General features: G+C 68.1%; 47 protein-coding genes and 1 tRNA gene. 23 read left to right on the top strand and 25 right to left on the bottom strand.

Annotated elements, in window-relative coordinates; translation table 11 throughout:
- Positions 1 to 101 precede the first annotated feature (101 nt).
- Positions 102 to 191: transfer RNA gene (locus CMO28_RS21810), tRNA-Ser, on the bottom strand.
- A 279-nt stretch (positions 192 to 470) separates the two neighbouring features.
- Here CMO28_RS21810 and CMO28_RS21805 point away from each other — a divergent pair.
- Positions 471 to 794: a hypothetical protein gene (locus CMO28_RS21805; protein ID WP_296716972.1), complete on the top strand. Its 324-nt coding sequence runs from the start codon at positions 471 to 473 to the stop codon at positions 792 to 794.
- A gap of 66 nt (positions 795 to 860) precedes the next feature.
- Here the strand turns inward: CMO28_RS21805 and lepA are convergent, their stop codons facing one another.
- The 9 genes from lepA to CMO28_RS21760 all read right to left on the bottom strand — a co-directional run bounded on the left by lepA (position 861) and on the right by CMO28_RS21760 (position 12,063).
- Positions 861 to 2,660, bottom strand: a complete 1,800-nt coding sequence (lepA, locus tag CMO28_RS21800) for a translation elongation factor 4 (protein ID WP_296716969.1) — start codon at positions 2,658 to 2,660, stop codon at positions 861 to 863.
- A 149-nt stretch (positions 2,661 to 2,809) separates the two neighbouring features.
- Positions 2,810 to 4,216 (bottom strand): adenylate/guanylate cyclase domain-containing protein, encoded by a 1,407-nt coding sequence (locus CMO28_RS21795; RefSeq protein ID WP_296716965.1) that lies wholly within the window; start codon positions 4,214 to 4,216, stop codon positions 2,810 to 2,812.
- Positions 4,217 to 4,501: 285 nt separating this feature from the next.
- Positions 4,502 to 6,910, bottom strand: coding sequence for a phenylalanine--tRNA ligase subunit beta (gene pheT / locus CMO28_RS21790; RefSeq protein ID WP_296716962.1), 2,409 nt, complete (start codon positions 6,908 to 6,910; stop codon positions 4,502 to 4,504).
- Positions 6,911 to 6,926: 16 nt separating this feature from the next.
- A complete protein-coding gene (pheS, locus tag CMO28_RS21785) occupies positions 6,927 to 8,006 on the bottom strand; it encodes a phenylalanine--tRNA ligase subunit alpha (protein WP_014743717.1) in 1,080 nt (359 codons plus the stop codon).
- A gap of 237 nt (positions 8,007 to 8,243) precedes the next feature.
- Positions 8,244 to 8,612 carry a 50S ribosomal protein L20 gene (rplT, locus tag CMO28_RS21780; protein WP_014743716.1) on the bottom strand — a complete coding sequence of 123 codons (369 nt, stop codon included), beginning with the start codon at positions 8,610 to 8,612 and terminating at the stop codon, positions 8,244 to 8,246.
- Positions 8,613 to 8,698: 86 nt separating this feature from the next.
- A complete protein-coding gene (rpmI, locus tag CMO28_RS21775) occupies positions 8,699 to 8,896 on the bottom strand; it encodes a 50S ribosomal protein L35 (protein WP_014743715.1) in 198 nt (65 codons plus the stop codon).
- Positions 8,897 to 9,166: 270 nt separating this feature from the next.
- The gene (gene infC, locus CMO28_RS21770; RefSeq protein ID WP_062761755.1) at positions 9,167 to 9,745 is read right to left on the bottom strand and encodes a translation initiation factor IF-3; all 579 of its coding nucleotides are present in this window, start codon (positions 9,743 to 9,745) and stop codon (positions 9,167 to 9,169) included.
- Between the two features lie 255 nt (positions 9,746 to 10,000).
- Positions 10,001 to 10,972: a glycosyltransferase family 9 protein gene (locus CMO28_RS21765; protein ID WP_296716954.1), complete on the bottom strand. Its 972-nt coding sequence runs from the start codon at positions 10,970 to 10,972 to the stop codon at positions 10,001 to 10,003.
- Positions 10,969 to 12,063 (bottom strand): glycosyltransferase family 4 protein, encoded by a 1,095-nt coding sequence (locus CMO28_RS21760; protein ID WP_296716952.1) that lies wholly within the window; start codon positions 12,061 to 12,063, stop codon positions 10,969 to 10,971. Before CMO28_RS21760 ends, CMO28_RS21765 begins: the two co-directional genes overlap by 4 nt.
- Positions 12,064 to 12,391: 328 nt before the next feature.
- Here CMO28_RS21760 and CMO28_RS21755 point away from each other — a divergent pair, with 328 nt between their 5' ends.
- Positions 12,392 to 13,210 (top strand): alpha/beta hydrolase, encoded by an 819-nt coding sequence (locus CMO28_RS21755; protein ID WP_296716949.1) that lies wholly within the window; start codon positions 12,392 to 12,394, stop codon positions 13,208 to 13,210.
- Positions 13,211 to 13,338: 128 nt separating this feature from the next.
- Positions 13,339 to 14,919, top strand: a complete 1,581-nt coding sequence (locus CMO28_RS21750; RefSeq protein ID WP_296716947.1) for an ABC-F family ATP-binding cassette domain-containing protein — start codon at positions 13,339 to 13,341, stop codon at positions 14,917 to 14,919.
- A gap of 6 nt (positions 14,920 to 14,925) precedes the next feature.
- Here CMO28_RS21750 and CMO28_RS21745 read toward each other — a convergent pair whose 3' ends face one another.
- From CMO28_RS21745 to CMO28_RS21710, 8 genes are all read right to left on the bottom strand, one after another.
- On the bottom strand, positions 14,926 to 15,891 hold the full coding sequence (locus CMO28_RS21745; RefSeq protein WP_296716944.1) for an SDR family oxidoreductase: 966 nt from the start codon (positions 15,889 to 15,891) through the stop codon (positions 14,926 to 14,928).
- Positions 15,888 to 17,102 (bottom strand): tRNA epoxyqueuosine(34) reductase QueG, encoded by a 1,215-nt coding sequence (gene queG / locus CMO28_RS21740; protein ID WP_296716941.1) that lies wholly within the window; start codon positions 17,100 to 17,102, stop codon positions 15,888 to 15,890. Before queG ends, CMO28_RS21745 begins: the two co-directional genes overlap by 4 nt.
- On the bottom strand, positions 17,083 to 17,751 hold the full coding sequence (locus tag CMO28_RS21735; protein ID WP_014743707.1) for a glutathione S-transferase family protein: 669 nt from the start codon (positions 17,749 to 17,751) through the stop codon (positions 17,083 to 17,085). Before CMO28_RS21735 ends, queG begins: the two co-directional genes overlap by 20 nt.
- An 11-nt stretch (positions 17,752 to 17,762) precedes the next feature.
- Positions 17,763 to 18,695 carry an EamA family transporter RarD gene (gene rarD / locus CMO28_RS21730; protein ID WP_296716936.1) on the bottom strand — a complete coding sequence of 311 codons (933 nt, stop codon included), beginning with the start codon at positions 18,693 to 18,695 and terminating at the stop codon, positions 17,763 to 17,765.
- Between the two features lie 160 nt (positions 18,696 to 18,855).
- Positions 18,856 to 20,136 (bottom strand): Glu/Leu/Phe/Val family dehydrogenase, encoded by a 1,281-nt coding sequence (locus CMO28_RS21725; RefSeq protein ID WP_296716934.1) that lies wholly within the window; start codon positions 20,134 to 20,136, stop codon positions 18,856 to 18,858.
- 266 nt (positions 20,137 to 20,402) lie between these two features.
- Positions 20,403 to 24,953, bottom strand: coding sequence for a glutamate synthase large subunit (gene gltB, locus CMO28_RS21720; protein WP_062761760.1), 4,551 nt, complete (start codon positions 24,951 to 24,953; stop codon positions 20,403 to 20,405).
- A 23-nt stretch (positions 24,954 to 24,976) separates the two neighbouring features.
- Positions 24,977 to 26,422, bottom strand: a complete 1,446-nt coding sequence (locus CMO28_RS21715) for an NAD(P)-dependent oxidoreductase (protein ID WP_296716931.1) — start codon at positions 26,420 to 26,422, stop codon at positions 24,977 to 24,979.
- Between the two features lie 685 nt (positions 26,423 to 27,107).
- On the bottom strand, positions 27,108 to 28,070 hold the full coding sequence (locus CMO28_RS21710; RefSeq protein WP_296716928.1) for a complex I NDUFA9 subunit family protein: 963 nt from the start codon (positions 28,068 to 28,070) through the stop codon (positions 27,108 to 27,110).
- Positions 28,071 to 28,326: 256 nt separating this feature from the next.
- Here CMO28_RS21710 and CMO28_RS21705 point away from each other — a divergent pair, with 256 nt between their 5' ends.
- The 18 genes from CMO28_RS21705 (at position 28,327) to CMO28_RS21620 (ending at position 45,279) form a co-directional block, all read left to right on the top strand.
- Entirely contained in the window at positions 28,327 to 28,938 is a 612-nt protein-coding gene (locus CMO28_RS21705) for a ribonuclease D (protein WP_296716926.1), read from the top strand.
- Between the two features lie 146 nt (positions 28,939 to 29,084).
- Complete coding sequence (locus CMO28_RS21700; protein ID WP_296716923.1) at positions 29,085 to 30,077, top strand: KpsF/GutQ family sugar-phosphate isomerase; 993 nt, start codon at positions 29,085 to 29,087, stop codon at positions 30,075 to 30,077.
- Positions 30,078 to 30,190: 113 nt separating this feature from the next.
- Positions 30,191 to 30,811: an LPS export ABC transporter periplasmic protein LptC gene (gene lptC / locus CMO28_RS21695; protein WP_296716921.1), complete on the top strand. Its 621-nt coding sequence runs from the start codon at positions 30,191 to 30,193 to the stop codon at positions 30,809 to 30,811.
- A gap of 14 nt (positions 30,812 to 30,825) precedes the next feature.
- Positions 30,826 to 31,452, top strand: a complete 627-nt coding sequence (locus CMO28_RS21690) for an LptA/OstA family protein (protein WP_296716918.1) — start codon at positions 30,826 to 30,828, stop codon at positions 31,450 to 31,452.
- Between the two features lie 88 nt (positions 31,453 to 31,540).
- Positions 31,541 to 32,320: an LPS export ABC transporter ATP-binding protein gene (gene lptB, locus CMO28_RS21685; protein ID WP_051045425.1), complete on the top strand. Its 780-nt coding sequence runs from the start codon at positions 31,541 to 31,543 to the stop codon at positions 32,318 to 32,320.
- Between the two features lie 10 nt (positions 32,321 to 32,330).
- The gene (gene rpoN, locus CMO28_RS21680; RefSeq protein ID WP_296716914.1) at positions 32,331 to 33,905 is read left to right on the top strand and encodes an RNA polymerase factor sigma-54; all 1,575 of its coding nucleotides are present in this window, start codon (positions 32,331 to 32,333) and stop codon (positions 33,903 to 33,905) included.
- A gap of 168 nt (positions 33,906 to 34,073) precedes the next feature.
- The gene (gene hpf / locus CMO28_RS21675; RefSeq protein ID WP_014743695.1) at positions 34,074 to 34,673 is read left to right on the top strand and encodes a ribosome hibernation-promoting factor, HPF/YfiA family; all 600 of its coding nucleotides are present in this window, start codon (positions 34,074 to 34,076) and stop codon (positions 34,671 to 34,673) included.
- Positions 34,674 to 34,840: 167 nt separating this feature from the next.
- Positions 34,841 to 35,305 (top strand): PTS IIA-like nitrogen regulatory protein PtsN, encoded by a 465-nt coding sequence (gene ptsN / locus CMO28_RS21670; protein ID WP_014743694.1) that lies wholly within the window; start codon positions 34,841 to 34,843, stop codon positions 35,303 to 35,305.
- A 44-nt stretch (positions 35,306 to 35,349) separates the two neighbouring features.
- Positions 35,350 to 35,811, top strand: a complete 462-nt coding sequence (locus tag CMO28_RS21665; protein ID WP_296716905.1) for an HPr kinase/phosphorylase — start codon at positions 35,350 to 35,352, stop codon at positions 35,809 to 35,811.
- The gene (gene rapZ / locus CMO28_RS21660; RefSeq protein WP_062761768.1) at positions 35,808 to 36,752 is read left to right on the top strand and encodes an RNase adapter RapZ; all 945 of its coding nucleotides are present in this window, start codon (positions 35,808 to 35,810) and stop codon (positions 36,750 to 36,752) included. Before CMO28_RS21665 ends, rapZ begins: the two co-directional genes overlap by 4 nt.
- Before the next feature lie 115 nt (positions 36,753 to 36,867).
- Complete coding sequence (locus CMO28_RS21655; RefSeq protein WP_014743691.1) at positions 36,868 to 37,275, top strand: PTS sugar transporter subunit IIA; 408 nt, start codon at positions 36,868 to 36,870, stop codon at positions 37,273 to 37,275.
- Between the two features lie 20 nt (positions 37,276 to 37,295).
- Entirely contained in the window at positions 37,296 to 37,595 is a 300-nt protein-coding gene (locus CMO28_RS21650) for an HPr family phosphocarrier protein (protein WP_062761769.1), read from the top strand.
- 201 nt (positions 37,596 to 37,796) lie between these two features.
- Complete coding sequence (gene ahcY, locus CMO28_RS21645; protein ID WP_062761770.1) at positions 37,797 to 39,092, top strand: adenosylhomocysteinase; 1,296 nt, start codon at positions 37,797 to 37,799, stop codon at positions 39,090 to 39,092.
- 139 nt (positions 39,093 to 39,231) lie between these two features.
- Entirely contained in the window at positions 39,232 to 41,310 is a 2,079-nt protein-coding gene (locus tag CMO28_RS21640) for a PAS domain-containing sensor histidine kinase (RefSeq protein ID WP_296716892.1), read from the top strand.
- A gap of 77 nt (positions 41,311 to 41,387) precedes the next feature.
- Positions 41,388 to 42,260 carry a diaminopimelate epimerase gene (gene dapF, locus CMO28_RS21635; RefSeq protein ID WP_296716889.1) on the top strand — a complete coding sequence of 291 codons (873 nt, stop codon included), beginning with the start codon at positions 41,388 to 41,390 and terminating at the stop codon, positions 42,258 to 42,260.
- A 31-nt stretch (positions 42,261 to 42,291) separates the two neighbouring features.
- Positions 42,292 to 43,707 (top strand): tRNA (N(6)-L-threonylcarbamoyladenosine(37)-C(2))-methylthiotransferase MtaB, encoded by a 1,416-nt coding sequence (gene mtaB, locus CMO28_RS21630; protein WP_296716888.1) that lies wholly within the window; start codon positions 42,292 to 42,294, stop codon positions 43,705 to 43,707.
- Positions 43,704 to 44,648, top strand: a complete 945-nt coding sequence (ftsY, locus tag CMO28_RS21625; protein ID WP_062761774.1) for a signal recognition particle-docking protein FtsY — start codon at positions 43,704 to 43,706, stop codon at positions 44,646 to 44,648. The genes mtaB and ftsY overlap by 4 nt, the downstream gene beginning before the upstream one ends.
- A gap of 4 nt (positions 44,649 to 44,652) precedes the next feature.
- Positions 44,653 to 45,279 carry a septation protein A gene (locus CMO28_RS21620; RefSeq protein ID WP_296716885.1) on the top strand — a complete coding sequence of 209 codons (627 nt, stop codon included), beginning with the start codon at positions 44,653 to 44,655 and terminating at the stop codon, positions 45,277 to 45,279.
- A gap of 12 nt (positions 45,280 to 45,291) precedes the next feature.
- On the opposite strand, the gene CMO28_RS21615 is transcribed toward CMO28_RS21620, so the two are convergent.
- The 6 genes from CMO28_RS21615 to CMO28_RS21590 all read right to left on the bottom strand — a co-directional run bounded on the left by CMO28_RS21615 (position 45,292) and on the right by CMO28_RS21590 (position 51,462).
- Positions 45,292 to 46,968, bottom strand: a complete 1,677-nt coding sequence (locus CMO28_RS21615; protein ID WP_296716881.1) for a hypothetical protein — start codon at positions 46,966 to 46,968, stop codon at positions 45,292 to 45,294.
- 183 nt (positions 46,969 to 47,151) lie between these two features.
- A complete protein-coding gene (locus tag CMO28_RS21610) occupies positions 47,152 to 47,745 on the bottom strand; it encodes an NUDIX hydrolase (protein ID WP_296716879.1) in 594 nt (197 codons plus the stop codon).
- Between the two features lie 105 nt (positions 47,746 to 47,850).
- Positions 47,851 to 48,645, bottom strand: coding sequence for an ABC transporter ATP-binding protein (locus CMO28_RS21605; RefSeq protein WP_062770242.1), 795 nt, complete (start codon positions 48,643 to 48,645; stop codon positions 47,851 to 47,853).
- An 18-nt stretch (positions 48,646 to 48,663) separates the two neighbouring features.
- A complete protein-coding gene (locus CMO28_RS21600; protein ID WP_296716873.1) occupies positions 48,664 to 49,551 on the bottom strand; it encodes an ABC transporter permease in 888 nt (295 codons plus the stop codon).
- Positions 49,552 to 49,960: 409 nt separating this feature from the next.
- On the bottom strand, positions 49,961 to 50,950 hold the full coding sequence (locus CMO28_RS21595; RefSeq protein ID WP_296716870.1) for an ABC transporter substrate-binding protein: 990 nt from the start codon (positions 50,948 to 50,950) through the stop codon (positions 49,961 to 49,963).
- Between the two features lie 314 nt (positions 50,951 to 51,264).
- Positions 51,265 to 51,462, bottom strand: a complete 198-nt coding sequence (locus CMO28_RS21590; RefSeq protein WP_062770236.1) for a hypothetical protein — start codon at positions 51,460 to 51,462, stop codon at positions 51,265 to 51,267.
- Positions 51,463 to 51,716: 254 nt separating this feature from the next.
- Between CMO28_RS21590 and CMO28_RS21585 the strand changes: the two genes are divergently transcribed.
- The gene (locus CMO28_RS21585; RefSeq protein ID WP_296716865.1) at positions 51,717 to 55,688 is read left to right on the top strand and encodes a PAS-domain containing protein; all 3,972 of its coding nucleotides are present in this window, start codon (positions 51,717 to 51,719) and stop codon (positions 55,686 to 55,688) included.
- A 145-nt stretch (positions 55,689 to 55,833) separates the two neighbouring features.
- A complete protein-coding gene (locus CMO28_RS21580) occupies positions 55,834 to 56,565 on the top strand; it encodes a hypothetical protein (RefSeq protein WP_296716861.1) in 732 nt (243 codons plus the stop codon).
- 137 nt (positions 56,566 to 56,702) lie between these two features.
- Here the strand turns inward: CMO28_RS21580 and phaR are convergent, their stop codons facing one another.
- On the bottom strand, positions 56,703 to 57,323 hold the full coding sequence (gene phaR / locus CMO28_RS21575) for a polyhydroxyalkanoate synthesis repressor PhaR (RefSeq protein ID WP_062770227.1): 621 nt from the start codon (positions 57,321 to 57,323) through the stop codon (positions 56,703 to 56,705).
- Between the last annotated feature and the right edge of the window lie 348 nt (positions 57,324 to 57,671).

Below are 57,671 nucleotides of genomic sequence, written 5' to 3'. Positions count from 1 at the left end.
AGGGACAGGGGCGAAACGGCGGCCGCCCAACAGGTGGCGCGCCTGGGGCGCAGAATACGCGCCCTGCCTGCCGCGCCTGGCATGCAGAGCTGCGGCTGAGATGGCGGAGGGAGTGGGATTCGAACCCACGATACGTGTTACCGTATACACACTTTCCAGGCGTGCGCCTTCGACCGCTCGGCCATCCCTCCGGCCTTGTGCCCGATCGACTGTCTTGCTTGGGATGCTGTGCGGTGCGTGCATCCCGGTCGACCGGCGGCGCGCATTATAGCCGGACGACGGCGGGGCGCAACCGTCGATCTGGGGTCCGGGCCGGGATAATGGCAAGGGCATGTCGGAGCCGGGACATGCCGGGGCATATGCCGGAACCGCATGGCGGACGAAGTGCGGCGGCGGTTGCCAAGACGGGTTGATGGTCTAAGCTTGTCGTCGCTGGTCCTTGCACCCGCAGAACGGAGATTGTCTGCCGCATGTCGGTTCGCCGAAGCCTCGCCTTCCTGCTGCTCATCGCCGCCCTGGTTCTCGTCGGTCTCGAAGCCGTCGGGGCCTGGTATCAGGGGACATGGGAAATCATCCCCCTGTCCAGCCTGTGGGCAGCCATCGACCGCAACAGCCTGATCGGCCTGCAGGCCGGCCTCGAGAACGCCCTGTGGCCCGGTCTGTGGCCGCCGGTGCGGACGGTTCTGGAACTGCCGATCTGGGCGGTGGCGGGCGTGCTGGGCGTGCTGCTGCTGGCAACCGGCGGCAGAAGCGGCGAGGGTGACCGGCGTCGGCGGTTCAGTCGGCGGCGCTGACGAAAAATGCCCGGGGTGCATCAACCCCGGGCATCAACTTTATCCGGATGATTGCCGATCGGTCGATCAGCCGTCGATCTTGAGCGCAGCGATGAAGGCCGACTGCGGGATCTCGACATTGCCGTAGGTCCGCATGCGCTTCTTGCCTTCCTTCTGCTTCTCCAGCAGCTTGCGCTTGCGGCTGACGTCGCCGCCATAGCACTTGGCCAGCACGTCCTTGCGCAGGGCCTTCACGGTCTCACGTGCCACCACCCGGCCGCCGATCGCCGCCTGAACCGCGATCTGGAACATCTGGCGGGGGATCAGGTCCTTCAGCCGTTCACAGATCACCCGGCCACGCCCCTCCGACATGGCACGGTGGACGATGATCGACAGCGCGTCGACCGGCTCCTTGTTGACAAGGATCGTCAGCTTGACGAGATCGCTCTCCTCATAGCCCTGAAGCTGATAGTCGAAGCTGGCATAGCCGCGGCTGACCGACTTCAGCCGGTCGTAGAAATCGAACACCACCTCGGCCAGCGGCAGTTCATAGACGACCATCGCCCGGCCGCCGACATAGGTCAGCTCCTTCTGCCGGCCGCGCTTCTCTTCGCAGAGCTTCAGTACGGCGCCCAGATGGTCATCCGGAACCATGATGGTGGCATTGATCATCGGCTCTTCGATATGGTCGATCTGCACCGGGTCGGGCATGTCCGCCGGGTTGTGCAGCTCCATGATCGAGCCGTCGATCTTATAGACCTTATAGACCACGCTCGGCGCGGTGGTGATGAGGTCGAGATTGAACTCGCGCTCCAGCCGCTCCTGGATGATCTCAAGATGCAGCAGCCCCAGGAAGCCGCAACGGAAGCCCAGGCCCAGCGCCGTCGAGGTCTCGGGCTCGAAATGCAGCGCCGCATCGTTGAGCCGGAGCTTGCCCAGGCTGTCGCGCAGATGCTCGTAATCGCTGGCATCGACCGGGAAGAGCGAGCAGAACACCACCGGCACCGTCGGCTTGAAGCCGGGCAGAGGGGCCGCCGCCGGCCGGTCCTCTTCGGTGATGGTGTCGCCGACCTGGGCATCGGCGATGTCCTTGATGCCGGCGGTGATGAAGCCGATCGAGCCGCAGCCCAACGTGTCGATCATCAGCGGCTTGGGCGTGAACACGCCCACTCGGTCCACCGGATGCGCACGCTTCGTCGCCATGAAGCGGATCTTGGAACCCTTCCTGAGCGTCCCGTCCTTCACGCGCACCAGGATGACCACGCCCAGATAGGGGTCGTACCAGCTGTCGACGACCAGCGCCTTCAGTGGCGCCGCCGGATCGCCGGCAGGGGCCGGCAGACGGGTAATCAGGGCTTCAAGCACGTCGTCGATGCCGACACCGGTCTTGGCCGAAATCGGGATCGCCTGCGAGGCATCGAGCCCGATCACGTCCTCGATCTGCTGCTTGATGCGCTCGGGCTCCGCCGCAGGAAGATCGACCTTGTTCAGCACCGGCACGATCTCGTGATCATTGTCGATCGCGAGATAAGCATTGGCGAGCGTCTGCGCCTCCACGCCCTGGCTGGCATCGACCAGCAACAGAGAACCTTCGCAGGCCGACAGCGAGCGGCTGACCTCGTAGGAGAAATCGACATGGCCGGGCGTGTCGATCAGGTTCAGCTCGTAGGTCTTGCCGTCCTTGGCGTCATAGGTCAGCCGGACGGTCTGCGCCTTGATCGTGATGCCCCGCTCGCGCTCGATATCCATCGAATCGAGGATCTGCTCCTTCATCTCGCGGCCCTGAAGACCGCCCAGCCGCTCGATCAGGCGGTCGGCGAGGGTCGACTTGCCATGGTCGATATGGGCGATGATCGAGAAGTTGCGGATGTTCGCGAGGTCGGTCATGGACATCCCCGAAGGGCCGGGCCCCGTCAGCCGGATGGGCACAAGGGGCCGGGCAGGCACAAGCGTTTGAGTTGCCGGGGAACATAAGGCCCGCAAGGGGCGCTGGCAACCGGGATCGGCGTCGGCGGGCCGGCGCAGGCAGACCGGGTTCAGGCGGCGCCGCGCACCAGCCCGTTGGCCGCGGCCGGCGCTTCGTCTTCGGCCTCGTCCATCTCCACCACCCAGGGTGTGGCGTGGAGCCCCGGCAGGATCACGTCATCCTCCTGATCTGCCGCGGTATGCCCCAGCACTGCATAGAGCTGGATCGGGTCGGTCTTGCCGGCGAGCACGGTCGGCGCCAGCCGTTCGAGCAGGAAGCCCCCGCCGGCCTTGGCGACGACCGCCTCCGAGATCAACAGGTCACGGCCATGCTGTTTGCACGCCGCCTCGATCCGGCTGGCGGTGTTGACCGTGTCGCCGATCACCGTGTGCTCCAGCCGCTCGGGCGTGCCGACATTGCCGACGAGCGCCGGGCCGACATGAACACCCACATCCTGGGCGAGCGGCGGTTCCCCCGCGGCGATCCGCCGCCGGTTCAGCCGCTCCAGCGCCTCGCGCATGGCAAGTGCCGTCTCCAGCGCCCGGCGGGCCGGATTGGGGTCGGGTTCGGCCGAGCCGAAGGTCACCATGATCGCATCGCCGATGAACTTGTCGAGCGTGCCGCCATGGGCAAAGACGGTGGCGACCATCTCGGCATGGTAGCTGCGCAGCAGGTCCAGCACATGGGCGGGCGGCATCTGGGCGGAGAGGTGGGTGAAACCGCGGATATCGGCAAACAGAACCGCCACCTCGCGCACCACCCCGCCGGGGCGGAAGAAATCGTCACCGCCTTCCGCGATCCGGGCGGCCACGGCCGGCGAGAAATAACGGCGAAGCTGGTCCGAGGCATGCTGCTGTCGCACCGCCTGAACCGCCATGCGGCGGGCGACCCGGGTCATGACGGCGAGCAGCAGCCCCACCACCATCACGATCACCATATCGGCGACCACCAGCCTGGGCGCCACCCCCATGCCGGTCATGGCGGCCAGCGGGTCGGTGGTGATCGCCGTGCGCGGATCATTCAGGATCATGCCCGAGAAACCGCCATAGATCGCCACGAAGCCGACGGCGATCACCAGCGGATAGGCCGGACGGAAGGCGAGCGCGTTTACCACCATCACCATCAGCACGCCGACGGTCATGCGGGTCTGCAGGAAAAACTGCGGCCCGACCACCTGATCGGCGCCCGAGCCGATATACCAGATCACGGGCAGTCCGCTCAGCACCATCACGTCCAGCAGGGTCGCCAGATAGCCGGTCAGCTTGGGGCAGCCCTGGCGATCCAGATGCATCAGCAGGGCCGCGGTCCCGATCGCAGCACCGCCGCAGAGCAGACCGACCAGCGCCAGTTCGCCAATGGTCTGATACAGGAAGACATGCAACCCGAAGACGATGCCGAGCATGCCGAGCCGGGCGACCAGCGCGAAGCGCACGCCCTTCTTTTCCCGGGCAAGCAACAGTTGATCGACTTCGGACATGCGCCGGCAGCCTCTGACGGACAGGTATGGCACGAGATGTGGCGATCTGGCGGAAGGCACGGCCGTCCCACCGCATGCAGGCCGACCGCATATGGGCGTGTTTCCGGGCGCCATCAATGCCGCAACCGATCCGAATGACACCCGGATGACAATCATACGGCAGCGCAGCAAAAATGGATCGTGTCAAAAACGCAGGGGCGGCACGGTCTGCGACGCATGTCACACCCCGTGCCGCCCCCGGCTTTTTTCGTCGTGGCTGTTTTCGTCCGAAACCGCCGGCCCCCGTCAGCCCCGCAGCACGGCCCCCGTCGCCTTGGTGACCGCGGCGACGATCCGATCCGACACCGCCTGGATTTCGGCATCGGTCAGGGTGCGCTCCACCGGCTGCAGGGTCACCGACACCGCAAGCGACACCTTGCCGGCGCCCAGCCGCTCACCCTCGTAGCGGTCGAAGACCGAGACGTCGGTGATCAGCTTCTTTTCGGCGCCGCGCACCGCCTTGATCAGCGCCTCGGCCGCAACCCCGGCATCGACCACGAAGGCGAAATCGCGCTCGACCGGCTGCAGGTCGTGCAGCACCAGCGCCGGACGGGTCCGGTCGGCCTTGCGCTTGGGCTCCGGCAGGGCGTCGAGATCCAGCTCGAAGCCGACGGCCGGCCCCTTCACGTCATGGGCCTCGACCACCAGCGGATGCAGCTCGCCGAAGAAGCCGAGCGTCAGCTTCGGCCCCAGCTTCACCGCGGCCGACCGGCCGGGATGGTAATGGCCGGGCGCCTCGCCGGCGACGATCTGCACCTTGTCGGCATCCATGCCCGCGGCCGCAAGCGCCGCCAGGATGTCGGCCTTGGCATCGAAGACATCGACCGTCCGCGGCTGCCCGGTCCAGCTGCGCGGCCCGGTGCGGCCGGTGCGCAGACCGGTCGCCAGGTTGCGCTGGTCGGAAGGCGCGATGCCGCGCCAGCCGGGGCCGACCTCGAACCACCGGCCGTCCAGCTCGCCACGGGCGGCAGCCCGACCGGCCACCATGACCAGAGAGGCGAGCGGGGTGGGCCGCATCACTTCCAGATCCGCCGAGATCGGGTTCAGCAGATGCAGCTCGTCCGCCCCGCCGCCGAAGCGCCGGGCGGCGGCCGCGGTCAGGAAGGAGTAGTTCACCGTCTCGACCAGGCCGCGGGCGGCCAGATCGCGGCGGACCCAGCCGGCCCGGCGACGGCGGTCGTTGGCTGCGGTGCGGGTCACCACATCCACCCGCGGCAACGGCACCGGCGGCACGGCGTCATAGCCGTTGATGCGCAGCACCTCCTCGACCAGATCCGCCTCGCCCTCGACATCCTGGCGCCAGCTCGGCACCCGGACCTGCCAGAGGGCGTCGCTCTCCTGCACCACGTCGAAGCCGAGGCGGGTGAGGATGGTGGCCTGCGCCGCCGGATCGACGACGATGCCGCCCAGGCTTTCCACCCGCGCCGGGCGGAAGCCGATGACCCGGTCGAAGCCCGGCACCTCGCCCGCGACCGTGACCTCGGATGCCTCGCCACCGGCAAGCGTCAGGATCAGCGCGGTCGCAATCTCGGTGCCCGGCAGCACCGTCTCGGGGTCGACGGTGCGCTCGAACCGATAGCGGGCATCGCTCAGGATCGAGAGGGCCCGGCCGCTTTCGGCGATCCGCTTCGGATCGAACCAGGCGCATTCCAGCACCACCTCGGTGGTGGTCTCGTCGACGCCGGTCGCCTCGCCACCCATGATGCCGCCCAGGCTCTGCACCCCGGCATCGTCGGCGATCACCACGTCGCGGCCGGCACCCAGCGCATAGGTCCGCTCGTCCAGCGCCTTCAGGCTTTCGCCCTCGGCAGCGGTGCGGATGGTCAGATCGCCGGTCAGCTTCTTCGCGTCGAAGACATGCAGCGGCCGGCCCAGATCCAGCGACACATAATTGGTGATGTCGACCAGCACCGAAATCGGCCTGAGCCCGACCGCGGTCAGCCGGCGCAGCATCCAGTCGGGTGCTGTACCATTGGTCACGCCGCGGATGGTGCGCCCGGCAAAGACCGGGCAGCCGGACCTGGCGTCATCGGTGATCCGGATGGCCACGGGGTTCGGGAAACGGCCGGCAACCGGGGTCGCCTCCAGCGGCTTCAGCGTACCGAGACCGGCGGCGGCCAGATCCCGGGCAATGCCGCGCACGCCCAGGCAATCGCCCCGGTTGGGGGTGATCGCAATCTCGATGACCGGGTCATCGACGCCCAGCACCGGCGCGAAGGGCTGGCCGAGCGGCGCATCCCCGGGCATCTCGATGATGCCGTCATGCTCGTCCGACAGGCCCATCTCGCGCATCGAGACCAGCATGCCGTTGCTTTCGACGCCGCGGATCTTCGAGGGCTTGAGCGTCAGCCCGGTGCCGGGCACGGTCAGGCCTGAACGGGCGAAAACCGCCTTCATGCCGGTGCGGGCGTTGGGGGCGCCGCAGACGACCTGAACCTCGCCATCGCCGGTATCGACCCGGCAGACCCGGAGCTTGTCGGCATCCGGATGCTTCTCGGCCGAGATGACATGGGCGACGGTGAACGGGGCGAGGGCCGCGCGCCGGTCGGTGATCTCTTCGACCTCGAGCCCGACGGCGGTCAGCGCCAGCGCGATCCGGTCCAGATCGGCATCGGTGTCGAGATGGTCCTTCAGCCAGGACAGGGTGAACTTCATCGCGAGTGATCTCCGTTCAGCGCGTCAGTCCGCCGGCAAGCGTCGGCAGATCGGCCGCCGCGAAGCCGTAATGCTTCAGCCAGCGCGGATCGCCCTCGAAGAAGGTGCGCAGATCCGGCACGCCGTACTTCAGCATGGCGATGCGTTCGATGCCCATGCCGAAGGCGAAGCCCTGATACTCGTTGGGATCGATGCCGGCCATGGCCAGCACCTTGGGGTGGACCATGCCGCAGCCCAGGATCTCCAGCCAGTCGCCGTAATTGCCGATCTTGAGTTCGCCGCCGCCGCGCTGGCAGCCGATATCCATCTCGGCCGACGGTTCCGTGAACGGGAAATAGCTCGGACGGAAACGCACCGGCAGATCGTCGACCTCGAAGAAGGCCTTGGCGAACTCGATCAGACAGCCCTTCAGATGCGCCATGGTGATGTCGCGATCGATCACCAGCCCCTCCACCTGATGGAACATCGGGGTGTGGGTCATGTCGCTGTCGCTGCGATAGGTCCGCCCCGGCGCGATGATCCGGTAAGGCGGCTTGCCCGCCTCCATGGTGCGGATCTGCACCGGCGAGGTGTGGGTGCGCAGCACCAGGTTGGCACCGTCTTCGGCCTTGCCGCGGACGTAGAAAGTGTCGTGCATCTGCCGGGCGGGATGCTCCGGCGGGATGTTGAGCGCGGTGAAGTTGTAGTAGTCGGTCTCGATCTGCGGACCTTCGGCCACCTGGAAGCCCATATCGGCGAAGATGGCCGTCAGTTCGTCGATCACCTGCGAGATCGGGTGAATGCGGCCCTGGGGCTCGGGTCGCACCGGCAGGGTGACGTCGATCCGCTCGGCCGCGAGACGGGCATCCAGGGCCGCCGCCTTCAGCACCTCGCGGCGGGCCTCCAGGGCCGTCTGCAGCTGGTCGCGCACCTGGTTCAGCGCCTGGCCGGTCGCCTTGCGCGCCTCGGGGTCCAGGGCGCCAAGGCCCTTCAGCATCTCGGTGATGCGGCCCTTGCGGCCAAAGGCCTGAACGCGCACCTCTTCGAGCGCGTCGAGATCGGCGGCAGCGGCGATGCGCCCCTCGATCTCCTCCTTCAGGCTGTCGATGTCGGTCATGGAGGCCTCGGGATCAGTTTGGCTCGACGGTCTTATGCGTATCGGACGTCTGAGATCCGACGGAGGGGCAGAATGCGCGTTCACCGGTGACGGTTCGATGACACCGCGCCCTTCCGGATAAACCTGGCTCAGAACGCAAAACGAGGGGTCCCGCAGGCGCGGGCCCCCTCGCTTCGATCGGCGTCCTTCTGTGCCGGATCCGGGTTACCGGGCGTCACCGCCCGATATCCGCGTCTCTCAGGCACCGGCCTTGGCGAGAGCGCTCTGCGCCTGCTCGACAAGGCTCTTAAAGGCTGCGGGCTCGTGCACGGCCAGATCCGACAGGACCTTGCGGTCCATCTCGATGGCCGCGGCCTTCAGGCCGGCCATGAACTGGCTGTAGGTCATGCCCAGCTCACGCGTACCGGCGTTGATGCGCTGGATCCACAGCGCGCGGAACTGGCGCTTGCGGACGCGGCGGTCGCGGTAGGCGTACTGCAGGTTCTTGTCGACGCGCTGCTTGGCTGCGCGGATCGTCTTGGACGAGCGGCCACGGGCGCCCTCGGCCAGCTTCAGAACCTTCTTGTGGCGCGCATGGGACGTCACGCCGCGCTTCACACGGGCCATCGTCTGTACTCCCGATGGAAATCATTGGAGCCGGCCGTTCAATCGGCCGGACACTGCATCTTCTGTCGTCGTCCGCCAGGGGCCGGTCAGGCGTAGGGCAGGAACTGCTTGACGATCTTCGCGTCGGCAGCCGTCAGGATCTGGGTCTTGCGGCTGTTGCGCTTCTGCTTCTGCGTCTTGGACGACATGCAGTGACGATGGAAGGCGCTGGCGCGGCGGACCTTGCCGCTCGCAGTCAGGCGGAACCGCTTCTTGGCGCCGCTCTTGCTCTTCAGCTTTGGCATTTTGCTCTCCGTCTGTTCAGGTCGCATCCCCCCCTGAGCCGTCAGGAACGGCACGGGACGATGCGGAGCATCCATGGCGGACGGGCATGCCAGAAGCCACGGCCACCATGTCGCGCGGAACGGTCGCCCGTCCCGGCGTTTCGAAGCCGGCTTTATAGCGACGCCACCGGCACTTGGCAAGTGCAGGACGCACGCCGCTGCCGAAAAGGCAGCCGGGATCCCACGGGTCCCGGCGCCCATCGCAAGCCAGCAGGCACGAGACCGGTCAGCTCATGCCTTTTCGGCGGCCTTGTCCGCACCTTCGGCCTTCTCGCCCGGCTGGACGAGCGGTGCAAGCACCATGGTCATCTGACGACCTTCAAGGGTCGGGCGCTGCTCGACCTTGCCCAGTTCGGCAAGATCACCCGAAACCCGCATCAGGACGCGCATGCCCAGATCCTGGTGCGTCACTTCACGACCGCGGAAGCGCATGGTGATCTTCACCTTGTCGCCTTCGGTCAGGAACTTGACGGCATGCTTCATCTTGACGTTGTAGTCGTTGTCGTCGATGTTCGGCCGGAACTTGAGTTCCTTGATCTCGATCGTCTTGTGCTTCTTCCGGGCCTCCTGGGCCTTCTTCTGCGACTCGTACTTGAACTTGCCGTAGTCGAGAAGCTTGCACACGGGCGGTTCGGCCTGAGCCGCAACCTCAACCAGGTCGAGCCCGGCATCGGCAGCGCGGTTCAGAGCGTCGTCCCGGGAGACGATACCGATCATGTTGCCGTCGGCGTCGATCAGACGCACCTGCGGCACGCGGATGGCTTCATTGATGCGATGGGCGTCGCGATTCGCGTTCGGCGCCACCGGCATTGGTCTTCTAGCGATGGTCAGTCCCCTTTCGATTGCCGACCGGAAACCCGCACCCTGCAGGCCGGGCCAGGGAACCCATGCCCGGCCACGGCACCGGTCGGCGAAAACCGGATATGGTGACGACGGGATGGTTCTTGAACCGGGCGACAGGACATGAGGCGGGGTCGACGCGCACATGCGCGTCGCCGATATGACAGAAGGATAGTCACGGTCCGGTGTCGTGCAAGTCTTTCTTGAACGGCAACTTAGCCCCGGTCACGTCTCGAGCAGCCGACGGATGGCGGTGGCGACCTCTCCGACCGACAGATCGGCAAGCCGATCGGACCGTACCCACGAGGCGCGCGGCCCCCGGGGGCGGGTCAGCTGCGGGTCGCTTTCCTTCGAGAACAGGCTGAGCGACGGGCAGCCGACCGCAGCGATCAGATGCATCGGCCCGGTGTCGTTGCCCACCGCGATCGCCGCACGTCGGGCGAGACTTGCGATCTCGGCAAAACTGGTGCGCCCCTGCAACGATACGGCCCGCGGCTCGGCAGCCACCACCGCATCGATCGCTCCGGCCTCGGCAGTCGTGCCGATCAGCATCGGTACGATCCCCTGATCGGCAAGCAGCCCCGCGGTCTCGGCATACTTCGCGGCCGGCCAGCGCTTGCCCGGGCGATGCGCGGCGCCACCCGGCACCAGCAGACCGAACCGCCCCGGCAGATCGAAGCCCGACAGATCCGCCTTCAGGAAGCCGAGATCCGGCGCCGGCACCCGGGTGATCCCGGCCATGGCCAGCTGTTCGGCCTGACGCTCCAGCGTGTGCATGTGGTCGCGTTGCGGGTTGGCATGGGGCAGCGCGCATCCGGGCGCAATGCCGGACCAGAGCGGCCGCGGCCGGTCGAACAGGCGGAAATAGCTGCTGCTGCGATCGCTGGTCTGCAGGTCGTAGACCCGCTCGAAGCCTTCGGCGTTCAGCCGGCGGCGCATGTCGCGGACCTTGCCGAACTGCCAGGCCTTGGGGCGCTCGTCGATCCAGATCTCGTCGAACAGCCCGCTTTGTTCCAGCAGCCCGGCATAGGGCTTCGTGGTCAGCAGGGTGATGCGGCCCTCCGGATGGGCCAGGCGGATCGCCTTCATCGGCCCCAGCGCCAGGATCACGTCACCGAAGGCGGAATGCTTGATCACCAGCACCCGGGCCTTCGGATCCGGCATTGGCGGCACGACGATCTTCTGTGCCCTCTTCATACCGGTCGCCCCCGGGCCAGCGCCTCCTCGTAGACCGCCAGCGTGGATGCCTGCATCCGGGCAAGGGTGAAACGGCCGTCGACATGGGCGATCATCGCGCGCGCCGCGGCGGCCCGCGCCTTCGGATCCATGGTCAGGGCCAGCCCCAGTGCCCGGGCCAGCGCCCCGGCATCCCCCGGCGGCACAAGCATGCCGCCGATATTCGTGTCCACGGTCTCGCGCGCGCCGCCATGATCCGTGGCGATGATCCAGCGGCCCATCGCCTGGGCCTCCACCGGCACCCGGCCGAAAGCCTCAGGCTCCGTCGCCGGCGACACCACCACATCGGCGAGCATATAGGCCGCCGGCATGTCGCGTTCGGCCTCCGCAATGCCCACCACATCCTCCAGCCCGCGATCCCGGATCGCCTGCTCGACCTCGGCGCGGTAGCTCTCGGTGCCGGGGGCCGCGCCCACCATCACGCATTGCACATCGCGCCGCCCAAGCTCGGCCAGCGCGTCGAGCAGAACCATATGCCCCTTCCACCGGCTGAGCCGGCCCGGCATCAGGATCAGTGCCCGGCTTTCGTCCAGCCGCCAGCGGCGGGCCAGTGCGATGATCCGGTCGGCCGAGACCGCTGCCGGATGGAATTTCGAAACATCCACCCCACGCGGGATGGTCCGGATCACGGCCGGATCGACGCCATAGACCGTCTGCAGATGGTCGGCGATGAAGTCCGAGATCGCGATCAGCGGCCGGCCGCGGGTCATCACCGCGTTATAGCGGCGCTTCAGCCAGCTGCCGTGACCATAGGTGCCGTGAAAGGTGGTCACGAAGGGGGTGTCGGTGCGCTCCGCCGCCATAAAGGCGCTCCAGGCCGGTGCGCGAGAGCGGGCATGGACCAGATCCACCCCCTCTTCCCGGATCAGATCGGCAAGCCGCCCGGCATTGGCGCGGATCGCCCAGGGGCGCTTGGTCGCCAGCGGCAGGGTGACATGCCGGCCGCCCAGCCGCTCCAGTTCCACGGCCAGCGGTCCGCCCGCCGAGGCCACGACGGCACGCCAGCCGGCGGCGATCAGGCCGGCGGCGATGTCGACGGTGCCGCGCTCCACACCGCCCGGTCCCAGCGCCGGAAGCACCTGAAGAACGGTGCGCGGCCGGGGGGCCGACGCGGGGGGCGTCACAGGACCGTCGTTTGGGTCATGGGCGGGCTTGCTGCTAATATCGTCCGATTGCACCGGGTTCAGGGCTCCATGCGGGCGCGGGCACGGCTGGCCCGGCCACCCGGCCGGATCCGCCCACAGACTACACGAGCGACCTTTCGGGCAGAAGTCCGGGCTGCCCACGCCCCGAAATGGTCACCGGTCCACCTGTCATGCATCCGGCCCGTCACGCCCGCCCTCGTCCACATCCAACCCCATCCCCCAAATGGAGGATCGCGTGTCCACCCCCACCTCTTCCGCCGACCCCGCCCATCCCGCCGGTTCCGATACCGGCCGTATCGATCGCGGCGACGGCGTGCATCTGGCCTATCATCGCCATCTGCCCAAGCTCTGGGCGCCTGGGCCGGGCGTCGTATTCCTGGGCGGGTTCCGCTCGGACATGACCGGCACCAAGGCCATGGCGCTCGACGGGTTCTGCGCCCGCACCGGCCGGCCCTATCTGCGCTTCGACTATTCCGGTCACGGCATCTCGGACGGCGCCTTCGAGGACGGCTGCATCGGCCGCTGGGTCGAGGATGCGCTGGTGATGATCGATCGCCTGACCGACGGCCCGCTGGTCCTGGTGGGCTCCAGCATGGGCGGCTGGATCATGCTGCGCGTCGCCCTGGCCCGCCCTGATCGGGTGAAGGGCATGATCGGCATCGCCGCGGCGCCCGATTTCACCGAAAAGCTGATGTGGCCCGACATGACCGCCGACCAGCAGGCGACGCTGCTTCGCGACGGCCGCCTGGAGATCCCGTCGGAATACGACCCGGAGCCCACGGTGATCACCCGTCGGCTGATCGAAGAGGGGCGCGACAATCTGGTGCTCGACGGCCCCATCCCCTTCGAAGGGCCGGTGCGCCTGCTCCATGGCCTGGAAGATCCCGACGTACCCTGGCGGCTGTCGCTGGAAACCGCCGCGGCCCTGACCACCACCGATCTCCGGATCGAACTGGTCAAGGGCGGCGATCACCGGCTTTCGACGCCTTCGGACATCGCCATGCTGACCCGCACCCTCGACGAGGTGTGCCGGCTGGTGGTCGAAGCGGATTGATCCGGGGCCACGGCTCCCCACATATCGGGAACCTTCAGCCGCCGCAGCCTTCAGGAGTGCCCTGCCGATGATCGGAACGACGACCGACCGCCTCACCCCGTGTCGTCGTTCCGTTCCGAAGGCTCTCCATGTCATCCACCACCGTGCGCCTCAGCCTCCGCGGCATTGCCGCGATCGATCCCCGGGGGCGTGAGCTTTTTTCAGGGCTCGATCTCGATCTGGGCCAGGAGTCCCTTGGTCTCGTCGGTCGCAACGGCAGTGGCAAATCGACCCTGCTCCGGATCATCAGCGGCGATGCCTCTCCCGCCGCCGGTCGGATCGTCCGGCCGGCCGACTGCCTGCTGCTCGACCAGACGGCAGCCACGCCGACGGATCTGACGGTTGCCGATCTGATCGGCCAGAGGGCTGCGCTCGACCTCATCGACCGCGCGCTGGCGGGGCGCATCGACGCCCGTGACGCGGCCCGCATCGACTGGGGCCTTGAAACCCGGATCGCCGCGGCACTGACCCGGATGGGCCTTGCGGACCTGGATGTCCGCCGCCCCGTCGCAACCCTCAGTGGCGGCGAACGCGCCCGGTTGCGGCTTGCCGGCGCGATCCTGGCCGAACCGGATCTGCTGCTGCTGGACGAGCCGACCAACCATCTGGACGAGAGCGGGCGGCAGGCCGTCGCCTCTCTCATCGCAGACTGGGCGGGCGGGCTGATCATCGCGTCTCATGACCGGGACCTGTTGTGTGGACTGCCGCGCATTCTGGAACTGGCGCCGGGCCGGGTCTTCCACCACACGGGCGGCGGCGAGGCCTGGCTTGCCGCGCGCACGGCCCGGGAAGCCGCGGCCCATGCCGCCATGGCTGCCGCCCGGGATCAGATGAGCCGGACAAAGCGCGAGGCCTCTGCGGCGGCCGCGCGTCAGGATCGCCGCGACGCCGCCGGCCGCCGGCATCGCGCCCGCGGCGACATGCCGAAAATCCTGCTCGATGCCCGACAGGATCGGGCGGAACGCAGCCGGGGCCGCGGGAACCGGCTGGCAGCAAGGCGTCTGGAGACGGCAGCAGGCGACCTGACGGCCGCCCGCGCCGCGCTCGACCTCACCGGCCGGCCGGTTTTTTCACTGCCCGCAACAGATCTCGCCCGTGGGCGGGAGCTGCTCGACATGCGCGATGTCGTGACGGCCGCTGGCATCTCCCTGCCCGATCTCAGCGTCACGGGGCCGGAGCGGATCGCGATCACGGGGCCGAACGGCGCCGGCAAGACGTCGCTGCTCAGGATCGCCGCCGGGCTGGACCGGCCCCGCAGCGGTTCGGTCCGACGCCCCGGCCGGATCGCCCTGCTCGACCAGCATGCGGATCTGCTCGATCCGGCGCTCAGCCTGCTCGACAATCTGCGACGCCATGCGCCCGATGCCGGAGAGGAAGCCCTGCGCGCAATCCTTGCACGCTTCCTGTTCCGCGGTGACGCCGCATTGCGGCAGACGGCCATGCTGAGCGGCGGTGAGCGGGTGCGGGTCGCTCTCGCCTGCCTGCTCGGCCAGGCGGAGCCGCCGGAGCTGCTGCTGCTCGACGAGCCCACCAATCACCTGGACCTGGAGGCGACCGAGACGGTGGAGACCGCACTTGCCGCCTGGGATGGCGCCCTGGTCCTGGTCAGCCATGATCGCGAGTTGCTCGCCCGGGTGGGCATCGGGCGGCATCTGCGGCTTCCCGCCTGACCGCGGCTACAGGCTGGCCGCTTCCGCCGCAAGCTGGGCGGCCAGCCCGTCCCGGTAGGTGCGGTATTTCAGCCGCACGCCCAGCTCCTCGCGGATCCGGTTGTTGCGCACCCGCTTGTTGTCGGCATAGAAGCTGCGCGCCATCGGGCTGAGATCGGCCTCTTCGAACGGCACTTCCGGCGGCGGCGTCACCCCCAGCAACGCGCAGGCATGCAGGATCACGTCCTGGGGCGGGGCTGCCTCGTCGTCGCAGAGATTGTATGCACGGCCCGGCGCCGGGCGGGCGATCGAGGCTGCCAGCACGGCGGCGATGTCGTCGACATGGATGCGCGAGAAGACCTGGCCCGGCTTCACCACCCGATGCGCCCGCCCGGCGCGGACCGTATCGAGCGCCGAACGGCCGGGGCCATAGATGCCGGCCAGCCGGAAGAGATGGGCCGGGGCCTCGGGCGCCAGCGCCGACCAGGCCTGTTCCGCCGCCACCCGGCGGCCACCCCGGCCGCCGGCGGCGATGGTCGGCGTGGTCTCGTCGCCCCAGCCGCCGCCATGATCGCCATAGACCCCGGTAGTCGACAGATAGCCGATCCAGGGCGCGGCACCGCGTGCCGCACCGGCTGCCGCCACGGTGGCAATATCCGCGCCGTGAACCCGGATCACCGCATCGCCCCCGGCGTCGGGGCCGACCGAAGACAGGATCGCTACGGCCCGTCCCAGATCCGCGAGACCTGCGGCGTCCATCGCTTCGCTGCCGTCGAACAGATGCGCGGTGATCCCCTCGGCCGCCAGCTGATCGCGCTTACCGGCGCTCCGGCAGGTGCCGGCCACCCGGCCGCCCGCCGCAATCCAGGCCCGGGCCAAAGCCCGGGCGGAAAAGCCGAGGCCGAAGCAGAACAGCAGGCCGCCATCGCCCGCCACAGGGCGAAGCAGGGCCACGGGATCAGTCGCCTCGTGATCGGCGGGGTGGTCGGTCATGGCCCCTCCTCGGACAGGACACCGGCAGCCCGCCATTCGCTCAGCACCACCGGATCGGTTTCGCCCGGCAACCGCCCGGCCGCCGCGCCTGCAAATTCAGCCGGCGACATCAGCCGCGATGCCGCCCAGACCGCCATCGCCCGCACCTGCGCCGCCCCATCCGCCAGCAGTGGCCGAAGTGCCGGCACCAGATCGGGCCGCCCCGAATTGCCGATCGCGATCGCGACATTGCGGACGAAGCGGTCGCGGCCGATGCGCTTGACGGCGGTCTTGGCGAACATGGTGCGGAATGCGCCATCGTCCAGTCCGGCCAGATCGGCAAGCGCCGGTGCCGTCAGCGCCTCGCGGCCCGCCAGCTTCATCTCGGCGGCCCCTCTCGCGAACTTGTTCCAGGGGCAGACCGCCAGACAGTCGTCGCAGCCATAGATCCGATTACCCATGGCGGCCCGGAGCTCCGCCGGCACCGGCCCGTCGAGTTCGATGGTGAGATAGGAAATGCAGCGCCGGGCATCCAGTTCATAAGGCGCCGGGAAGGCATCGGTCGGACAGGCATCCAGACAGGCATGGCAGCTGCCGCAGCGATCGCCATGGGGGCGGTCATGGACAAGATCCAGCCCGGTCAGCATCACCGCCAGGAAGGTCCAGGATCCGAAATCACGCGAAACCAGATTGGTGTGCCGCCCCTGCCAGCCCAGCCCGGCCAGCGCCGCCAGCGGCTTTTCCATCACCGGCGCGGTATCGACGAAGAATTTCAGCTCGACCGCGCTTTCGTCCCACAGCCAGCGGGCCAGACGGCGCAGCTTTGCCTTGATCACCTCGTGATAATCGTCGCCCCGGGCATAGACCGACAGGCTGCCGGTTTCAGGGCAGGAGAGATTGGCCAGAGGGTCGGTGGCCGGTCCGTAATTCTGGGCAAGGACAATCGCGCTCCGTGCCTCGGGCCAGAGCGCATCGGGGCTGCGGCGCCAGTCGATCCGGTCCTCGATCCAGCGCATGTCGCCATGGCGGCCGAGTTCGACGAACCGGTCGAGCGCCTCGCCTGTCGCAGGGGGAAGGCGGGCCGGGGCGAAGCCCACGGCATCGAAGCCGATCTCCCTGGCCCTGGCGCGGATCGCCGCCGTCCAGCCGGCGGGATCAAGGTCGAGCGGCGGCCCCTTGCGCCTGGGCGGTGGCGGCGCGGGCGGGCGCCGGTCAGAAATCGAGGTCGCCATAATGCGCCGCGGGCGCAATGCCGATGATCCGGTCCTTGAGCATGGGCCGGAAGCTCGGCCGGGACTTGATCCGGACATACCATTCCTTGGCGACCGGATGGCGGACCCAGGGCACATCGCCCAGATAATCGATCGCCGAAAGATGGGCGGCAGCGGCCAGATCGGCCAGCGAGAGCTGATCGCCGGCCAGCCATTTGCGCCGCTCGGTCAGGAAGGCCACGTATTCCAGGTGATAGTTGATATTGGCAAGGCCCGCGCGGATCGCGGCCGAAGTCGGCTGTCCCAAGCCTGCCAGGCGCTTGTCGACCTTCTCCCCCACGAGATTGCGGGTGACCTCGTCGGAGAATTTGTGGTCGAACCAGTCGATCAGCCGGCGCACCTCGGCCCGGTCGCCCGGCCGGCGCGGCAGCAGGGGATGTTCCGGATAGGCCTCTTCCAGATATTCGAGCACGGTGCGATGGCCGGCGACCACGGTGTCGTCGGCTTCAACCAGAACCGGAAGCACGGCTGCCGGATTGAGCCTCAGGAACTCGGTGCGGCGTTCCCACGCCTTTTCGAGCTGCAGATCGTGATCGAGCTGCTTCTCGCCGAGGGCCAGTCGGACCACGCGGCAACCAGGGTTCAGCCAGTGATGATAAAGCGTGCGCATGGCCGAGGACTTTAGCGCAGAGAACGGCGTCGGGCCACTACCGCATCACCGGTATAGAGCGCGAGCGCGATCCAGATGAGAACGAAGGCCACACCCTGCGCCTCGGAGACGGTTTCGCCCAGCAGAAACACGGCCACGGCGAGCTGACAGGTCGGATTGACGTATTGCAGAAAGCCCAGCAGGCCGAGGGGCAGGCGCGGCGCCGCAAAGCCGAACATCAGCAGCGGCACCACCGTCACGGCCCCGGCGGCCAGCAGCAGCAGCACCTGCAGCGGCCCTGCCGAGGGGATGGCCAGAGCACCACCGGCTGCCGCGAAGATCGTCCAGCCGAGCGCCACCGGCGCCAGCACCGCGGTTTCGATCGCAAGCCCTGCGACGGCACCGACGGCCGCCAGCTTGCGCAACAGACCATAGGTACCGAAGCTCATGGCCAGCGCGATCGCGATCCAGGGCAGGCCGCCGCCTTCCCCCGCAATCCAGGCAACCCCGCCGATCGCCAGGAAGAAGGCCAGGATCTGCATCGCCCGCGGCCGTTCGCGCAGGAACACCACGCCCAGCACCACCGAGACCAGCGGATTGACGTAATAGCCGAGGCTGGCGTCGACCGCGCGGCCGGTCTGGACCGCGTAGATATAGACCCCCCAATTGGCCGCGATGGCGACGGCGCTGAGGCAGAGCAGGCCCAGCACCCGGGGCCGGGCGATCACGGCGCGGATCTCGGCCCGGTGACGATGGCCCGCGGCAATGAAGATCAGCACGACCAGCGAGCCCAGGATCCGGTCGGCCAGAACCTCCAGCGACGGTACCGCGGCCAGGGCCGAGAAATAGAGTGGGAACAGGCCCCAGATGACATAGGCGCCGAACGCCGCGGCGGCCGGCCGGCCAAGCCCCGGGGGCGCGCCGGCAGGCAGCGCCGGCGAGGGGCTCTGCGGGGTGGAAGACATCAGCGATGCGGATCCGGAAGCGGGGGAGACGGGAACGCCTGGGCGATCCTATCCCCCCGCCCGTCTTCCCGCCAGGGGGCGCGGGCCGAAAGCTCTGCACCCCCTGCACGAGCGGGGCTCGGCCTCGGCCCGGCATCAGCCCCCGGAAGTCGGCCGGCCGTCAGCCGCGGAAGTCGGTCTGGGTGCCGTGGGCGGCGATGGCGTCCGCCAGCCGCGCCAGACCATGAACATAGGCCGCGGTCCGCCAGTCGATGCCGAGAGCCGCAACGCGATCGCCGATCGCGTCGCCTTCCCGCTCCATCGCCGCTTTCAGCCGCTCATGCACCTCGGCCTCGCCCCAGTACCAGCCCTGCCGGTTCTGGACCCATTCGAAATACGAGACCGTGACACCGCCGGCATTGGCCAGGATGTCGGGCAGCACGGTGATGCCGCGGGCGGCCAGCACCTCGTCGGCCTCGGGCGTCACCGGGCCGTTGGCCAGCTCCAGCACCACCGGTGCCGTGATCAGATGGACATTGCCGGCATGGATCATCTCTTCCAGGGCCGCCGGCACCAGCAGCTCGGCATCCAGGGCCAGGATCTCGTCCGGATCGACCCGGCGCACGCCCGGCCCCTCCAGAAGACCGACCCCGCCCCGGGCCTTGGCGGCATCCAGCGCGTCGAGATCGATACCACCGGGTGCCGCCACAGCACCCCGGCTGTCGGAAACGCCGACGATCGCCCAGCCGTCGGAGGCCAGCAGTCGGGCCATATGCCGGCCGGCATTGCCATAGCCCTGAACGATCGCCCGCCGGACGCGGCCGGGCTGGTCCTCGACACCCAGCCGGGCAGCCAGATGGCGCAGCAGATACCAGCCGCCGCGGGCCGTGGCGTCACCGCGGCCGAGCGATCCGCCCAGCGCCACCGGCTTGCCGGTGACCACCGCCGGCGCCGGTGCACCGGTCAGCGAGCCGTATTCATCGGCCATCCAGCCCATGACCATGGCATCGGTATAGACATCGGGCGCCGGAATGTCGCGCTCCGGCCCGATCACGCCGGCAAAGGCCTGGACATAGGCACGCGACAGCCGCTCCAGCTCCGCCCGCGACAGGCCGTGCGGATCCACCCGGATTGCGCCCTTGCCGCCGCCATAGGGCAGGTTCATCACCGCGCATTTGAAGGTCATCCAGAAGGCCAGCGCCTCCACCTCGTCCATGGTCGAGGCGGGGTGATAGCGGATGCCGCCCTTGGTGGGGCCGCGGGTGTCGTCATAGCGGCAGCGCCAGGCGGTGAAGGCCCGCCGGCTGCCGTCGTCCATCCGGATCAGCAGCCGTGCCTTCAGGGTCTCGCGGGGGGCACCCAGCTTCTCCGCCACGTCCGGATCGAGGTCGAGATACGCGGCCGCCGCGTCGAGACGAGAGAGGGCCTGCCGAAGCAGCGGACCGCGTTCATCATCCAACATGTCATGTCACCAGTCTTTTGCGGGGGGTTACGAGAGAGAACCGGCCCCGCCTGTCGCAGGACCGATCCTTGCGCGGTTTAACCGCCCCGCGATCGGACTGAAAGGAAATGTCGTTCCGGAATTCCGTGGTCGGATAGCGACGAGGCCTGGGCCTGAACAAAAACGGCGGGCACCCTTTCGGATGCCCGCCGCTTCCCGTCTTCGTCGTCCGGCCCGTCCTCAGTTCGGGGCCGAAGGCCCCGGGGCCGCCCCCGCGAAGGTCCGCCTCAGGCGGTGACCGCCGCGACCTCTTCCGGGTTCAGGGGGTGTTCGAGGCGCGAGACCATCTCCTTCGGCACCACCTGCCAGATGCGATCGAGCGTGCGATCCCAATCGTCGAGCAGGTTCTGGGCGAAGGCGGACTTGGTCTCGTCCACGTGGCGCTCGATCAGGCCGCGCAGCACCGCTTCCCAATGCGGGGTGGCGATGCGCTGCCAGACCAGCGTTTCCGGGTTCACGCGGCGCTCGAACGAGCCGTCGCTGTCCAGGATGAAGGCCATACCGCCGGTCATGCCGGCACCGAAGTTGTGGCCGACCTTGCCCAGGATCACGACGGTGCCGCCGGTCATGTACTCGCAGCCATTGGCCCCGCAGCCTTCGACCACCGCCTGGGCGCCGGAGTTGCGGACGCAGAAGCGCTCACCCGCCTGGCCGGCCGCGAACAGCTCGCCCGAGGTCGCACCATAGAGCACGGTGTTGCCGATGATGACGTTCTCGTTGCTCTTGCGCGTGGTCACGAAGGGCGGACGCACCACGATGCTGCCGCCCGACAGGCCCTTGCCGACATAGTCGTTCGAGTCGCCGATCACCTCCAGCTTCAGGCCCTGCACCGCGAAGGCGCCGAGCGACTGGCCGGCCGAGCCGCGCAGACGCACGGTGATGTGCCCCGGCTGCAGCCCGTCCATGCCGAAGCGGCGGACGATCTTGGACGACAGACGCGTGCCCACCGACCGGTGCGTGTTGCGCACATTGTAGGTCAGCTGCATCTTCTCGCCCTCGTTGAGGGCCGGCGCCGCGTCAACGATCATCTGCGCGTCGAGGGTGTCGGGGACCGGATTGCGGCCCGACAGCGAGAAGTAGCGGGGCAGATCGCCCGGATCGGCCTGGGCCAGGATCGGGTTCAGGTCCAGATCGTCCAGATGCGCGCTGCCGCGGCTGACCTGCGACAGCAGGTCCGACCGGCCGATGATCTCGTTCAGCGACCGGGCACCGAGCTGGGCCAGGATCTCGCGCACCTCTTCCGAGATGAAGGTGAACAGGTTCACCACCTTCTCGGGCGTGCCGTCGAACTTGGCACGCAGCGCCGGATCCTGGGTGCACACGCCCACCGGGCAGGTGTTGCTGTGGCACTGACGGACCATGATGCAGCCCATCGCCACCAGCGAGGTGGTGCCGATGCCGAATTCCTCGGCACCGAGCATGGCGGCGATGACGACGTCGCGGCCGGTCTTCAGGCCGCCGTCGGTACGCAGCCGCACCCGGTGGCGCAGACGGTTGAGCGTCAGCACCTGGTTGGCTTCGGACAGGCCCATCTCCCAGGGCACGCCGGCATATTTGATCGAGGTCTGCGGGCTGGCGCCGGTGCCGCCGTTATGGCCCGAGATCACGATCACGTCGGCATTGGCCTTGGCGACGCCGGCCGCGATGGTGCCGATGCCCGAGCGGGCGACCAGCTTCACCGAGACCTCGGCATCGGGGTTGACCTGCTTCAGGTCGTAGATCAGCTGCGCCAGATCTTCGATCGAATAGATGTCGTGGTGCGGCGGGGGCGAGATCAGCATCACGCCCGGCGTCGAATGCCGGAGCTTCGCGATCTCGACCGTCACCTTGAAGCCGGGCAGCTGCCCGCCTTCACCGGGCTTGGCACCCTGCGCCACCTTGATCTGGATCTCGCGGCAGTTGTTCAGGTACTCGGTTGTCACGCCGAAGCGGCCCGAGGCGACCTGCTTGGTGCCGGAGTTGGCGTTGTCCCCGTTCGGACGCGGCTGGAAGCGATCGCGGCTCTCGCCGCCCTCGCCCGAGTTCGAATGCGCACCGATCCGGTTCATCGCGATGGTCAGCGTCTCGTGCGCTTCCGCACTCAGCGCGCCCAGCGACATGGCCGGGGTCTCGAACCGCTTGCGGATCGAGGTGATGCTCTCGACCTCGTCGACCGGCACCGGCTTGCGGTTGGTCTTGAAGTCCAGCAGGTCGCGCAGATGGATCGGCGGCAGCGCCCGCACACCCTCGGCATACTTCTTGTAGAGGGTGTAGCTGTCGCTGGCGACGGCCGTCTGAAGCATGTGGATCAGCCGGCCGTCATGGCCATGCGCCTCACCCTTCGCCCGGTAGCGGTAGAAGCCGCCGATCGGCAGGATCGAGGCGCCACCCTGGAAGCCGCGCTCGTGCTGGCGGATGGTCTTGCGCTCGATACCGGCGAGGCCGATGCCCGAGACACGCGACGACATGCCGGGGAAGAACTCGGCCACCAGCGACCGCGACAGGCCCACCGCCTCGAAGTTGTAGGCGCCGCGATAGCTGCTGATCACCGAGATGCCCATCTTCGAGAGCACCTTGAGCAGGCCCAGATCGGCGGCGTGCTTGAAGTTCGACACCGCCTCGTCGACCGTCAGATCGCCGAACAGGCCGCGGCGATGACGATCATAGATCGTCTCCTCGGCCAGATAGGCGTTGATCGTGGTGGCGCCGACACCGACCAGCACCGCCATGTACTGCACATCGAGGCATTCGGCCGAGCGGACGTTGACCGAGCAGAAGGTGCGCAGCTTCTGCTTCACCAGATGGGTGTGCACACCGCCCGCCGCCAGGATCATCGGCACGGCGACATTGGTCTCGTCCAGCCGCTCGTCGGTCAGGATGATGTGCTCGGCACCGCCGCGCACGGCATCCTCCGCCTCGCGACGGATCCGCTCCAGCGCCTTCTTCAGCACGCCCTCGCCCGCACCGGCCGGCATGGTGCAGTCGATCTCGACCGCACGATCCTTCATGTAGCGGCGCATGGCGGCATAGGCGCGGTTGGTCACGACCGGGCTGTCGAGCAGCAGGATCTTCATCTGGCTCTCGTCCTGGGCGAAGACGTTGCCCAGGTTGCCGAGGCGGGTATCCAGCGTCATGACCATCTCCTCGCGGAGCGGGTCGATCGGCGGGTTGGTCACCTGGCTGAATTCCTGCCGGAAGAAGTTGTGCAGGCCGCGATAATGGCTGGAGAGCACCGCGATCGGCGCGTCGTCGCCCATCGAGCCCACGGCTTCCTTGCCCTCTTCCACCATGGGATGAAGGATGAGCTCCAGGTCCTCGATGGTCAGGCCGACGGCCAGCTGACGCCGGCGAAGCTCGTCGGCGTTGAAGCGCGGCTGGGGTGCGGGCACCTGATCGATCAGCGCGCCGAGCCGGGTGGTCTTGCCCGCCCAGGAGGCATAGTCATGCTCCGCCGCGAGCAGGTCCTTGAGCGCGCGGTCGTGGTAGAGCTTACCCTCCTGGAGGTCGACACCCAGGATCTCGCCCGGGCCGACCCGCCCCTTCTCGATCACGTCCTGATCGGTCAGCGGCACCATACCGGCTTCCGACCCCACGACCAGCAGGCCGTCGGCGGTGATGGCATAGCGCATCGGGCGCAGACCGTTGCGGTCCATGCCCGCCGCGATCCAGCGACCGTCATAGACCGCCAGCGCCGCCGGGCCGTCCCAGGGCTCCATGACCGTGTTCAGATAGGCGTAAAGCGAACGGTGCGCCTCCGGCACGTCCGGCACCTTCGACCACGCCGGCGGCACCAGCATCAGCTTCACCAGCGGCGCCGAACGGCCGGCATGGCACAGCGCCTCAAACACCGCATCGAGTGCGCCCGAGTCGGAGCTGCCCTGCGGGATCAGCGGCTTGATGTCCTCGCCCGCCGGCCCGAAGACCTCCGAGACCATCAGGGTCTCGTGGCTCTTCATCCAGTTGCTGTTGCCGCGCACGGTGTTGATCTCACCGTTATGGGCGAGCATCCGGAAGGGCTGGGCCAGCGACCAGGTCGGGAAGGTGTTGGTCGAATAGCGCTGATGGTAGACGACGAAGTTCGACACGAACCGCTCGTCGAGCAGGTCGGGATAGAACACCGTCAGCTGCTCGCCCAGGAACATGCCCTTGTAGATGATCGAGCGGCTGGACAGCGAGCACATGTAGAAGTCGGCGACGCTCGCCTCGCGGACCTTCTTCTCGATCCGGCGACGGATGAGATAGAGATCGCGCTCGAAGGCGACGGTGCCGTTGCCCTTGTCGTTGGCGATCATGATCTGCTCGATCTCGGGCCGCGTCGCCGCGGCCTTCTCGCCGATCGCCCGGGTGTTCACCGGCACCTGGCGCCAGCCATAGATCGTGTAGCCGAGTTCAAGGATCTCGCTCTCGACGATCGTGCGGCACAGCTCCTGGGCGCCGAAATCGTTGCGCGGCAGGAAGACCTGCCCCACGGCCAGCTCGCTGCCCTCGGCCATGCGGTGGCCGGTGCGCTCGATATGCTCGCGGAAGAAGTCCTTGGGGATCTGCAGATGGATGCCGGCGCCGTCGCCGGTCTTGCCGTCGGCGTCGACCGCACCGCGGTGCATCAGGTTGGAAAGCGCGGTGATGCCGGCCTCGACGACCCGCCGCTGGGGCGTGCCGTCGATCGAGGCGACGAGGCCGACGCCGCAGGCGTCGTGCTCGTCGGCCGGGTTATAGGCATGGGCGGCTTCCAGCTTGGCCTTGTTGGCAGCCCAGGCGGCAACGAAGGTCTCGGCCGTCTCGCGGATGATCTCGGACATGGCTCTGTCTCCCGTCCAGGCGTTCAGCTGGCAGCCGCCGACTGCTCGGCAGCGGTGATGCGATTGCGGACATAGCGGTCGATCTGCTCGGCGGCGTCGCGGCCGTCGCGGATCGCCCAGACGACCAGCGAGGCACCGCGAACGATGTCACCGGCGGCGAAAACGCCGTCGACGCTGGTCATGAAGGTGCGGATATCGGTCTTGAGCGTGCCCCAGCGGGTGGTCACCAGATCGGGGCACTGGAACAGCACCGGCAGATCTTCGGGGTCGAAGCCCAGCGCCTTGATCACCAGGTCGGCCTTCAGGGTGAACTGGCTGCCCTCGACCACCACCGGCGACTGACGACCCGACGGATCGGGTGCGCCCAGGCGCATGCGCACGGCCCGCACCGCCTCGACCTTCTCGTTGCCGAGGAAGGCTTCGGGATTGGACAGCCACTCGAAGGTGACGCCCTCTTCCGTCGCATTCGCCACCTCGCGCTGCGAGCCGGGCATGTTCTGCCGGTTGCGGCGATAGAGGCAGGTCACCGACTGGGCGCCCTGACGGATCGAGGTGCGCACGCAGTCCATGGCGGTGTCGCCGCCGCCGACCACGACCACGTTCTTGCCCTTGGCCGAGAACCGCGCCTGCATCTCGTCGGACAGCGCATCGCCCAGATTGAGCCGGTCCGACGCGGTCAGGAAGTCGAGCGCCTTCTCGACACCCTGAAGCCCCACGCCCGGCACCTTGATCTCACGCGACTGATAAACGCCGGTCGCGATCAGCACCGCCTCGTGACGCTGGCGCAGCTCCTCGATCGTCACGTCGCGACCGATATCGACGCCAAGGTGGAACTTGATCCCACCCTCTTCAAGCAGCCTCCAGCGGCGCAGCACGACCTGCTTGTCGAGCTTGAAATTGGGGATGCCATAGATCAGCAGCCCGCCGACGCGGTCGTAGCGATCATAGACATGAATTTCATAGCCCCGGCGGCGCAGCATTTCGGCCGCCGCAAGGCCGGCCGGCCCGGCGCCCACGATGCCGATCGACAGGCCCAGCTCGCGCTCCGGCTTCGGCGCCTTGACCCAGCCGTTCTCGAAGGCGGTCTCGGTGATGTACTTCTCCACCGACCCGATGGTCACCGAGTTGAAGCCCTTCTCGATGACGCAGTTGCCCTCGCACAGACGATCCTGCGGGCAGATGCGGCCGCAGATCTCGGGGAAGGTGTTGGTCGCCGACGAGATGGTATAGGCCTCTTCCAGCCGGCCTTCGGCGGTCAGCTTCAGCCAGTCGGGGATGTTGTTCTGCAGCGGGCAATGCACCTGGCAGAACGGAATGCCGCACTGGGAGCAGCGCGAGGCCTGGGTGGCCGCCTGTTCCGGCGCAAACCCCGCATAGATCTCGCCGAAATCTTTGGCGCGGGTTTGAGCGGTTCGCTTCTCGGGCATCTTCTGCTCGATACGGGTGAACTGCATCAGCTTGCGCGCCATGGTCCTCGTCCTTCGACCGTGGGCCGGGCATGTCCTGCCCGGCAGGGGGTTGGGTGTCCGCGCGCTTCGGCCGGGGCCGCGCCGCGGATCGGTTCGGTGCCGCCCGGGATCCACAGACGGGTCGCGGGCAACGTCTTTGTCAGGGTGGCGTCCGTGCCGGCAGGGTTCTGCATCGGCAACCCGCCAGGTCGGGCGGGTCCGGGGCTGTTCCTGGCTGCGGGCATGTCGTCTGCGGTCGCGTCAGGGTCCGCCTCGGGCGGGCGGAAGACGACGCGAACGCCGGGGAGGCTGGTCAGGGATCCATCCCGCCCGATCCCGGTCATTCCACCGACAGATCGACACGGCCGGACCCCGCCCCTTGCGCGCACGGAGGCCTTCGAAGGTCATATACGCCTTTCCAGACCGCCTGGCGAGTAAAAACGTGATGAAAGGTCCGAAACTGGACTACTTTTCTTCCGGTGCCCCCGGGTTGCGAGCGATTCGCAGGTAGATCCGCAATGCTTGTCGGGATAATGGTCGCATTTCCTGACCTATGTCATCACAAGCCTCTGTTTCAGAAGAATTGATGGTAAGCCAAGCGCAGATCGACCGCCCGGCGCCGCGCGGCCATGCCATCCCCCGGAAAAGCATGCGGCCGGCCCCGTCGGGGCCGGCCGCATATCAGGCCTCGGCGCTGAAAAGCAGCTCAGTTCCCGGCGCGGCCGTCGCGCGGCCGATGGATCCAGGCGCGATAGCGGGCCAGATAATCCGGCACCACCGCCTCGACCGGGGTCGGGCGGATGCCGAAGGCGGCAAACCCTTCGGCGCCCTCGGCCACGACATTGTCGCGCTTCAGCATCCGCAGCTGGTCCGTGGTCAGCGGCGCCATGCCGCCGGGCAGCAGATCGCCGAAACGGGCCACCACCCCGGCAAGCGCCCAGGGCATCGGCACCAGACCGCGATGCTTGCGCACGGTGGTCAGGATGTATTCCAGGATCTGGGCGAAGCTGTAGACCCTGGGGCCGCCCAGTTCGAAGGTCCGACCGGCAAATTCCGGCTCTTCAAGCGAGCGCACCACGGCCTCGGCGACATCCACCACCCAGACGGGCTGGAAGCGGGTCTGGCCGCCACCGATCAGCGGCAGGGCCGGGGAGATGCGGGTCATCCCAGCGAAACGGTTGAAGAAGTCGTCCTCGGGGCCGAACAGGATACTGGGACGCAGGATCACCGCCGTCGGGAAGGCCTCGCGCACCGCCGCCTCGCCGGCGGCCTTGGTCCGCCCATAGGCCGAGCTGCTTTCCGGATCGGCGCCGATCGCCGAGACATGGACCAGGGCCCTAAGTCCGGCGTCAGCCGCAGCCTTCGCGATGTTGCCGGCGCCCTGGACATGGACGCCGTCGAAGGTGGCGCCCCAGCCTTCGGCCAGGATCCCGGTCAGATTGATCGCCGCCGAAGCGTCGGTGAGCGCCGCCCGCACCTGGGCTGCGTCGGTCACGTCGCACGACATGATCGCGATCTGGCCGACATCACCCGCAGGCTTCAGGAACAGGGCCCGGTCCGCATCACGCACCGCCACCCTGATCCGCACGCCGGTGCGGGCAAGCCGCGCGACGACATAGCGGCCGAGGAAGCCCGAGCCGCCGAATACCGTGACGAGCCGATCCTTCATGGCGATCAAAGTCTCCCTCTCCTGGTCCGGCACCGCCGGTCGCGCAAACCTGGGGCTACACATAATCCGGCGGGTGCCGCGACGCAACGCCGGAGCCGCCCGATGCGACGGAAAGTCATGATCCGGCCGCGGCTTGATGACGATCGGATGACGTCCGGCAGCGGCCATCCCCACTTGGCGGGGGGGATCGGCTTGCGCTAAAACCTTGCCTCGGCAGGCAGTGGGTCTGCCGTGACGACAGCGGAGGCGCGGCCGGATGACCATTCACCTGTACGAAGGCGACCTGCCCGAGGATTTCGGCCGGCCGGCATCGATCGCCATCGACACCGAAACCATGGGGTTGAAGCCGCATCGGGACCGGCTGTGCCTGGTGCAGATTTCAGCCGGCGACGGCGACGCTCATCTGGTGCGCATCGCCCGCGGCCAGACCACGGCGCCGCGGCTGGCCGCCCTGCTGGAAGATCCGGACGTCCTTAAGATCTTTCACTTCGCCCGGTTCGATCTGGCGGTGCTGCATGAACGGCTCGGCATCGACTGCCGGCCGGTCTACTGCACCAAGATCGCATCCAAGCTGATCCGGACCTATACCGACCGGCACGGCCTGCGCGACCTGCTGCGCGAGACGATCGGCGTCGAGATCTCCAAGCAGCAGCAATCGTCCGACTGGGGTGCGGATCAGCTGACCCCCGAACAGCAGAGCTATGCCGCCGGCGATGTGCTGCATCTGCATGCGGTGAAGCGCGTGCTCGATGAAATGCTCGCGCGCGAGGGCCGCACCGATCTGGCCCGCGCCTGCTTCGATTTCCTGCCGGCCCGCGCCAGGCTGGATCTGCTGGGCTGGGAAGAACCCGACATCTTCGCCCATTGACCGGCCAGGCCCGCCGCCCATTCCGCCCGGCGGAACATGCGGCCGCAACTGCCCTTTCACGCGGCAGGCGGGCCAACCATATTGATCCGCATGTGCCGCCCTCTGCCGCACATGCCCCCCGCACACGACCACGGGACACCGTGCCGATGACCGCCGAGACCGCCCCCCGCACCGCCGCCGATGACGGCCGCGCCCTTGCCGCGGCCGAACAGGCGCTCGCGCTCGAGATCGCCGGGCTCGAAGCCCTGCGCGCCGGGCTGGGGCCCGATTTCGCGCGCGCGGTGAACCTGCTCTACGCCACGAAGGGCCGGGTGATCGTCACCGGCATGGGCAAGAGCGGCCATGTCGGCGCCAAAATCGCCGCCACGCTCGCCTCCACCGGCACACCCGCCCAGTTCGTGCACCCGGCCGAGGCGAGCCATGGCGATCTCGGCATGATCACCCGCCAGGATGCCATTCTGGCCCTGTCCAATTCCGGGGCGACGCCGGAGCTGTCGGATATTCTGGCCCACAGCCGGCGCTTCGGCATCCCGCTGGTGGGCATCACCGCCCGCAGCGCCAGCCCGCTGGCCGAGGCCGCCGATGTGGCGCTGATCCTGCCGCCGGCACCGGAGGCCTGCCCGCTGCAGCTTGCCCCCACCACGGCAACCACCATGACGCTGGCGCTGGGGGATGCGATCGCGATGGCACTGCTCGACCGGCGCGGCTTCACCGCCGAGGATTTCCGCGTCTTTCACCCGGGCGGCAAGCTGGGTGCGCGACTGGTGAAGGTGGCCGACATCATGCACGGCCCCCAGGACCTGCCGCTGATCACCCCGGACCGCCCGATGGCCGAGGCGCTGATCGAAATCAGCGCCAGAAGCTTCGGCTGCGTCGGCGTGACGGACGATGCCGGCCGGCTTGCCGGCATCGTGACCGATGGCGACCTGCGCCGGCACATGGGCCCCGATCTCGCCGCCCGCAAGGTGTCGGAGGTGATGACGGCCGCGCCCAAGACCATCCGCGCCCGCGCCCTGGCCGCCGAGGCGCTGGCGATCATGAATGCCTACAAGATCACCGCCCTGTTTGCGGTGGATGACGACGGCCGGCCCGTGGGTATCCTCCACGTCCACGACTGCCTGAGGGCCGGTGTGGCCTGAAGGTCTTGTACGGACTGAACGGCGCCCAGCCCTTATCTCGCCCCCCTCTCCCCAGCCTGTCCCGCCCGGAGCAAGACGAGCCGACCATGGCCGAGACGCCCAGAATGCCCCCCTTGCCGACGGGCCCCCGGGCCCCGCGCCGGCGCAGCCGCTACAGCCGGTTCGTGCGGCTGGCGCGGATCCTGCTGCCCGCGGTCGGCGCCGGGCTGATCGTGCTGGTGCTCGTGTGGTCGCAATTGTCGGGCATCGGCGGCGATGCCCGTATAGGATATTCCGAGATCGTCCGGGACGATGTGGATGCGCTCCGGATGCTGGAACCCAGATTTACGGGTGTGGATGCGGACGGCCGGCCATTCCGGGTGGAAGCCGACGAGGCGACCCAGCCCTCGGTCGACAGTTCGCAGATCACGCTCAAGACCATCCGCGCCGACATGACCGCCTCGGACGGAACCTGGCTCGCCATCCGGGCCAAGACGGGCGCCTTCGATCGTGACGCCGAACGGCTGAAGCTCGAGGGCGATGTCGAGGTCATCGCCGAGACAGGCTACGCCATGTCGACCGAACGGGTGGACGCCGAACTGGGCAGCGGAACCATCCGGAGCGACAGCCCGGTGGTGGCGCATGGCCCGGTGGGAAGCATCGACGCCGCCGGCTTCACCGCCCGGCGGGAAAATGACACCATCACCTTCGATGGCCCTGTCCGCGTGACGGGCTATCCGGGTGTTGAGAGATGACGTCAGGAGCGCGCATGCCCTTCAGCCTTTCCACGGGCCGCCGTCACGGTGCGGCCCTCGCCCTGCTGGTGACGGCCCTTGGATCGGCGGCCGCCGTGATCCCGGTGCTCGCCCCCGTGCCGGCTGCGGCGCAGAGCGCCATCCGCACCTCCAGCATCGACACCTCGCAGCCGATCGAAATCACCGCCCAGGACTCGCTCGAATGGGCGGATGTCGAGCGGGTGGCGACGTTTCGCGGCGAGGTGAAGGCGGTTCAGGGCACCATGACCCTTTATGCCGACACGCTGAAGGTCCATGTCGCCCAGCCCGGCGCGAAGGGGGCGAAGCAGGCCCCGCCGCAGGCGGGCCAGAGTGAGGGGCAGCAGGGCGGCGGTCTTGCCGATGCCGCCGGCGAGATCTCGAAGATCGAGGCCGACGGCCATGTGCAGATCATCACCCCGAATGAGAGCGCCCGCGGCGATGTCGGCGTCTATGATGTCAACAAGGGCATGATCACGCTGACCGGCGCGGTAAAGCTCACCCAGGGCCGCAGCCAGCTTGAAGGCGAACGGCTGGTGCTCGACCTGAACAAGGGCCGCAGCACGCTGGAAAGCGGTCGCAAGGGTCCGGTGCGCGGCCTGTTCGTGCCTGAAAAGAAGTGATGACCGACAAGACGTGACGCGGCGGCCCGCCGACAGGGCCGCATCATCGACGAGGAACACCGAGCCCTTGACCTCTGGCCATCAGGACATACCCGGCAGGCTTGCCGCCGACGCGCCCGAGCGCGCGGATGCGGGCGGCGATGTGCCGGCGGGGCTGGTCGCCCAGTCGCTGGGCAAGCACTACCGCAAGCGCCCCGTGCTGCGCGACGTGTCGCTCAACGTCGCCCGCGGGGAAGCGGTGGGGCTGCTTGGCCCCAACGGTGCCGGCAAGACCACCTGCTTCTACATCATCACCGGGCTCATCTCGGCCGATTACGGCCGGATCCTGCTCGACGGCGACGACGTGACCACCCTGCCGATGTACCGGCGTGCCCGCCTGGGCATCGGCTATCTGCCGCAAGAAGCCTCGATTTTCCGGGGGCTGACGGTGGAAGACAACATCCGCGCGACCCTGGAAGTGGCCGAGCCGGTACGCGACAAGCGCGAAACCATGCTGGACGAACTGCTGGCCGAATTCTCGATCAGCCATCTGCGCCGGACGCCCGCCATTGCACTCTCGGGCGGTGAGCGGCGGCGGGTGGAGATTGCGCGTGCGCTGGCGACCAGCCCGGCTTTCGTGCTGCTCGACGAGCCGCTGGCGGGCATCGATCCGATCGCGGTGGCCGATATCCGCGATCTGGTCTCGCATCTGAAGCATCGCGGCATCGGCGTGCTGATCACCGACCACAATGTCCGCGAAACGCTCGACATCATCGATCGCGCCTACATCCTGCACGACGGCACCGTGCTGATGGAGGGCGCCCCCGAAGACATCGTCGCCAACGACGACGTGCGCCGCGTCTATCTCGGCGACCGGTTCAGCCTCTAGGAGCCCGCGGATGGCGCTCAGCCAGAGACTGGACATCAAGCTCTCCCAGGCGCTGGTCATGACGCCCCAGCTGCAGCAGGCCATCAAGCTGCTGCAGCTGAACAATATCGAACTCGGCGCCTTCGTGGACGAAGAGCTGCTGCAGAACCCGCTGCTGGTCCGCGCCGAAGAGCGGGACGAACCGTTGACGGCGCTTGCGACCGGTGATGCCGGCGACGATCCGCGGGGCCAGGACCCCGCTTTCGAGCCGGGAGCCCGCACCGAGTTGACCGAACTGGTCGGCAGCGGCGTCATGCCGGATTCCGAACACGCCCCTCTCGACGCCGATATCGCCGGCATGTTCGAGAGCGACGGCCCGGCGCCGTCCCAGGAAACCCCGGCCCAGCGCGAGATGGACCTGGATCCGGGACTCGGCTTCGATGCCGGCGGGCCGGTCGGCCGCGGCGGCGACATGAATTTCGATGGCGACGACGAGGGCTTCGAGGCCCGCACCAGCGAGGCCACCACCCTTGCCCGCCATCTCGAGGAACAGATCGCGGTCGAGATCCCGGAAGGGATCGAACGGGCGACCGCGACCGTGCTCGCCGGCCTGCTGGACGAAAACGGCTATCTGACCATGACCCCGGCCGAGGCGGCCCAGCTGATCGGGATCGACACCACGCGTGTGGAGGCGGTGCTCACCAGGCTGAAGGGGCTGGACCCGACCGGCGTCTTCGCCCGGGATCTGGCCGAATGTCTTGGCCTGCAGCTGGCTGAGCGTGATCGCCTGGATCCGGCCATGCAGGCCTTGCTCGCCAATCTCGACCTGCTGGCCCAGGGCGACCGGACGCGGCTGAAGCGGGTGACCGGGGTCGACGATGAAGACCTCGACGACATGATCCGCGAGTTGCGCGCCCTGGACCCGCGCCCGGGCCTGCGCTACAGCGCGGACCCGCTGCAGACCGTGGTGCCCGACATCCTGCTCCGCCCCCGCCCCGATGGTGGCTGGCAGATCGAGCTCAACCCCGAGACCCTGCCCCGGGTTCTGGTGGATCATGCCTATGCAACCACCATCACGGCCCAGGCGAAGTCCAAGGCGGAGCGCGAATACATTTCCGAGCGGATGCAGACCGCAAGCTGGCTGGTGAAGGCGCTGGACCAGCGCGCCCGCACGATCCTGAAGGTGGGCAGCGAACTGGTCCGTCAGCAGGACGGCTTCTTCGCCCATGGCATCCGCCATCTGCGGCCGCTGACCCTGCGCGACATCGCCGATGCGATCGGCATGCATGAAAGCACCGTCAGCCGGGTCACCGCCAACAAGTACATGGCCACGCCCCGCGGCCTGTTCGAACTCAAGTTCTTCTTCACCGCCGCGATCGCCACCGCCGACGGCTCCGGATCGGTCTCGGCCGAGGCGGTGAGGCACCGGATCAAGGAACTGATCGACGGCGAGAGCGCCGATGCGATTCTGTCCGACGACAAGCTGGTCGAGCTGCTGGCTGCGGATGGCATCGACATCGCGCGCCGAACTGTCGCAAAGTATCGGGAGGGGATGGGGATCGGATCCTCGGTCCAGCGCCGCCGGGCCAAGATGGCCAGGCGCTGACACCAGGGATCGGCCCCCACTGCGGACCTGCCGGAAGGGAGGCCGGCCGGCCCGACGGCCCCGTCAACGATCCGCCCCCGGCAATGCGCCGGTGCGGGGCGCGCGGCACTCTGTCGCGCCCCGCACCGGCGCAGACGCCGGATGCGGACAAGCGACAGGCGAGGGAACATGCAGCTTACCGTTACGGGCAAGCAGATCGACGTCGGCGACGCCCTGCGCGACCACGTCTCCGAGGAACTGGACCGCGGCGTCAGCAAGTATTTCGACGATGCCATCGACGCCCATGTCGCCTTCGGCCGGGATGCTCATCTGTTCCGCTGCGATATTTCGGTCCACGCCCGCCGCGGCGTCATGATGAAGGCCAGCGGCGCCTCCGACGAGATCTACGTCGCCTTCGATCAGGCACTCTCCCGTGCAGAAAAGCAGCTTCGGCGCTACAAGCGGCGCCTGCGGGATCATCACCGCACTGACGCGCGGGCCGATGCTGCACAGAATTCATTTGCATCCATCCCGGCCCGCGCCTACGTTCTCGCCGCCGAGGAGGACGAGACGGTCGAGCGTGAGGACGTGGCCGACGGCCACCCGGTGGTGATTGCGGAAACCGACACCGCCATCCTGTCCCTGACCGTGGGAGAGGCGGTGATGCGCATGGACCTGGCGGATCAGGCCGCGCTGCTGTTCCGCAACAAGGCACATGGCGGGCTCAATCTGGTCTACCGTCGCGAGGACGGGAATATCGGCTGGGTCGATCCGCGCCAGCCGGCCTGAGGGTCGACGTCGAACGGCGGAGACGCCGGAACGTCGGTACCGGGCCGGTCGCGGCATCCGGCCCCGACGGCCACCGGATCGCCGCTCCCGGTCCCGGAGGGGCCATCCGACGTGTAAGCCGGGGCCGCACGGGCGCCCCGGCTTTCCCACAAGAGGTTTCGATCGTCATGGAGATCGCGGATCTGCTGCGTCCGGAGGGGGTCTTTGCATCCCTGAAGTCCAGCAGCAAGAAGCAGGTTCTTCAGGATCTGTCGCAACGGGCGGCCGATCTGACAGGCATCGACGAACGCACCATCTTCGAGACGCTGCTCGAGCGCGAGCGCCTGGGGACGACCGGCGTCGGTAACGGCGTCGCCATTCCCCATGGCCGGCTGGGCGGGTTGGACCGGGTCCAGGGCCTGTTCGCCCGGCTGGAGCGCCCGATCGATTTCGACGCCGTGGACGACCAGCCGGTCGATCTGATCTTCCTGCTGCTGGCTCCGGAATCGGCCGGGGCGGACCATCTGAAGGCACTGGCGCGGGTGTCGCGGCTGCTGCGGGATGAACGGGTCTGCGACAAGCTTCGCGGCTCCGACACGGCCGAAGCGCTCTACGCACTGCTCACCGACGACGCATCGAGCAAGGCCGCCTGAACACGGGCCGCGCGCGCGACCGGACCGAGGGGCGCAGCCTTGCCATGGCGACGGACCCGCAGACCATTCACGCCACCTGCATCTGCATCGGCCCGGCCGGCGTTCTGCTGACCGGGCCGAGCGGCGTGGGCAAATCCGATCTGGCCCTGCGGCTGATCGATGCCGGCGCCCGGCTGGTCGCCGACGACCGCGTGGTGCTGCAGGCAGCAGGAACGCCGGATGCACCATGGCCTGTCGCCTCTGCCCCCGCGGCGCTTTGCGGCTTGATCGAGGTACGCGGGGTCGGCATCCTGCGCAGCGAGATGTCGGCGCCCGTCCCGGTGCGTCTGGCGGTCCGGCTCCATCCGCCGGGGCACAGGATTGAGCGCCTGCCCATGCCCGATGCCGTCATGCTTGCCGGCGCCGCCGTTCCGGTGATCGACCTGGTGGCGGTGGAGGCCTCGGCACCGGCCAAGTTGCGCGCAGCCCTGGCTGCCGTGCTCGATCCGCTTCAGAGGCATACATGACCCCGATCGCCCGGCCCGCTGCAGCCCGACCCGATGCGAACGGCCCCGCCCGCCTGCTGGTGATCACCGGCCTGTCCGGCGCCGGCCGGACCTCGCTGCTGAAGGCGCTGGAGGATCTGGGCTACGAGACGATCGACAACATGCCCGTCCGGCTGATGGCACCTGCGGTCGAAGCCATGGCGCCGGGCGAGGCGCTGGCGGTCGGCGTGGACGTGCGCACCCGCGGTTTCGATGCCGCCGCGGTCGATCAGGCGCTGAGCCAGGTCGCCGCCCTGCCCGGGCTTGCCGCCACGGTCGTCTTTCTGGACTGCGACGACGAGGTGCTCTACCGCCGTTACACCGAGACCAGGCGCCGGCATCCGCTCGCCAGTGCAACCGATCGCCCGGTCGAAGACGGCATCCGCGACGAGCGGGCGCTGATCGCCCCCTTGCGCGACCGCGCCGATGTGGTGCTCGACACCAGCGAGTTCAGTCTGACCGACCTCAGGCGCAAGGCGTCGGAGCTGTTCGCCTTCGGCGGCTCTCCGGGGCTGCAGCTCTCGGTCACCTCCTTCGGTTTCCGCAACGGCCTGCCGCGCGATGCCGATCTGGTCTTCGACGTGCGCTTCCTGGCCAATCCGCATTACGATCCGCTGCTCCGGCCGCTTACCGGTCTGGATCCGTCGGTGGGCGCCCATGTCGCGGCCGATCCGCTGTTCGCCCCCTTCTTCGACCGGATGCTGGACCTCATCCGCCTGCTGCTGCCGGCCTATGCCCGCGAGGGCAAATCCTATCTGACGGTGGCGGTGGGCTGCACCGGCGGCAAACACCGCTCGGTCTTCGTCACCGAACGTCTCGCAGAGGAATTGAGGCAGGACGGGTGGCGGGTTACAGTACGCCATCGCGACATGCCCGACGCGGATCTGGCGCGAACGGGATCCCCGGCTGCGAAACCGGTCTGAGGCGGCATTGCGCGCCTTCGCCGGCAGGTGGCTGCCCCTGAACTGAGGGGCCCCGGCGCGCGGCCACGATGGCGGGCGGTGCCGGTGCCTCCACAACAAGGTGACGACGGAACCGATGATCGGTCTGGTACTGGTGACGCACGGCCGGCTCGCCGACGAATTCGTGGCAGCAACCGAACATGTCGTCGGCCCTCAGAAGGCCATGAAGGCGATCTGCATCGGCCCCGACGACGACATGGAAAAGCGCCGCCAGGACATCATCGACGCGGTGGCCGCCGTCGACGGCGGCGATGGTGTGATCGTCCTGACCGACATGTTCGGTGGCACCCCGTCCAATCTCGCGATCTCGATCCTGGATCGGGCCCATGTCGAGGTGATCGCCGGCGTGAACCTGCCGATGCTGATCAAGCTCGCCAGCGTGCGCGAGACCGAGCCGCTCGCCAAGGCCGTGGCCAGCGCCCAGGACGCCGGGCGCAAATACATCAACGTCGCGAGCACCCTGCTCGCCGGCGACGGCCGCTGACCCGAGGGAGCCCCCGCCCGATGAGCCAGTCCGCCGCCCCCTCGGGCGATCGCCTGAAGCGCACCGTCGAGATCATCAACCGCCGCGGCCTGCACGCACGCGCGGCTGCGAAATTCGTCAAGACGGCCGACAGTTTCTCGGCTGAAATCGAGGTCACCCGCTGCGGCCAGACCGTGTCGGGCCGGTCGATCATGGGGCTGATGATGCTGGCTGCAAGCCCGGGCTGCACCATCGATATCGAAGCCGCCGGTGCGGACGCCCCACAGGCCATGGATGCCCTGGTCACGCTGATCGGCAACCGCTTCGACGAGGATGAATAGGCGGTCTTCCGCGCATCCGGCCCTGCCGACCCGCCGTTCCGGCGGGTTTTTTCATGGCCCGGCCCGCATGCGGCGGCATATTACCATATAAAGATAGCTTTATATTCCCTTGCCCGATCAGGCCGGCCAGGGCTATAACCAGTGGGAGAGACGTCTGCCGGTTTCCCGGCAAAGCCGCTATGCCCATCAGGAGCGCCCTCGATGACCACGTTCACGGACTACAAGGTCAAGGACATCGCCCTCGCCGAGTGGGGCCGCAAGGAGATCTCGCTGGCCGAGACCGAAATGCCGGGGCTGATGGCGCTGCGCGATGAATATGGCGCGTCGAAGCCGCTGGCGGGTGCGCGGATCGCCGGCTGCCTGCACATGACCATTCAGACCGCCGTGCTGATCGAGACCCTGACCGCGCTGGGCGCCGAGGTCCGCTGGTCGTCGTGCAACATCTTCTCGACCCAGGATCAGGCAGCAGCCGGCATCGCCGCCGCCGGCATCCCGGTCTTCGCCTGGAAGGGTGAGACCGAAGAGGAATACGAGTGGTGCGTCGAGCAGACCATCAAGGGGCCCGATGGCTGGACCCCGAACATGATCCTGGACGATGGCGGCGACCTGACCCTCATCATGCACCAGAAGTATCCGGAGCTGATGAACGAGGTCCGCGGCATCTCGGAAGAGACCACGACCGGCGTGCTGCGCCTCTACGAGATGGCCAAGACCGGCAAGCTGGCCTGCCCGGCGATCAATGTGAACGACAGCGTCACCAAGTCGAAGTTCGACAACCTCTATGGCTGCCGCGAAAGCCTGATCGACGGCATCAAGCGCGCGACCGACGTGATGCTGGCCGGCAAGGTGGCCGTGGTTGCGGGCTATGGCGATGTCGGCAAGGGCTCGGCCGAGGCGCTGCGCGGCCAGGGCGCCCGGGTGCTGGTCACCGAGATCGACCCGATCTGCGCCCTGCAGGCCGCCATGGACGGCTATCAGGTCACGACCATGGACGAGGCGGCGCCGCAGGGCGACATCTTCGTCACCGCCACCGGCAATGTCGACATCATCACGCTCGACCATATGCGTGAGATGAAGGACCGGGCGATCGTCTGCAATATCGGCCACTTCGACAGCGAGATTCAGGTCTCGGCCCTGCACAATTACGAGTGGAACGAGATCAAGCCGCAGGTCGACGAGATCACGCTGCCCGGCGGCAAGCGCCTGATCCTGCTCGCCAAGGGCCGTCTGGTGAACCTGGGCTGCGCCACGGGCCATCCGAGCTTCGTGATGAGCGCGTCGTTCACCAACCAGGTCCTGGCGCAGATCGAGCTCTGGAACAACGCCCAGGCCTATGAGCGCAAGGTCTACACCCTGCCCAAGCATCTGGACGAGAAGGTGGCGGCGCTGCATCTCGACAAGCTGGGCGTGAAGCTGACCAGGCTCAGCGACAAGCAGGCGCAGTATATCGGCGTGCCGGCGGAAGGCCCGTTCAAGCCGGAATACTACCGCTACTGAGCGACGCCCGCCTCTTGGGATCGCACCATCGTTGCGCCGCCGCCGGGTCCGCCCGGCGGCGGCGTCGCGTTCAGGGCCAATGGCACGATCCGTGTGGTGTCGTGATTGCGGCCCCGGCCATGACTGCTAAACTCGGGCCATGGATCCGATCGTCGTCGCCGCAGTCATGACGGCCCTTTCGGCGGGCCTTGCCGTGTACGCAGTCAGGCTGCGTGCGCGTGGGCGTGCCGTTGCCGATCGCCTGCAATCGGCCGAGCGTGAACTCGCGGCCGAACGCCGCGCCCATGAAGCGGCTGCCGTCGCCGCCGAGACCGCCTCGGCCCGGGCGGATGCCGCTACGGCCCTGCTCGATGCCCTGCCTTTGCCGGTCTGGTGGCGCGACATCAGCGGCGCGATCGATGGCCACAACGCCGCCTTCGATGCTTTTCAGCTGGGCGATGACGGGCATGAACGGCCGGAATTCGCCAACCGCGCCCTGATCGCCCAGGCCCGGGCTCTTGCCCGCACCGCCCGCGATCGCGGCCTGCCGATGCGCGAACGCCGCGCCGTGGTGACCGACGGCGTACGCCGGGTATACGAGATCCTGGAGATTCCGCCCGGAACCGACCGACCTGCCGTGGGTCTCGCTCTCGACGCCACGGCGCTCGCCGAAGCGGAAGCGGCGATGGAGCGGGTGGAAGCCGGCTATATCGAAGCCTTCGAAAGCGTCACCAGCGGCATTGCGGTCTTCGGCGCCGATATGCGCCTGACCTTCTGGAACGGGGCCTTCGCCCGGCTGTGGCATCTGGATGCCGCCTTTCTGGACCAGCGCCCGCGGGAAGGCGAGCTGCTTGAACGCCTGCGCGAAAGCCGGCGCCTGCCCGAGGTGGTGAACTTCCCGGCCTGGAAGCGCGACCGGCTGGCGCTCTATACCAGTCTGTTCGCGCCGATGGAGGAACTGGTCCATCTGCCCGACGGCCGCACGCTCCACGTCATCATCGCCCCCCACCGCCAGGGCGGGCTGGTCCACATCTACGAGGATGTCAGCGACCGGCTGGCGCTGGAGCGGTCCTACAACACCCTGATCGCCGTGCAGCGCGCGACCATCGATGCCCTGGCCGAGGGACTGGCGGTGTTCCGCTCCGATGGCCGGCTCGGCCTCGCCAACCAGACCTTCGCCCGATTGCTGGAGGCCCGGCCCGATCAGGTCTCGATCGAAACACCGCTCGGCCAGCTGCTGGATGCCGCCCGACCACTCGCCACCCGCGCCGACGATCTGGAGCTGGTCCGGCAGGTGGTGGACGAGGCCCTGGTCGAACGCCGCCGGGGCGAGATGACGCTTGAACTCGCCGGCGACCGCTTCTTCTCCATCGCCGCCACCCCGCTTCCGGACGGCGCCGCCCTGGTGTCGCTCGCCGATGTCACCGATACCATCCGGGTGGAACGTGCCCTGCGTGACAAGGCCGCGGCCCTTGCCGAAGCCGATCGCCTCAAATCTGAATTCGTGGCCCATGTCTCCTACGAGTTGCGCACCCCGCTGAATTCGGTGATCGGCTTCGCCCAGCTTCTGGCCAGCGAAATGGCCGGGCCGCTGAACCTGCGCCAGCGCGGCTATGCCGAAGATATCGTGCATGCCTCGGAACATCTGCTGGTGCTGATCAACGACATGATCGACCTTGCCTCCATCGATGCGGGTGACGTCACCCTCAACCGTCGTCCGGTGGATGTCTGCCAGCTTTTGCGGTCGGTGGCGGATCTCGCCCGCCAGCGCGCCAAGGCCGCCTCGGTGTCGATCGATCTGGACTGTCCGCCCGAATGCGGCACGATCGATGCCGACGGCCTGCGCCTGCGTCAGGCCCTCTACAACCTGCTCGGCAATGCGCTGCGCTTCACCCCTGTCGACACCCGCGTCCTCATGGCAGCCGAGGCCCGGCCCGCAGATCCGGCAGCAGGTCTTCCGTCTGTGGTGGCGATCACCATCTCGGACCAGGGCCCCGGCATCCCCGAGGACGAGCGCGAACAGGTCTTCGAGCGCTTCTGGCGCCGGCGCCGCGGCGAACGCAAGGCCGGGGTGGGCCTCGGCCTGCCGCTTGCCCGCAGCCTGATCGAACTGCATGGTGGCCGGATCCGGATCGACGATGCCCCTGGCGGCGGCGCGCGGATCACCTGCTTTCTGCCGGTGCAGGCACCGCCGGCAGCCATGCCTTCGACCGGTCAACAGACTGAAATTCCGGCATGATCGCCGTCTGCAACCCTGCCCTGACGGCCGCGAATTGATTGGACGGCGGCCGGGCCGAAGCCTATAAGATCGGAGCTATGATCAGGATCCCGTTCCTCAAGATGCACGGGCTCGGCAACGACTTCGTCGTCATCGACCGACGGAGCGGCCCGGCCCGGGGCCTCGTCCTCGACGACGCAACCATCCGCCGGATCTCGGACCGGCGGCACGGCGTCGGCTGTGACCAGTTCATTCTGATCGATCCGACCGATGACGACCCGATCGCCGCCGGCGGTGCCGATGCGGTGATGCGCATCCACAATGCCGATGGTGGCGAGGTCGGTGCCTGCGGCAACGCCACCCGCTGTGTCGGCGCCCTGCTGATGGACGAAAGCGGGCTCGGCCGCGCGACCATCGCCACGATCTCGGGCCTGCTCCGGGCAAGCCGCGATGCAGAGCAGCACGAAGCCGGCACGGTCACCGTCGACATGGGCCCCGCCCGGCTCGACTGGCGACAGATTCCGCTGGCTGCCCCCGCCGACACGCTGGCTGTGGAGGCTGTGGAAGTCGGGCCGCTGAAGCTGCCGGTGGCGGTCAATGTCGGCAACCCGCATGCGGTCTTCTTCGTCGACAATGCCGAGGCGATCGATCTCACCCGCTGGGGCCCGATGATCGAGCGTCACCCCGCCTTCCCTGAGCGCACCAATGTCGAAGTCGCCCATCTTCTGGGCCCCGACAGGCTGCGCATGCGGGTCTGGGAACGCGGTGCCGGCATCACCGCCGCCTGCGGCACCGGCGCCTGCGCCACGGCCGTTGCGGCCATCCGCCGCGGCCTCACGGGCCGTACGGTCGAGATCTTGCTCGACGGCGGCCCGCTGGTCATCACCTGGACCGAAGACGATCGCGTCTTGATGTCGGGCCCGGTCGCGACCAGTTTCGAGGGGACGCTCCACCCGTCCCTGCTCGCCTGACCTTCGCTTCCTCATCCGGTTTTCCGCCCTCATGTCCGACCAGACTGACGATCCCCTGCGGATCATCACCTTCGGCTGTCGCCTCAATGCCTATGAGAGCGAGGTGATGCGCGGCCATGCCCGTGACGGGGCGTCGGACGGGCGGACGATCGTGTTCAACACCTGCGCGGTCACGGCAGAGGCGGAGCGTCAGGCCCGCCAGGCGATCCGCCGGGCCCGTCGCGAGGATCCCGAGGCCCGCATCGTCGTCACCGGCTGCGCGGCCCAGATCCGGCCCGAAGCCTGGGCGGATATGCCGGAAGTCGACGCCGTCCTCGGCAACGAGGACAAGCTGAAGGCCGACCGCTTCGCCGCCGCCCTCGCCACGACGCCCAATCGCCTCGCCCCGTCAGCTCCGGCGGCGGCGGGTCCGGATTTCGTGGGCGCGACCGAACCCGCCCGGATCTTCGTCGACGACATCATGGCGGTGCGCGAAACCGCCGGCCATCTGGTCGAGGGGCTGGACGGCCGTGCCCGGGCCTTCGTGCAGGTCCAGAACGGCTGCGACCACCGCTGCACCTTCTGCATCATCCCCTATGGCCGCGGCAACAGCCGCTCGGTGCCCCTGGGCGAGGTGGTGGCCCAGGTGCGCGAACTGGCGGCCCGCGGCTATGCCGAGGTCGTCCTGACCGGGGTGGACATCACCTCTTACGGCGCCGATCTGCCCGGCCGCCCAAGCCTGGGCAATCTGGTGCGCCGGGTGCTGAAGCTGGTGCCCGATCTGCCCCGGCTCCGGCTGTCCTCGATCGATTCGGCCGAGATCGACCCCGATCTGATGCAGGCGCTGGCGGAAGAGCCACGGCTGATGCCACATCTGCATCTCTCGCTCCAGGCCGGCGACGACATGGTGCTGAAGCGGATGAAGCGCCGGCACAATCGGGCCCAGGCGATCGCCTTCGCCGAGGCCGTGCGGCGCATCCGGCCCGATGTCGTCTTCGGCGCCGACCTGATCGCCGGCTTCCCGACCGAAACCGACGAGATGTTCGCCAACAGCCTGAAGCTGGTGGAGGAGATGGGGCTGGTGCATCTGCACGTCTTCCCCTATTCCGCCCGCACCGGCACCCCGGCCGCGCGCATGCCCCAGGTGCCGGTGGCCGTGCGGCGCGAACGGGCACGGGCCCTGCGCGAGGCCGGCGCGGCCGGGCTTCGCGGCTGGCTCAAGACCCAGATCGGCACCGAGCTGCCGGTCCTGCTCGAGACCGCGGATACCGGCCGCAGCGAAGGTTTCGCCCTCGTGCGTCTGGCGACACCGGTCGATCCGGCGCTGGTCGGCGGGATCGTGACCGCCCGGATCACAGCAGCCGACGACGAAACCCTGGCGGGCGTGATCCTGCCGCATCATGCGGCCGAGCACAGCCGCCCCCATGACCACACCCATTTCGACGCCGCAGGGAGGGCGACCGCTTGAGCGAGGAGCAGACGAGCAAAGGCGGCTGGCTGTCCCGTCTTCGGGCCGGGCTGAAAAAGACCAGCAGCCGCATCGGCGACGGTCTGGTCGGCATCTTCACCAAGCGCAAGCTCGACGCCGAGACGCTGGAAGAGCTGGAAGAGCTGCTGATCCAGGCCGATCTGGGCCCGGCGACGGCGGCGAAGGTCACCGCCGGCCTCGCCAAGGGCCGCTATGGCCAGGATCTGGGGCTGGACGAGATCAAGGCTCTGCTGGCGGATGAGATCGCCAAGATCCTGGAGCCGGTGGCGCAGCCGCTGAACTTCGCCCCGGCCGGCTCCGGCCCGCGGGTCGTGGTCATGGTGGGTGTCAACGGCACGGGCAAGACCACCACGCTCGGCAAGCTCTCATCCGCCGCCGTTGCCCAGCGCCGCAGGGTGCTGCTTGCCGCCGGCGACACCTTCCGTGCGGCTGCCGTGGAACAGCTGGAAGTCTGGGGTCAGCGCGCCGGCGTGCCGGTGCTGAAGCGCGAAACCGGTGCAGATGCGGCGGGCCTCGCCTTCGACGCGGTGGAGCGCGGCCGCCGCGACGGCATGGATCTGGTGTTCATCGACACCGCCGGCCGGCTGCACAACAAGGCCGGGCTGATGGCCGAGCTGCAGAAGATCGTCCGCGTGATCGGCAAGGTCGACCCCGAGGCACCGCACGAGATCGTGCTGGCGCTGGATGCGACCACCGGCCAGAACGCGATCAATCAGGTGGAAACCTTCAAGTCGATGGTGCCCCTGACCGGCCTGGTGCTGACCAAGCTGGACGGAACCGCCAAGGGGGGCGTGCTGGTGGCGCTGGCCGACCGCTTCGGCCTGCCGGTCCATGCGGTGGGCGTCGGCGAAGGCATCGACGACCTGAAGCCCTTCGAGGCCCGAGCCTTCGCCCGCGCCCTGGTCGGGCTGGAGAGCTGATCCGATGACCGACAAGCCGAACGACGGTGTCGAAGCCCGTCCCACGGAGCAACGCCCGGCCGATGCCGGCACCGGCTTGATGCGTCTGGCGCTTGAGGCCGGGCCGCTGGTGGTGTTCTTCGTGCTGAACGCGAAGTTCGGCCTGATGACAGGCACCGCCGGCTGGATGGCCGCCACCGCCATCGCACTCAGCATCTCGTGGGTGCGCGAGCGTCGGGTGCCGATCCTGCCGCTGGTCTCGGGCGTGTTCGTGCTGGGCTTCGGTGGGCTGGCGCTGATCTTCGACGACGAGCTGTTCATCAAGATCAAGCCGACCGTGGTCAACACGCTGTTCGGCGTCATCCTGCTGGGCGGGCTGGCCCTGGGGCGGCCGCTGCTCAAGCCGCTGGTCGGCTGGGCCTTCCTTCTGGACCATCAGGGCTGGCTGAAGATCACCCGCAACTGGGGCCTGTTCTTCCTGCTGCTGGCGGTGATCAACGAGGTGGTCTGGCGGAATTTCTCCACCGATTTCTGGGTCGGCTTCAAGCTGTTCGGCATCATGCCGCTGACGCTGCTGTTCAGCATCTCGCAGGTGCCGCTGATCCAGCGTCACACCCTGGCCACCGGTGGCGACACCGGCGACCAGGGGTGAGTTTCATGCCGTTCAGCGCGGGCTGAGGCGCACCAGGCTGCCGTCGCGGTCGCCAGCCACCCAGATGCGGCCGGCATCATCCACCGCGATCCCGGTCGGGATATAGGCCGGCGGCATGCCGGCGGTCCCTTCCAGCCCGACCCGGCCCTTGAGGCCGGTCGAGATCAGTTCGCCCTTCGCCGTTTCGGGATCGAAGGCCAGCACCTGCCCCGTGCCGGTTTCCACCGTCACCAGCCGGCCATCGGGCAGGCGGGCAAGGCCCTCGGGGGCCTTCAGATCGCCCACGACGACCCGAAGCGCCTGACCGTCGACCGGGACTTCGACGATCCGGCCGGCACCGGTTTCGGCCACATAGACCGATCTGTGATCGGGCCCCGACCAGATCATCCGGGTCGGCATGACCAGATGCTCCACAACCGGCTTCTGATCGGCCGGCGCCGCACTGCCGTCCAGCGCCGCCTTATGGATGGTGCCGCCTGCGGTCAGGACCAGCAGATGGCCGTCATCCGCCATCAGCGCATCCATGGGCGCGGCCAGCTTGTTGACATGACCAAGCTCGGTACCGGTCGCGGGATCGAACATCTGCACCCCGCCCGCAAACCAGCTGGTCAGCAGGATCCGGCCACCGTCGTAATTGGCGTTCATCGGATTTTCGAGATTGCTCGCATAGGCCCGCGCGACGTCGGTCACCTTGCCCGTCGCCCCGTCGATGGTGCGATAGGCGAAGAGATCGGCCAGGTGCAGTGTCGAGCCGCCGCCGGCCTTGGGAACCGCCACCAGACCGCCCGGCACCGCCAGATCGCCCTTGATGATGGTATGCGTCCCGCCGGTCTTGGGGTCGACCTGGAAGATCGCCCCCTCCGCCATGTTCGAGACATAGATCGTGCCGTCCTCGCCGATGGCGAGGTTGTCGAGCGCCGGATTGAGCTTCGTGATCACGGTGGCTGCGCCGGTCGTCGGGTCGACGCGCTTCACCTCGCCCGTGACGGTATCGAGTGCCACCACCTTGCCGTCGGCTTCCAGATTGGCCGCAGCCGGCACCTTGAAGCCTTCGGCAAAGGTCTCGACCTTCGGATCGTCCAGGTTCACCCGGGCAAGCTTGCCCTTGAACCAGAGCGGGCCGGTGAGCGTGCGACCGCGGATCTCGAAGCCGTTGAGCCCGCCCATGCCTTCCAGAAGCTGCTTCGCCGGCGTCGCCCCGGTCGGGTCGATCTCGTAAAGCGCATCGCCCAGGAAAACCCGGGTCGCATAGAGCCTCCCGCCGTCATCGAAATCGAGTGAGTTGATGCCGGGAAGGCCTGTCGCCAGCACCTGCACCGGTGCCGCCTTGCCCTGAAGCGCATCGCCTGAGATGGCCCGGACCTCGCCGGACAGGAAAGCCGTCCAGACGATGCGGCCATCGGGCGCGATCACCAGATCGTCGGCCTGGCCGGCGGGCCGGTCGACGATCACCCGGGCCTTGCCGCTGACCGGGTCGACGCCGATGATCTGCTGGCCGACCACGCTGCCGCCGAGCACTTCGCCGTCGGGGGCGACCGCCAGACCGTGCACGCCGCGGAACGGCGAGGGCTGAATGATGGTGTCGAGCTGCCATTCGGCGACCGGCGCGCTCTGCGCTGCCGCCAGGCCCGGCACCAGCGCGGCCGCGGCCACCCCGGCGGCGAGCCACCGCTTGAAGCTGAGAGACATTGGGACGTTTCCTCTGCGGATGATCCGGGGCATCCGGTCTTGGCCGGACGCTTCTCCGATATGGATCATGCGCGGGATTTGTCTCACCTGCCAGAGCCGAGGGCGTACCGCCCCCCGATTTGATATGACGTTCGCTTCAGACAATGTCGGAAGCGGCGTTGGCTCGCCGGAGGTCGGGCGAGGTCAGGCCTGCGCCGGCGGTGACTCCGTCTCGGGCACAAGCTCGGGTTTCCGCTCGGGTTCCGGCGGTCTGGGACGCCAGAAATCCCGGCGGGAAACGGCATCGCCCTGATGCAGGCGTTGCCAGTCCTTCAGGATCGCCTTGACCGTGGGGAAGGCGAGCTCGCCCCAGGGGATCTCGTCCCAGGTGAACAGGCCGACCTCAAGGCTTTCGATGCCGGCCGAAATTTCGGCCCGCGTCATCCGGGCCAGGTAGAAGATCTGGACCTGATGGATTTCGGGGATGTCGTAGACCGCAAGCAGACGCTCGATCGCGGCGCGGGCGCCGGCTTCCTCGAACACCTCGCGCAGTGCGCCGTCGGCCGTGCTTTCGCCGTTCTCGAGGAACCCGGCCGGGATCGTCCAGAAGCCTTCGCGGGGGGCGATCGCCCGCCGGGCGAGCAGGATGCGGTCTTCCCACACACAGACCGCCCCCACTACCATATTGGGGTTCTGGTAGTGGATCATGCCGCATTGGGTGCAGACGTGGCGCGGCCGGCTGTCGCCCTGGGGGATGCGCAGGGTGACGCGGCCGCCGCAGGACGAGCAATAGTCCAAGGCCGGGAACCTCCGGGCGGATGGCGGGTGCGATCGGGTCCGATCAGAGTGACAGCCCGGGCGGGGCCGGGCAAGCCCCGCCGCCGATCATCATATGACCGCCGATCAGCCGAGCAGCAGTGCGTCGTCGGACAGTTCCTCGCCGCGCACGCGCTTGAACATGGCCAGCAGATCTTCGACCTGAAGGCCCTTGCGCTGCTCCCCCGAGACGTCGAACACCACCCGGCCCTCATGCAGCATCACCGTGCGGGTGCCGAAATCCAGCGCCTGCTTCATGCTGTGGGTGACCATCAGCGTGGTCAGCCGGCCTTCGTCGACGATATCGCGGGTCAGCTGCAGCACGAAATCCGCGGTGCGCGGATCCAGCGCCGCGGTGTGTTCGTCCAGCAGCAGGATCTTCATCGGCTGAAGCGTGGCCATCAGCAGGCTGACGGCCTGACGCTGACCGCCCGAGAGCAGCCCCATGCGATCCCCCAGCCGCTTGTCGAGGCCGAGGTCGAGCCGCTTCAACGCGGCACGAAAGCGGTCGCGGCGATCGGCGCGCACGGCGGCCCCCAGCCCGCGATTGGCCCCGCGGGAGAAGGCGAGCGCCATGTTCTCTTCGATCGACAGCTTCTCGCAGGTGCCGGCCATCGGATCCTGAAACACCCGTGCCATCAGCCCGGCGCGACGCCGTGCCGGCCAGCGGGTGACGTCGGTGCCGTCGATCACGATCCGGCCCTCATCCACCCCGATTTCGCCCGACAGCGCATTCAGGAAAGTCGACTTGCCGGCACCGTTGGAGCCGATCACACAGACGAATTCGCCCTCGCCGATGGTGAGGTCGAGCCCGCGCAGCGCCCGCGTCTCGAGCGGCGTGCCCGGATTGAAGGTGACCTGAAGGCCCTTGGCTTCGATCATCGGATCATCCCTCCCGGCTCAGGCGGCCTTGCGCCGCCGCTGGGCCAGCACCCGCGGCAGCACCATGGCGGCGGCGACCAGCACGGCGGTCACCAGGTTGAGGTCCGAGGCGGTAAGGCCCAGGAAGCCGGCATTCAACGCCAGTGCCACCGCAACGCGATAGAGAATGGCGCCGACCAGGCAGGCGATGATCGCCCGGGCGATGGTGCGGGTCGACATCACCGCCTCGCCGCCGATCACCGAGGCCAGGCCCACCACGATGGTGCCGACACCCATGGTGACGTCGGCACTGCCCTGGGACTGGGCGAAGAGCGCGCCGCCGATGGCGACCAGGCCGTTGGACAGGGCCATGCCGAGCAACGTCATCGCGGCGGTGTTGATGCCCTGGGCGCGGGCCATGCGCGCATTGGCGCCGGTCGCCCGCATGGCGAGCCCCATCTCGCTGTTCAGGAAACGGATCAGCAGGATCATCGCCGCGATCACCACCACGGCGAAAACCAGGGGGGTGAGCAGATAGAACGGCAGACCCAGCCCCTCGAACGGGGTCAGCACGGTCCGCTCGCCCAGCAGCGCCACATTGGGCCGGCCCATGATCCGGAGATTGATCGAATAGAGCGCGATCATCATCAGGATCGAGGCGAGCAGGTTCAGGATCTTGAGCCGGACGTTCAGCCAGGCCGTGATGCTGCCCGCGATGCAGCCCGCGACGAAGGCAAGGGCCGTCGACAGGAAGGGATCCCAGCCGCCGACGATCGCAGTGGCGGAGACCGCGGCCCCCAGCGGGAAGCTGCCGTCGACGGTCAGATCCGGAAAATCCAGGATGCGGAAGGAGAGAAAGACCCCGAGCGCCACCAGGGCGTAGACGAAGCCGGTCTCGATCGCACCCATCCAGGCGATCAGGCTCATCGCGCCCCTCCCCCGAGGCGCCCGGCGCAGCCCTGCGCCGGAAGGCATGCGTGCAGCATGTCGGTTGCGTTCCCGTCTGCCGCGTCCGCCGGGCCTGTCTCCGAAGCCCGGGCCGCGTGTGATCCCCACAGGTCCGAAGGGCCCGTTGCGGCCGTGCCGCGGGCCTCTGATGCCGCCGGCCGCCGTCTCCCCCGGCAGCTCGGCAGTCGTGCCGCCAGGGTGACGGGGCAGTGGTAGCGGATCACCCCCCGTGCCGCAAGCGGATCGCAAGTCCATATCAGAAGTGTAGAACGAATGAAACTATTTCGCGAAGACCGATCCGGCAGGGACAATGCGGATGCTCCAGCAAAAATGCCGCCCGGCGGACCGGGCGGCATCCTGCAGCCTGCGACCCGAACCGGCCGTCAGATCACTTCACCACTTCCTTGGCGTCGGCGATCACCGCCTCGGGGATGGTGACGCCCATCTCCTTGGCCGAGCCGGGATTCAGGTAAAGCTCGAGCTTGGAGACGGTCGAGGCCGGAATGTCGCCGGGCTTGGCGCCCGCCAGGATCCTGGCGACCATCTCGCCGGTCTGGACGCCGACGTCGTAGTAGTTGAAGCCGACCGCCGCGATCGCGCCACGGCCGACCGAGTTGGTGTCACCTGCATAGACCGGAATGTCGGCATCCTGGCCGACCTTCACCACGCTCTCGATCGCCGAGACCACGGTGTTGTCGGTCGGCACATAGATCGCATCGACCTTGCCGACCAGCGACCGGGCGGCGGTGAGCACGTCGCTCGACTTGGGCGAAGCGGCCTTCTCGACCGTCATGCCGAACTGGCCGGCGGTCTTCTCCACCAGGTCGACCAGGGCCACCGCATTCGCCTCACCCGGATTGTAGATCACGCCCAAACGCTTCACGTTGGGGGTGATCCGGGTGATCAGCTTCAGATGTTCGTCCATCGGCGACAGGTCCGAGACGCCGGTGACGTTGCCGCCCGGCTTCTCCATGCTGCTCACCAGCTTGGCACCGACCGGATCGGTCACGGCCGAGAACACGATCGGAATGTCGCGGGTGGCCGCCGCGACCGCCTGGGCCGACGGCGTCGCGATGGCGACGATCGCATCCGGCTGCTCGCCTACGAACTTGCGGGCGATCTGGGCCGCGGTCGCGACATTGCCCTGCGCGTTCTGATAGTCCCACGTCAGATTCTTGCCGACCTCCCAGCCGGCCGCCTTCAGCGCATCCTGCACGCCCTGGCGGGTGGCATCCAGCGCCGGATGCTCGACGATCTGGGTGATCGCCACGGACTTCTCCTCGGCCGCAAGGCTGGTGCCGGCGGCGAGGCCCGCAATGGCGAGCCCGGCAAGCGATGCCGCGATCCGCGTGGTCCGGCGGCGGGTGATCATGGTCATGGAAAGACGCCCTTCCCTGGTGTCGTTGTGGCGCGGCAGCGTCCCCGCGCCGCGGTCCCTCGTCTTTTTCGCGTGCGGCCGACACGGGGGCAACCGCCGTCTCCCACGGCGGCTGACCGGCCGTATGCGCGCTGGCACAAGGATGCCCATGGCCTGTGCGGCGGGTCAAGCGCACCCGGCGATCCATCGGCGCCCGATGCACGCAGACCGGGCATCGGCATGGTCACCCACACGAAAACAGGGATGCATGCCACGAAAACACCGCCGGCCCCTGCGGAACCGGCGGTGAGAAGGACATCTCGACGGGACGACGTTCAGACGGTGATGTCGAGCACGCTGCCGCGACCGCTGGCCTGGGGCGGCGGAGGCTGCCGGTCAGCATTGCTTTCCACCTTGCCGGCGGCAGGCACCGCCTCGACGGTCTGCGTGCCGCGCGGGTCGGCATAGCCTGCGACCTGGGTCGGCGCCACGGTCTGCGCGTTCAGGAAAGCGGCGGTGGGTGGGATCTGCATGGCCGTGCTCCGTAACCTCGGGACGGGCGACATCGATCACCCGTGCTCGACACAGATATCGTGATGAAGCGCGCACGGGTCAAGCCCCTGTTTGCACAGGCCTTCCGGCACCCCTGATGCCTCCGGTGTCCGATGGCTCATCGGATGCGGTTTGACGGAAGCCGTCCCTGCGCGCGATGATCCTGAAGACAGCGCGCCCTCTGCGCGCAGCCCGACCACGTCCCCACCTGCAAGCCCAACCTTTCCGGGGGTTCATGCGCCAGGACCGACCCGCCGCCCTTGCCCGATCGCTCACCATCGCCGCCCTGGCCCTGGGTGCGCTGCTGACCGTGGTTGCGGCAGGTCTGGCCTGGCGATCCTACGAGGCGGCGAAGACCGAGGCTGGCCGCCGCGCAACCGGGCTGGCCCTGCTTCTGGCCGAGCATGCCGCCCGGGCCATGGATGCGGTCGACATCGAAGTCGCCCGCATCGCCGATCAGATCCGCAACGAGAACCGGCTGCCTGATCGTCAGGACAAACACTGGTTCGACCGGCTGCGCCAGATCGCCGACGAGACGCCACAGATCCGGGCGCTGTGGCTGATCGATCCGGCCGGCCGGATCGTGCAGGTGACCCATGACTGGCCGGCCCCCCAGCTGACGGCCACCGATCACACCTATTTCGCCCGCGCCGCAGCCGGTGTCGAGGGGCTGATCATCGATCCGCCGGTCGAAGGGGTGCTGACCGGCAAATGGTATGTTCCGGCCGCCCGGGCGATCCGGACCATCGACAACAGGTTTCTCGGCGTGGTGGCCGCGGCGGTCGACCCGGCCTATTTCATTCAGGTCTACCGTTCGGTGGATGTGGGCCCGGGTGGCCGCCTGCTGCTCCTGGACACCGACGGTCGCAAGCTCGGCAGCGTCCCCGACGGCGGCGACGGTGCCGGAAACGCCGCGAGTATCGTTGCAAGCCCCCGCAATCCTGCGGGTCTTGGCCGTGCCTGGAGCGATCCGACCCGCATCTCGGCGGATCGCGCCCTGGTCGATCCCGACGACGGTGTGGCACGTCTCTACGGTCTTGCTGATGTCCCCGGGCGTCCGCTGGCCGTGGCGGCCGGCCTGTCGCTCGTCGACATCCGGGCGGCCTGGGCCGAAGCCCGTGTGGCCGATCTGGTCCTGATCGTGGTCGTGGCGGCCGTGCTCTCCGTCATGCTGCTTCTGATCCGCAGGCGCATCGTGGTTCCGATCGCCCGGCTGCACGCCGCGGTGGCGGAGCTGGGCGGAGGCGACACGATCCGGCCGGTGCCCGCCGTCGGCGGCGCGCGCGAGATCGTCGAGCTGGCAGACGGCATCGAGCGCATGCGCGCGGCTCTCGATCGCCATACCCGCGACCTTGAGGGGGAGGTCGCCGCCCGTACCGCCGAAGCCGCAGATCGCGGCAGGCTGCTTGACGGGGCCTTCGCGGCCCTTGGCCATGGGATTGCGATCTTCGACCAGGATATGGTGCTGGTGGCCTGCAATCAGCGCTATGCCGGGCTGATGGGGGTGCCCGAGGACCTGACACAGCCGGGCACACCGCTTGCCAGAATTGCGGAGCAGGCGCTCTACGAGGTGGCGGAGACGACACGCCCTGAGCGGATCGAGAAGCGGCTGGCCCTTGCCCGGATGCGCGAAACCGCCACGCTGACCGAAACCTCCGCCCAGGGGCGGGTGATCCGCATCACCCACAACCCCATGGCCGACGGCGGCTCGGTCGCGATCTATGAAGACGTCACCGAGGCGCGCAAGATCGATGCGGCGCTGCGCGACAGCGAATGGCGCTACCGGTTGCTGGCCGAAAACGCCGGCGACCTGATCCTGCGCCAGGATCCGGAAGGCACCATCCTCTATGCCTCTCCGGCATCGCAGACCCTTCTGGGGCTGGAGCCCGACCGTCTGATCGGCCGGCGTCTGGCCGATCTGGTCGTGACCGAGGATGCCGACGTGCTTGCCGCCCACATGACCGCGCTTGTCGAGCACGGTCGCGATCGGGCGACCCTGCGCATGCGTCACGCCACCGGGCGCCCCGTCTGGGTCGAGGCCGGGGCCCGAATGATCCGCGACCCGCGCACCGGCACGCCCGCCGAATTCCACGCCAGTCTGCGCGATGTCGGCGAACGGGTGGCCGCCGACCGGGCCGCCACCGAGAATTCCCGCCTGCTCTCCACCACGCTGGACAGCATGCGCCAGGGGCTGTGCCTGCTTGATGCCGGGTTCCGTGTTGTGCTCCACAACCGGCGCTTCCTTGAGATGAACGGCCTGATGGCCGAGGACTGCCCACCCCTGGCCGATTTCGAACAGCTGATGCACCTGATGGCCCGGCGCGGAGAATTCGGCACCGGGCCGGCCTTCGCCGAAGTCACCCGCCGGTTGTCGGCATTGCGCAGGCCCTGGCCGCAAAGCTGGGAACGCCGCCGGCCCGACGGGACGGTGCTCGAAATGGCCAGCGCGCCCTTTCCCGGCGGCGGGCTGGTGATGACCTTCACCGACGTCACGACCAGACGCGCCGCCGAGCGCGAACTGGCCCGCCAGACCGAAGTGCTGCGCCTGACCATCGATGCGATGGAACAGGGCCTGATGCTGGTGGACCGCACGCTCGACATCGTGGTGGTCAACCGGCGCTTCCAGGAACTGCTGGAGATCCCGAGCGGCATCGCCCGCCCCGGCAATCCGATGACCGAACTGGTCCGCTTCGTCGCCCGTCGCGGCGAATTCGGCCCCGGCGATCCGGAACGACTGGCGGAAGCCTGGCTCACCCGGATGCGCGACCCCGCCTTGCTTGGGCAACCGGTAGAACATGTCCGCCCCGATGGCCGCCGGCTGGAACTGATTCGCCTTCCGGTTGACGACGGCGGCACCCTGACCATCTACACCGATGTCACCGATCGGCGTCGCATGCAGGATGCGCTGGAAGACGCCCGTGAACGCGCCCTCGGCGCCGCAGAGGCGCGGTCGCGCTTTCTGGCCACGGTGTCCCACGAGATCCGTAACCCGCTGAACGCCATCCTGAACGCCCTGCATTTTCTGGACGAAACCGACCTCGACCCGGAGCAGGCCGGCCTGGCCCAGATCATGCGCCGGGCCTCGGAACTGCTGCTCGACCTGCTCGACGACGTGCTGGATCTGTCCCGGATCGAGGCAGGCAAGCTCGCCATCGATCCCAAGCCGTTCGACCCCGTCGCCCTCGCCCGCGACGTCAAGGCGATGTACGACCCGCAGGCACGCCGCAAGGGGCTGGAAATCGTCGTCGAGGCCGCGCCTTCGGTGCCACCTCGGCTGATGGGAGACCAGAGGCGGCTGCGCCAGATTCTGGTGAACCTGACCGGCAATGCCGTGAAGTTCACCGAGGCCGGGCGGGTCACACTCTGCCTCGATCTGGTGCCGGCCACGACGGGCGGCCCGCCTGTTCTGCGGATGGAGGTGATCGACACCGGTGTCGGCATCCCGCCCGAGCAGACCCGGCAGCTGTTCGAAGAATACTACCAGGCCGGCGCCGATCAGGCCGCCGCCATGGCACGCGGCACCGGCCTTGGTCTGGCGATCGTCAGACGCCTGACCGATCTTCTGGGCGGGCGCATCGGTTGCGACAGTGTCGCCGGAGAGGGCAGCCGCTTCTGGTTCGAGCTGCCGGCCGTTCTGCCCTCCCCGCGAAGCCTGGCCAATGCCCACTCCCTGCTGGCTCCCGAGCCTTCAAGGATCCCGACCCGACGACATCCAGGACCGGAGACCATGCCCCGACACGCCGACACGGATGAGGTACCACCCCGCACACCCATCCGCATCCTGCTTGCCGAGGACAACGCCATGAACCAGATGCTGACCGCCCGCGCCCTGCAGCGGGCCGGCTATACGGTCGACAGCGTGAGTGAAGGCAATGCCGCGGTCGAGGCCGCAACGGCCCACGACTACGACCTGATCCTGATGGACGTCCAGATGCCGGGCCTGAGCGGGCTGGAGGCAACCCGCCGCATCCGGTCCATCGAGGGCCCGAGAGGTCGCACCCCGATCCTGGCCCTGACCGCCAATGCCGGACGAGAGGCAGCAGAGATCTGCCGTGCCGCGGGCATGGACGATCATCTCTCGAAACCCTTCAGGCGCGACGATCTGGTTGCAGCCGTGCGCCGCTGGCTGCCGGGAGGTGCCGAACGGCCCGACGGACAGGACGAGGGCGCAACGCCCCCCGATCAGGCACGGGGAGAAGGCGCCTGATCGGAAATCACCCTGGCGGTTGTTCCAATTGCACGCATAAGGCAATATTTGTTTGAAACAATAGCGCGTATTGGTAGGATGATTCAGAAGCGGGGGCGCTCTTCAAGACCCTCGCCACCAGGCACATACGGGAACGGGGCAAACCATGGCCCAGATCGACGATGGTATCACAGATGCCACGTCCAGCGGAGCCGTGGCCGGCACTGGCGCCGGCCCGGTCGCCGGGGACGTGTCCGGCGGCACGCTGCGGACGGCCGCAGAGGCCGATCTGCCCGATGGCGGCAACAAGTGGGCGTTCCCCATTCTGGCGATCGCCTTCGGTGCCTTCGCCGCCGGTCTTCTGGTCGCCGGCAGCCTGCTGGCGGGCGTCGGCCACGGTCCATCGGCCGACACGCCGGAAAAACTCAACGTTCGCTTTGCCGATCCGTCCTGGGACGGCGTCTCCATTCCGGTCCATGCCCGCTGCAGCCGCTATGGTCCGGCCGGCGCATCGCCGGAACTGATCGTCGCGGGCCTGCCCGAAGGCACCCGCATGGTCGCCGTCGCCTTTAATGACGACAGCTACCGTCCACTCTCGACGGATGGCGGCCACGGCACGATCGCAGTTGCCGCAGACGGTGGCGTGGGGTGGGTTCTGGTCCCCTCCGTCCCCGGGGAAACGGCCGCTCTGCCCGAGGGCGTCATGATGCTTGCGCCCCATCGCGGCCGGCTGTCCCCCGGCACCGCCTATCTCGGCCCCTGTTCCGGCGGGACCGGCAATCATTATTCCGCCGAGATCGTCGCCCTGCGTACGCCCCTGCCGCCCCAGGGGGTGCGTCTCGCCATGGCCGGCGACGACGTACTCGCCCGCTCCACGATCAGTCTCGGCCGATATTGAGGCGCCGGTACCGCACCGGCATCGCCCTCCCCCCGACACGATAAACGCCGCCTCCCGGAGCTGACCCGAGAGGCGGCGTTGCAGTCATTGCAGTGGCCCCAATTGCAGCGGGTCCGTGTCGGAAAAAGACCGGCGGCCTATTTGTCGCGATCACGGGTCAGGGCTTCGATCTGCTTCTGCAGATCGTTCAGCCTGTCGGCCAGTTGCCGGATGTCCTCGCCGGCCGCTGGTGCCGCAGGCTGGGCCGCCGGCCGCTCCTCGGCCTCCTCGGTGCGAGGCGCCTCGGGCATACGCAGGCCACCTGCGAACATGCGCATGGCCTGCTCCATCATCTGCATGTTCTGCTTGCTCATCTCCTCGATCGAGGGGAAGGGAAACAGATTGCCGAAGGTCCGTCGCACCTGCTCCTGATTCCGGGCAAGCGACTCCATCGACATTTCCAGATAGCGCGGCACGAAGGCCTGCAGACTGTCGCCGTAAAAGGAGATCAGTTGACGCAGGAAGCTGGTCGGCAGCAGATTGCGCCCCTTGCCTTCTTCCTCGACGATAATCTGGGTCAGAACCTGATGGGTGATGTCCTCCCCCGTCTTCGCATCATTGACGATGAAGTCGATATCGTCCTTCACCATCTGCGACAGATGATCGAGCGTGACGTAGCTGCTGGTCGCGGTATTGTAAAGCCGCCGATTGGCGTACTTTTTGATCTTGACCTTTACCTTTTCGGTCCGCCCGGCGGTCGCTTCAGACTTCTCGGTCATTCTCTCCCCGCGCATTCATCGGGCCATGTCGGCGGGACACGGATCCCACGCCTCATGCATCCCGTATCGTTATCGGCCCGCATCGTTATCGGCCCGTATGGGTATCGGGCAATGTCGCCGCATCCGCCATGGGCGCCCCCTGCGCATCGGCGACCGGAGCCTTGCTGCACGGCAAAACCGACAAGAGACGCAGCATGGGTGATTAAATCACAGGGTTGATCCGCACCGCAACAAGAGGGGCCCGCAGTGCCAGGGCAATCGGGTGAAACTGTGCGTGACAGGACGGAAAAAGTCTGAATCTCTCGTTGTCGACGTTGCTGGCTTGGGAGGGATGAATGGAACCGTGTG

Source organism: Tistrella sp., from assembly GCF_002684955.1.
GTDB classification, from domain to species: domain Bacteria; phylum Pseudomonadota; class Alphaproteobacteria; order Tistrellales; family Tistrellaceae; genus Tistrella; species Tistrella mobilis.
This window is presented reverse-complemented; position numbering and strand designations above follow the sequence as displayed.

Coding starts and splice junctions, on each gene's coding strand:
- CMO28_RS21615 (WP_296716881.1), bottom strand. CDS start 46,968: ATGTCTCTCAGCTTCAAGCGGTGGCTCGCCGCCGGGGTGGCCGCGGCC.
- CMO28_RS21590 (WP_062770236.1), bottom strand. CDS start 51,462: ATGCAGATCCCACCCACCGCCGCTTTCCTGAACGCGCAGACCGTGGCG.
- CMO28_RS21715 (WP_296716931.1), bottom strand. CDS start 26,422: ATGGCGCGCAAGCTGATGCAGTTCACCCGTATCGAGCAGAAGATGCCC.
- phaR (WP_062770227.1), bottom strand. CDS start 57,323: ATGACCGAGAAGTCTGAAGCGACCGCCGGGCGGACCGAAAAGGTAAAG.
- rpmI (WP_014743715.1), bottom strand. CDS start 8,896: ATGCCAAAGCTGAAGAGCAAGAGCGGCGCCAAGAAGCGGTTCCGCCTG.
- CMO28_RS21665 (WP_296716905.1), top strand. CDS start 35,350: ATGGCGACGGACCCGCAGACCATTCACGCCACCTGCATCTGCATCGGC.
- CMO28_RS21595 (WP_296716870.1), bottom strand. CDS start 50,950: ATGACCATGATCACCCGCCGCCGGACCACGCGGATCGCGGCATCGCTT.
- ahcY (WP_062761770.1), top strand. CDS start 37,797: ATGACCACGTTCACGGACTACAAGGTCAAGGACATCGCCCTCGCCGAG.
- rarD (WP_296716936.1), bottom strand. CDS start 18,695: ATGTCTTCCACCCCGCAGAGCCCCTCGCCGGCGCTGCCTGCCGGCGCG.
- infC (WP_062761755.1), bottom strand. CDS start 9,745: ATGCCGGTGGCGCCGAACGCGAATCGCGACGCCCATCGCATCAATGAA.
- CMO28_RS21620 (WP_296716885.1), top strand. CDS start 44,653: ATGACCGACAAGCCGAACGACGGTGTCGAAGCCCGTCCCACGGAGCAA.
- CMO28_RS21710 (WP_296716928.1), bottom strand. CDS start 28,070: ATGAAGGATCGGCTCGTCACGGTATTCGGCGGCTCGGGCTTCCTCGGC.
- CMO28_RS21650 (WP_062761769.1), top strand. CDS start 37,296: ATGAGCCAGTCCGCCGCCCCCTCGGGCGATCGCCTGAAGCGCACCGTC.
- CMO28_RS21735 (WP_014743707.1), bottom strand. CDS start 17,751: ATGCGCACGCTTTATCATCACTGGCTGAACCCTGGTTGCCGCGTGGTC.
- gltB (WP_062761760.1), bottom strand. CDS start 24,953: ATGTCCGAGATCATCCGCGAGACGGCCGAGACCTTCGTTGCCGCCTGG.
- CMO28_RS21600 (WP_296716873.1), bottom strand. CDS start 49,551: ATGAGCCTGATCGCCTGGATGGGTGCGATCGAGACCGGCTTCGTCTAC.
- CMO28_RS21640 (WP_296716892.1), top strand. CDS start 39,232: ATGGATCCGATCGTCGTCGCCGCAGTCATGACGGCCCTTTCGGCGGGC.
- queG (WP_296716941.1), bottom strand. CDS start 17,102: ATGGCGACCTCGATTTCTGACCGGCGCCCGCCCGCGCCGCCACCGCCC.
- rpoN (WP_296716914.1), top strand. CDS start 32,331: ATGGCGCTCAGCCAGAGACTGGACATCAAGCTCTCCCAGGCGCTGGTC.
- CMO28_RS21690 (WP_296716918.1), top strand. CDS start 30,826: ATGCCCTTCAGCCTTTCCACGGGCCGCCGTCACGGTGCGGCCCTCGCC.
- CMO28_RS21705 (WP_296716926.1), top strand. CDS start 28,327: ATGACCATTCACCTGTACGAAGGCGACCTGCCCGAGGATTTCGGCCGG.
- CMO28_RS21745 (WP_296716944.1), bottom strand. CDS start 15,891: ATGACCGACCACCCCGCCGATCACGAGGCGACTGATCCCGTGGCCCTG.
- rplT (WP_014743716.1), bottom strand. CDS start 8,612: ATGGCCCGTGTGAAGCGCGGCGTGACGTCCCATGCGCGCCACAAGAAG.
- CMO28_RS21605 (WP_062770242.1), bottom strand. CDS start 48,645: ATGATCGAAGCCAAGGGCCTTCAGGTCACCTTCAATCCGGGCACGCCG.
- CMO28_RS21795 (WP_296716965.1), bottom strand. CDS start 4,216: ATGTCCGAAGTCGATCAACTGTTGCTTGCCCGGGAAAAGAAGGGCGTG.
- pheT (WP_296716962.1), bottom strand. CDS start 6,910: ATGAAGTTCACCCTGTCCTGGCTGAAGGACCATCTCGACACCGATGCC.
- CMO28_RS21765 (WP_296716954.1), bottom strand. CDS start 10,972: ATGAAGAGGGCACAGAAGATCGTCGTGCCGCCAATGCCGGATCCGAAG.
- CMO28_RS21655 (WP_014743691.1), top strand. CDS start 36,868: ATGATCGGTCTGGTACTGGTGACGCACGGCCGGCTCGCCGACGAATTC.
- rapZ (WP_062761768.1), top strand. CDS start 35,808: ATGACCCCGATCGCCCGGCCCGCTGCAGCCCGACCCGATGCGAACGGC.
- CMO28_RS21585 (WP_296716865.1), top strand. CDS start 51,717: ATGCGCCAGGACCGACCCGCCGCCCTTGCCCGATCGCTCACCATCGCC.
- CMO28_RS21725 (WP_296716934.1), bottom strand. CDS start 20,136: ATGTTGGATGATGAACGCGGTCCGCTGCTTCGGCAGGCCCTCTCTCGT.
- CMO28_RS21580 (WP_296716861.1), top strand. CDS start 55,834: ATGGCCCAGATCGACGATGGTATCACAGATGCCACGTCCAGCGGAGCC.
- CMO28_RS21700 (WP_296716923.1), top strand. CDS start 29,085: ATGACCGCCGAGACCGCCCCCCGCACCGCCGCCGATGACGGCCGCGCC.
- pheS (WP_014743717.1), bottom strand. CDS start 8,006: ATGACCGACATCGACAGCCTGAAGGAGGAGATCGAGGGGCGCATCGCC.
- lepA (WP_296716969.1), bottom strand. CDS start 2,660: ATGACCGACCTCGCGAACATCCGCAACTTCTCGATCATCGCCCATATC.
- CMO28_RS21750 (WP_296716947.1), top strand. CDS start 13,339: ATGTCATCCACCACCGTGCGCCTCAGCCTCCGCGGCATTGCCGCGATC.
- CMO28_RS21805 (WP_296716972.1), top strand. CDS start 471: ATGTCGGTTCGCCGAAGCCTCGCCTTCCTGCTGCTCATCGCCGCCCTG.
- mtaB (WP_296716888.1), top strand. CDS start 42,292: ATGTCCGACCAGACTGACGATCCCCTGCGGATCATCACCTTCGGCTGT.
- dapF (WP_296716889.1), top strand. CDS start 41,388: ATGATCAGGATCCCGTTCCTCAAGATGCACGGGCTCGGCAACGACTTC.
- ptsN (WP_014743694.1), top strand. CDS start 34,841: ATGGAGATCGCGGATCTGCTGCGTCCGGAGGGGGTCTTTGCATCCCTG.
- hpf (WP_014743695.1), top strand. CDS start 34,074: ATGCAGCTTACCGTTACGGGCAAGCAGATCGACGTCGGCGACGCCCTG.